Origin of the sequence: Heyndrickxia sp. FSL K6-6286 (assembly GCF_038630395.1) — a bacterium.
GTDB classification, from domain to species: domain Bacteria; phylum Bacillota; class Bacilli; order Bacillales; family Bacillaceae_C; genus Heyndrickxia; species Heyndrickxia oleronia.
In genome coordinates this window covers 37501-95171 of record NZ_CP152029.1, presented here as the reverse complement: position 1 = coordinate 95171, position 57671 = coordinate 37501, and the positions used below count along the sequence as shown (strand labels likewise).

Sequence of the window (57671 nt, the reverse complement as noted above, 5' to 3'; positions counted from 1 at the left end):
CCTCGCGGTCTTGCAGCCCTTTGTACCATCCATTGTAGCACGTGTGTAGCCCAGGTCATAAGGGGCATGATGATTTGACGTCATCCCCACCTTCCTCCGGTTTGTCACCGGCAGTCACCTTAGAGTGCCCAACTGAATGCTGGCAACTAAGGTCAAGGGTTGCGCTCGTTGCGGGACTTAACCCAACATCTCACGACACGAGCTGACGACAACCATGCACCACCTGTCACTCTTGTCCCCGAAGGGAAATCCCTATCTCTAGAGAGGTCAAGAGGATGTCAAGACCTGGTAAGGTTCTTCGCGTTGCTTCGAATTAAACCACATGCTCCACCGCTTGTGCGGGCCCCCGTCAATTCCTTTGAGTTTCAGCCTTGCGGCCGTACTCCCCAGGCGGAGTGCTTAATGCGTTAGCTGCAGCACTAAAGGGCGGAAACCCTCTAACACTTAGCACTCATCGTTTACGGCGTGGACTACCAGGGTATCTAATCCTGTTCGCTCCCCACGCTTTCGCGCCTCAGCGTCAGTTACAGACCAGAGAGTCGCCTTCGCCACTGGTGTTCCTCCACATCTCTACGCATTTCACCGCTACACGTGGAATTCCACTCTCCTCTTCTGCACTCAAGTCTCCCAGTTTCCAATGGCCGCTTGCGGTTGAGCCGCAAGATTTCACATCAGACTTAAGAAACCGCCTGCGCGCGCTTTACGCCCAATAATTCCGGACAACGCTTGCCACCTACGTATTACCGCGGCTGCTGGCACGTAGTTAGCCGTGGCTTTCTGGTTAGGTACCGTCAAGGTACCGCCCTATTCGAACGATACTTGTTCTTCCCTAACAACAGAGTTTTACGATCCGAAAACCTTCATCACTCACGCGGCGTTGCTCCGTCAGACTTTCGTCCATTGCGGAAGATTCCCTACTGCTGCCTCCCGTAGGAGTCTGGGCCGTGTCTCAGTCCCAGTGTGGCCGATCACCCTCTCAAGTCGGCTACGCATCGTCGCCTTGGTGAGCCGTTACCTCACCAACTAGCTAATGCGCCGCGGGTCCATCTGTAAGTGATAGCGAAAAGCCATCTTTCAATTCTTCTTCATGCGAAGAAAAAAGTTATCCGGTATTAGCCCCGGTTTCCCGGAGTTATCCCAGTCTTACAGGCAGGTTACCCACGTGTTACTCACCCGTCCGCCGCTAATCATCAGGGAGCAAGCTCCCATCAGATTCGCTCGACTTGCATGTATTAGGCACGCCGCCAGCGTTCGTCCTGAGCCAGGATCAAACTCTCCAAAAAGATGTTTGATATAGCTCTTATAAAATAAAAGTAATTTATTGACGTTTCGTTTTGTTCAGTTTTCAAAGATCAATTTCTTTCGTCATTTAGCGACAACTTTTATAGTATATCTCATTTTAAATAAGTTGTCAACACTTTTTTTGGTGGAGCCTAGCGGGATCGAACCGCTGACCTCCTGCGTGCAAAGCAGGCGCTCTCCCAGCTGAGCTAAGGCCCCAATTATATAATGGTCGGGAAGACAGGATTCGAACCTGCGACCCCATGGTCCCAAACCATGTGCTCTACCAAGCTGAGCTACTTCCCGTTCATGGCGCGCCCGAGAGGAGTCGAACCCCTAACCTTTTGATCCGTAGTCAAACGCTCTATCCAATTGAGCTACGGGCGCATACTTGTATTTTACTATAACTATTATGGAAGAATCTTTTGCTACGCAAAAATTCTAAGTGCCGAGGACCGGAATCGAACCGGTACGGTAGTCACCTACCGCAGGATTTTAAGTCCTGTGCGTCTGCCAGTTCCGCCACCCCGGCAAGGGTTGTTTGGAGCGGAAGACGGGATTCGAACCCGCGACCCCCACCTTGGCAAGGTGGTGTTCTACCACTGAACTACTTCCGCGACTTTATTTTATAATGCGGGTGAAGGGAGTCGAACCCCCACGCCTTGCGGCGCCAGATCCTAAGTCTGGTGCGTCTGCCAATTCCGCCACACCCGCGTTATGAAAAATGTTTTTCGTTACAAAAAACAATGGTGAGCCATGAAGGACTCGAACCTTCGACCCTCTGATTAAAAGTCAGATGCTCTACCAACTGAGCTAATGGCTCGTAATGACCTAAGTGGTGCCGGCCAGAGGACTTGAACCCCCAACCTACTGATTACAAGTCAGTTGCTCTACCAATTGAGCTAGGCCGGCATTAGTATATTATAATCCCCAAGCAGAGATTAGTTATAATAGTCGTCCAGCTTTCAGTTTGCTTATTCAAGCAGCAGCTCAAGCTGTACGCTGATGTATTTCAAAGTAGTTTATTCGGTCGTGCTCTACCAATTGAGCTAGGCCGGCATTATATATGGTGGAGGATGACGGGATCGAACCGCCGACCCCCTGCTTGTAAGGCAGGTGCTCTCCCAGCTGAGCTAATCCTCCATAATCGCCTGGCAACGTCCTACTCTTGCAGGGGGAGAGCCCCCAACTACCATCGGCGCTAAGAAGCTTAACTTCCGTGTTCGGGATGGGAACGGGTGTGACCTTCTTGCCATAATTACCAGACTATATTTTGTTAAGGGCTTATTCCCTCAAAACTAGATATATCAAGAAGTAACGGTTCATAACCTTAAATCTATTTGGTTAAGTCTTCGATCTATTAGTATTCGTCAGCTCCATGTGTCGCCACACTTCCACCTCGAACCTATCAACCTGATCATCTTTCAGGGATCTTATTTAGATAAACTAAGGGAAATCTCATCTTGAGGGGGGCTTCATGCTTAGATGCTTTCAGCACTTATCCCTTCCGCACATAGCTACCCAGCGATGCCTTTGGCAAGACAACTGGTACACCAGCGGTGCGTCCATCCCGGTCCTCTCGTACTAAGGACAGCTCCTCTCAAATTTCCTACGCCCACGACGGATAGGGACCGAACTGTCTCACGACGTTCTGAACCCAGCTCGCGTACCGCTTTAATGGGCGAACAGCCCAACCCTTGGGACCGACTACAGCCCCAGGATGCGATGAGCCGACATCGAGGTGCCAAACCTCCCCGTCGATGTGGACTCTTGGGGGAGATAAGCCTGTTATCCCCGGGGTAGCTTTTATCCGTTGAGCGATGGCCCTTCCATGCGGAACCACCGGATCACTAAGCCCGACTTTCGTCCCTGCTCGACTTGTAGGTCTCGCAGTCAAGCTCCCTTGTGCCTTTACACTCTGCGAATGATTTCCAACCATTCTGAGGGAACCTTTGGGCGCCTCCGTTACCTTTTAGGAGGCGACCGCCCCAGTCAAACTGCCTGCCTGACACTGTCTCCCACCCCGATTCAGGGGTGCGGGTTAGAATTTCAATACAGCCAGGGTAGTATCCCACCGATGCCTCCACCGAAGCTGGCGCTCCGGCTTCAAAGGCTCCTACCTATCCTGTACAAGCTGTACCAAAATTCAATATCAAGCTGCAGTAAAGCTCCACGGGGTCTTTCCGTCCTGTCGCGGGTAACCTGCATCTTCACAGGTACTATAATTTCACCGAGTCTCTCGTTGAGACAGTGCCCAGATCGTTGCGCCTTTCGTGCGGGTCAGAACTTACCTGACAAGGAATTTCGCTACCTTAGGACCGTTATAGTTACGGCCGCCGTTTACTGGGGCTTCAATTCAAAGCTTCGTCTTGCGACTAACCTCTCCTCTTAACCTTCCAGCACCGGGCAGGCGTCAGCCCCTATACTTCGCCTTACGGCTTCGCAGAGACCTGTGTTTTTGCTAAACAGTCGCCTGGGCCTATTCACTGCGGCTCTCTCGGGCTTGCACCCTAACAGAGCACCCCTTCTCCCGAAGTTACGGGGTCATTTTGCCGAGTTCCTTAACGAGAGTTCTCTCGCTCACCTTAGGATTCTCTCCTCGCCTACCTGTGTCGGTTTGCGGTACGGGCACCTTTCACCTCACTAGAGGATTTTCTAGGCAGTGTGGAATCAGGAACTTCGGTACTAAATTTCCCTCGCCATCACAGCTCAAGGTATATGGTGACGGGATTTGCCTCGTCACCCCTCTAACTGCTTGGACGCACTATTCCAGCAGTGCGCTTACCCTATCCTCCTGCGTCCCCCCATCGTTCAAACGGTGAAGAGGTGGTACAGGAATATCAACCTGTTGTCCATCGCCTACGCCTTTCGGCCTCGGCTTAGGTCCCGACTAACCCTGAGCGGACGAGCCTTCCTCAGGAAACCTTAGGCATTCGGTGGAAGGGATTCTCACCCTTCTTTCGCTACTCATACCGGCATTCTCACTTCTAAGCGCTCCACCAGTCCTTACGGTCTAGCTTCGCAGCCCTTAGAACGCTCTCCTACCACGGACATCCAGCATTTTTCCGAAGGAAAAGATGCATTGATGTCCATCCACAGCTTCGGTGATACGTTTAGCCCCGGTACATTTTCGGCGCAGAGTCACTCGACCAGTGAGCTATTACGCACTCTTTAAATGGTGGCTGCTTCTAAGCCAACATCCTGGTTGTCTAAGCAACTCCACATCCTTTTCCACTTAACGTATACTTTGGGACCTTAGCTGGTGGTCTGGGCTGTTTCCCTCTTGACTACGGATCTTATCACTCGCAGTCTGACTCCTAAGGATAAGTCATTGGCATTCGGAGTTTGTCTGAATTCGGTAACCCGATGAGGGCCCCTAGTCCAAACAGTGCTCTACCTCCAAGACTCTTACCTTAAGGCTAGCCCTAAAGCTATTTCGGAGAGAACCAGCTATCTCCAAGTTCGATTGGAATTTCTCCGCTACCCACACCTCATCCCCGCACTTTTCAACGTGCGTGGGTTCGGGCCTCCAGTAAGTGTTACCTTACCTTCACCCTGGACATGGGTAGATCACCTGGTTTCGGGTCTACGACCTCATACTCTATCGCCCTATTCAGACTCGCTTTCGCTGCGGCTCCGCCTCTTCAGCTTAACCTTGCATGAAATCGTAACTCGCCGGTTCATTCTACAAAAGGCACGCTATCACTCTGCATAAAGCATAGAGCTCTAACTACTTGTAGGCACACGGTTTCAGGTTCTCTTTCACTCCCCTCCCGGGGTGCTTTTCACCTTTCCCTCACGGTACTGGTTCACTATCGGTCACTAGGGAGTATTTAGCCTTGGGAGATGGTCCTCCCTGCTTCCGACGGGATTTCACGTGTCCCGCCGTACTCAGGATCCACTCTGGAGGGAACGAAGTTTCAACTACAGGGTTGTTACCTTCTTTGACGGGCCTTTCCAGACCTCTTCATTTACTCCGTTCCTTTGTAACTCCGTATAGAGTGTCCTACAACCCCAAGAGGCAAGCCTCTTGGTTTGGGCTTCTTCCGTTTCGCTCGCCGCTACTCAGGAAATCGCAATTGCTTTCTCTTCCTCCGGGTACTTAGATGTTTCAGTTCCCCGGGTCTGCCTTCCTTACTCTATGTATTCAAGTAAGGATACTACCCCATTACGGGCAGTGGGTTCCCCCATTCGGAAATCTCCGGATCAAAGCTCGCTTACAGCTCCCCGAAGCATATCGGTGTTAGTCCCGTCCTTCATCGGCTCCTAGTGCCAAGGCATTCACCGTGCGCCCTTACTAACTTAACCTAAAAGGTTATTTAAAACTACTTAATGGATTCATCCATAAAGTGGCGATTCTCGGTTATTACTTGGTTACTTCTTACATATCTAGTTTTCAAAGAACAATCCGGCGAATGATAAGCTTCGAATCTCTTCGTCAGCGCACTCACTCACATCCTCACGTATGTTTAATACGTTCCGGTGCTCATTCGCTTGCTTCCTCGACCTTCTCGCTTCTAATTCACCTCTATTAAACTGAAAGGATTAACCTTTCAAAACTGAACAAAACAGAAGACGTCTGAACCACGTAAGTGGTTTTCCATATTCCTTAGAAAGGAGGTGATCCAGCCGCACCTTCCGATACGGCTACCTTGTTACGACTTCACCCCAATCATCTGTCCCACCTTCGGCGGCTGGCTCCAAAAGGTTACCTCACCGACTTCGGGTGTTACAAACTCTCGTGGTGTGACGGGCGGTGTGTACAAGGCCCGGGAACGTATTCACCGCGGCATGCTGATCCGCGATTACTAGCGATTCCGGCTTCATGTAGGCGAGTTGCAGCCTACAATCCGAACTGAGAATGGTTTTATGGGATTGGCTAAACCTCGCGGTCTTGCAGCCCTTTGTACCATCCATTGTAGCACGTGTGTAGCCCAGGTCATAAGGGGCATGATGATTTGACGTCATCCCCACCTTCCTCCGGTTTGTCACCGGCAGTCACCTTAGAGTGCCCAACTGAATGCTGGCAACTAAGGTCAAGGGTTGCGCTCGTTGCGGGACTTAACCCAACATCTCACGACACGAGCTGACGACAACCATGCACCACCTGTCACTCTTGTCCCCGAAGGGAAATCCCTATCTCTAGAGAGGTCAAGAGGATGTCAAGACCTGGTAAGGTTCTTCGCGTTGCTTCGAATTAAACCACATGCTCCACCGCTTGTGCGGGCCCCCGTCAATTCCTTTGAGTTTCAGCCTTGCGGCCGTACTCCCCAGGCGGAGTGCTTAATGCGTTAGCTGCAGCACTAAAGGGCGGAAACCCTCTAACACTTAGCACTCATCGTTTACGGCGTGGACTACCAGGGTATCTAATCCTGTTCGCTCCCCACGCTTTCGCGCCTCAGCGTCAGTTACAGACCAGAGAGTCGCCTTCGCCACTGGTGTTCCTCCACATCTCTACGCATTTCACCGCTACACGTGGAATTCCACTCTCCTCTTCTGCACTCAAGTCTCCCAGTTTCCAATGGCCGCTTGCGGTTGAGCCGCAAGATTTCACATCAGACTTAAGAAACCGCCTGCGCGCGCTTTACGCCCAATAATTCCGGACAACGCTTGCCACCTACGTATTACCGCGGCTGCTGGCACGTAGTTAGCCGTGGCTTTCTGGTTAGGTACCGTCAAGGTACCGCCCTATTCGAACGATACTTGTTCTTCCCTAACAACAGAGTTTTACGATCCGAAAACCTTCATCACTCACGCGGCGTTGCTCCGTCAGACTTTCGTCCATTGCGGAAGATTCCCTACTGCTGCCTCCCGTAGGAGTCTGGGCCGTGTCTCAGTCCCAGTGTGGCCGATCACCCTCTCAAGTCGGCTACGCATCGTCGCCTTGGTGAGCCGTTACCTCACCAACTAGCTAATGCGCCGCGGGTCCATCTGTAAGTGATAGCGAAAAGCCATCTTTCAATTCTTCTTCATGCGAAGAAAAAAGTTATCCGGTATTAGCCCCGGTTTCCCGGAGTTATCCCAGTCTTACAGGCAGGTTACCCACGTGTTACTCACCCGTCCGCCGCTAATCATCAGGGAGCAAGCTCCCATCAGATTCGCTCGACTTGCATGTATTAGGCACGCCGCCAGCGTTCGTCCTGAGCCAGGATCAAACTCTCCAAAAAGATGTTTGATATAGCTCTTATAAAATAAAAGTAATTTATTGACGTTTCGTTTTGTTCAGTTTTCAAAGATCAATCGTTGCTGTTTTTCTCAGCGACTTTTATATTATACTTATTAAAATCACTATTGTCAACAACTTTTTTTATTTTCTTTTTCAAGCTTCGTTGTCCTCTTGTGGGGCAACGAATAATAATATACCACCTTTTTTTTGATGTTGCAACAGTTTTTTTCTCTTTTTTTCAACAAAAAATTATTATACTAAAATATCATATTTAATTTCTAAAAAATAAAGCTCTTCTCATAAAAGAGAAGAGCTTTATTTTTAGTCACGATGCTTCATCGTTGGGAATAATAATACGTCGCGAATGGAAGCTGAATTCGTTAACAGCATTACAAGTCGATCAATACCGATTCCTAGTCCACCTGTTGGAGGCATTCCATATTCTAGTGCTTCAATAAAATCATCATCCATTTGATGAGCTTCATCATTTCCTTGCTCACGTTCCTTTAATTGAGCCTCAAAGCGTTCGCGTTGATCAATTGGATCATTTAACTCTGTAAATGCATTTGCATGCTCACGACCGACAATAAACAACTCAAAACGATCAGTAAAACGTGGATCTTCATCATTTTTCTTAGCCAATGGAGATATTTCTACCGGATGACCGTAAATAAATGTTGGTTGAATTAATCTTTCTTCAACCTTTTGTTCAAAGAACTCATTTACAATATGTCCATATTGCATGTGCTTAGTTATCTCAATACCATGTTCATTTGCTAACTGACGCGCCTCTTCAACAGTAGTAACATTCCAAAAATCTACACCTGTATATTCTTTTACTGCATCCACCATATGAAGTCGACGCCATTCTGGTTCAAGATTTACTTCATTATCTCCATATTGGATTGTTGTCGTTCCAAGAACTTCTTTAGCTATATGTGCTACTAAATTCTCTGTTAATTTCATAATATCCTTATAATCTGCATATGCTTCATACAATTCAATCATAGTGAATTCTGGATTATGCCTTGTTGATACACCTTCATTACGGAATACTCGTCCAATTTCATAGACTTTTTCTAGTCCACCTACAATTAGACGTTTTAGATGTAATTCAATAGCAATACGCATATATAAAGGCATGTCCAATGCATTATGATGGGTAATAAACGGTCTTGCTGATGCTCCACCCGCTATAGCATGCATCATTGGTGTTTCTACCTCTAGGTACCCATGCTGGTCTAAATAACGTCTCATTGACTGAATAATTAAGCTTCTAGTGATAAAAGTCCGTTTACTTTCTTCACTCATAATTAAATCAAGATATCTTTGGCGATAACGTTGTTCAATATCCTTTAACCCATGAAATTTATCAGGTAATGGACGAAGTGATTTTGTTAATAATGTAAATTCTTTTACTTTAATTGATAGTTCTCCAACTTTTGTTTTGAAAACAGTTCCTGATATACCTACAATATCACCAAGATCAACAGTATCGAATAACTCATACTGCTCTTCTCCCACTGTATCTTTACGCACATATATTTGAATTTGGCCGTTTAAATCTTGCACATGAGCAAAACCAGCTTTTCCTTTACCTCTCTTAGTCATAATACGACCAGCAATCGTTACAGAGACATCCTTTTCATCTAGGTCCTCTTTTGTAAATTCTTCATACTGTTCTTTTATCTGCTGTGTATTATGTGTCCGATCAAAGCGTTTGCCAAAAGGATCCATTCCATTTTCACGGATAGAATTCATTTTTTCTCTTCTAACCTGTAATTGGTCATTCAATTCCTCAAAACTCATTTATCGTCACTCCATCCTATATTTTAAAACTCTTTTTCCTATCATTATACTTTATTATTGTACACAATTTCACATTTTCAGACATCCTAAATGTTTATCTAAAATTCATTCCATATTATGTATGAAAAAAACACCAGTGATACTGGTAGTTTTATTTCGAAAATTAGCTAACCTTTATGACACCTGATTCTACTTCTTCTATAAAAGTAGTAAGTAGGGCTAACAAGTTCTGCACGTCCAATCATCATTATTTATCTACAGGAGTTAAATCCTCCACAGTAATTCCAAGTAAACTGGCGACACTTTCTAGAAATTCCTCAGAAGGCAAACGGCTTCCTCTTTCAATTTCTCCTAAAATAGATACAGATATGTGCAATTCCTTCGCAAGACTTTCTTGAGTATAACCTTTTAATTTTCGAAAAGCTCGAATCCGTCTTCCCCATTTATCTATCTCCATAAGCGAACTCCTTCTTTATCAGGTATTTCGTCTAGAATTTGATGCAACGGGGTTGTTGCATTTGGTAATTGAATGGTTGGATCAATCTCTATTAATGGTACTAAAACAAATGCTCTTTCATGCATCCGTGGATGAGGCACAATTAACCTCTCTGTTTCAATATTTTCGTTATTAAAAAGTAAAATGTCAAGGTCAATCGTCCTTGGCCCCCATCTAAATTCCCTAATTCTCCCCAATTCCTGTTCAATATTTAAGCACTTTTCAAGCAATTGTTCTGCAGTAAGATCTGTTTCTACCTTCAAAACAATATTCAAAAATTTACCTTGATCTGTATATCCTACCGGATCGGTTTCATATATAGATGAACTTGCTAGTACATTTATTTTAATATCTTGATTAAGAAAACTACAAGCATCCTGCAAATGCTGTGCTCTATCTTCAATATTAGATCCTAATGAGATATATGCAATATTAATCATTTATTTGTCCTCTTGTAATCTCCACCGCAACTGATTGGTAGTGTCCAGGAATTGGAGGATCTGGTTTGACCACTTGAATAGTCACTTGATGAACGGTTGGGAATCCACTTAAAATGACCTTAGAAATCTCTTCTGCAACTGCTTCTAATAATTGATAAGGTTTACCTTCGACAACCGCTTTACAGCATTCATATACCTCAGCATAGCTAACTGTATCGTTTAAATGATCCGTTTTCCCCGCTTTTTGTAAATCTAATTCTAACACTAAGGTAACACGAAACCTTTGCCCTAATCGAGTCTCTTCTGGTAATACGCCATGATAACCATAGAATTCCATATTATTCAAATAAATTTTATCCATTTAGCTCACCTTTACCTACTAGCACATCCATCATTTTTGTCATTCTACTTATCTCTTTTACATCATGCACTCTCATCATTTGGCACCCCTTCTCCAAACCATAGCAAACAGTAGCTCCCGTCGCTTCCATCCTTTCATCTACAGGTAAATTCATCACTTGTCCAATCATAGATTTTCTAGATGTTCCTAATAAAACTGGATATCCAAGACCAACTAATTTATCTAGGTTTTTCATCATTTCTATATTTTGTTTTAAATCCTTAGCAAACCCTATGCCAGGATCTAGAATAATACGTTCATCCTTAACACCAGCTTTTTTTGCAATTGATATACTTTCATAGAGATCATTTAATACATCTCTAATAAAGTCCTGATAATCTAAATTTTCTCTATTATGCATGAGAATAATTGGAACATCGTAATTCGCGGCAACATCAGCAATTTCAGGATCCTTTTTCGCTCCCCATATATCATTAATGATATGTGCACCTGCAAGGACTGCTTGCCTTGCTGTTTCTGCCTTATAGGTATCAATGGATATCGGTACATTCACGACTTTTGAAATTTCTTTTATGACAGGAACAACCCTCGAGATTTCTTCCTCCACTTCAACCGTAGCATAACCTGGTCTAGTTGATTCTCCACCTACATCGATGATATCTGCTCCATCTTCAACCATCTGCTTAGCATGCTGTATTGCTTTTTCTATATGATTAAACTTTCCACCATCGGAAAATGAATCCGGGGTAGCATTCAAAATACCCATAATTAATGTTTTATTTTCATAATCTAATTGGTATGACTTACATTGTAAAACTCGCCCCATATTCTTCTCCTTCCAACACATATTCTTTTATATTTACAGTCTAACGCTTAATTGTTATATTCTACAACCCGTTTCGCCATTTATCGACAGAAAAAAAGGCAGACGGGTTTTCCGAATGCCTTTCCATTAATAAAAATCACTATTTAGCTAGCAAATTTATTAATCTTCAAATTGATACAAGTTTGTACTTAAATATCGTTCACCATTATCTGGTATGATCGCTACTACTTTTTTACCCTTGCCTAGTTCAGAAGCTACTTTCAAGGCAGCATGAATTGCCGCACCTGCTGAGATCCCACCTAAGATTCCTTCCTCTCTAGCTACTCTGCGGGATGCCTCGAAAGCTTCTTCCGTTCCGACATGAATAATTTCGTCATAAATCTCTCTATTTAATGTATCCGGTACAAAATTAGCCCCAAGACCCTGAAGCTTATGCGGACCTGGCTTTCCACCTGCAAGAATCGGAGAATCCTTTGGTTCTACAGCATAAATTTTGATATTCGGATACGCCTCTCTTAAAACTTGACCAGAACCTGAGATCGTTCCTCCTGTTCCAATTCCAGATACAAACGCATCTAATTGTTCACCCATCTGCTCGACAATTTCTCTTCCAGTTGTTAAACGATGGATTTCTGGATTTGCTTCATTTTTAAATTGTTGAGGCATAAAGTATCCATTTTCTTTTGCTAATTCTTCCGCCTTTCGAACTGCACCATTCATCCCTTCAGAACCTGGTGTTAACACTAACTGAGCGCCATATGCCCGAAGGAGATTTCTGCGCTCCATACTCATCGTCTCCGGCATAACTAATACTGCTTTATATCCTTTAGCAGCAGCAATCATCGCAAGTCCTATCCCAGTATTACCGCTTGTCGGTTCAACAATCGTATCACCTAGTTGCAGTTTCCCCTCTCTCTCAGCAGTCTCGATCATTGCTAAAGCGATTCGGTCCTTTACACTACTTCCAGGATTCATGTACTCAAGCTTTAAATATACTTCTGCTTGATTTTCATCAGTTAGTCGATTTAACTTTACAATCGGTGTTCCTCCAACAAGTTCGGCAATTGAATTTACTAAACGAGCCATTTCTCTCCACCTCAAATTCCGAGTATTTTTATTGGTTTAATTATTTAAAATTTAACATTTTATCGATAAAAAGTCAAAGATAAAGTAGTTTTATCATAACCAAAAAGACATAAGTCATTATAACCTATGTCTTTTATCCCTTGTTTATTGCTATATTTTCATTAAATAATATGGCTATTTTGTATAGTTCGCATATAACGCAATCTTATATCTTTTCTCAGTAATTTCTTTTCCGATAGATGACGATTAAAGAGTTTTCAATTCCTAGGTGCATAAATTTTAAAATGAGCCCTATTCTTCTACTAATAATTCTTCTAATTCATTTTTGGAAAATACATATTTTTCATTACAAAAATGACATTGTGCTTCAGCTTTTCCATCCTCTTCAATCATATCTTTAATTTCTTCTTTGCCTAAGCTAATGATAGCAGCACCAAAGCGTTCCTTTGAACAATTACACTTAAATTGAACCGGCAACTTCTCTAATATCTTGACATTGTCTTTTCCTAAGATGTTCTCAAGAATTTCTTCAGGACTGAGTCCTTTTTGAATCAGCTTTGAAATAGGTTCCGTTGCTTGTAATCTTTTTTCAATATCATTTATAACATGCTCTTCTGTACCTGGTAGCAATTGAATGATAAATCCACCTGAAGCTAAAATTGAATTATCTGGATTGACCAATACCCCTACCCCAACCGATGAAGGTGTTTGTTCAGAAGCCACAAAGTAATAAGTAAAATCTTCACCTAATTCACCAGAAACAATAGGAACCTGACCAGAGAAATTTTCTCTTAATCCTAAATCTTTTACGACTGTCAATGTCCCTTCGGTTCCCACCGCTCTTCTAACATCTAGCTTTCCTTTTTCATTTAAGTCAAAATGAACCTGAGGATTGGTCACATATCCTCGTACTTCGCCTTTTGCATTACTATCGACTAGAATAGGGCCAATCGGACCATTGCCTTCAATTTTAACTGTTATTTTCTCATCACCTTTAAGCATCGCACCCATCATGACTCCTGCTGACATCGTACGTCCTAAAGCTGCTGATGCAGTAGGCCAAGTATAGTGACGGCGAACAGCTTCTCCTACCGTCTCTGTGCTTTTGACTGCATAAGCGCGAACTTGATTATTATATGCTAATGCTTTTACTAAGTAGTCGCTCATTGTTAACTTCCCTTCAATCATTTTTATTTCTTTTATAAATTAAACGCAAGCCTTTTAATGTTAGAAATGGATCAACTATATCGATTGCCTTTGATTCATTGGCAATTAAACTTGCATGTCCGCCTGTTGCAATTACGGTAGGTACCTTTTTACTGTTTGCTTTCATGCGTGTTACAATACCTTCTACTTGTCCTACATATCCATAAACAATCCCCGCTTGCATTGCAGCAACAGTGTTTTTCCCAATAACCCCTTCTGTTCTTGCAATTTCAATTCTTGGAAGCTTAGCAGCCTTTGAATACAATGCTTCAGCGGAAATACCAATTCCAGGAGCAATGGCACCCCCCATATATTGGCTATGCTCATTGATATAGCAAAAAGTTGTTGCAGTACCGAAATCTACAATAATGAGCGGACTACCATATTCTTGAATCCCCGCTACAGCATTTACAATTCTGTCAGCGCCTACCTCACGTGGATTTTCGTATTTAATATCTAGGCCTGTTTTAATCCCAGGACCAACGACTAATGGTTTAACATGAAAATACTTATTACACATTCTTTCTAATGTATACATAATTGGTGGAACAACAGTTGAAATTATGATTCCATTAATATCTTTGAATTCAATCCCTACATGTTGAAATAATGCACCTATGACCATTGCATACTCATCTTCTGATTTGTGTCGATTCGTTTCCACTCGCCAATGGAACTTCAGTTGATCTTGATCATATACACCCAATACAATATTTGTGTTTCCTACGTCTAAAACAAATAACATAAGCTCACCACTTTACCCTAATCTAAATTGCATGCCAACATCATACCATAATTTATATTGATATAAATAATCATATGAAACATAAACGTATAACTTTTTCATCCAAATGAAATCTAAAAAGTCTCTGCTCCTACTCCTAAAGAGAGGAAAATAAAAAGGGAGATTTGCTAATGTAAAAGGAAGCACTTCTCTGTGTAGAGGTTATTTGCCCTCTTAGAGTTAGAAGTCTATTCAGAAAGAACTGAATCAACTACCGCCTTATCCTTATCATAAAATGCAGTTTTCATGAACTTTGTTCCTAAACGCCATAATGCCTGCTTTAACACCCGAGGATTTACTCGCCTTAATTCTGTTATTTAAAAACCATTTAAAGAAAAGAGCCTAAAAAAGGACATCGCTATTACATAATAGCGATGTCCTTTATAAAAATATTTATTCATTAGGCTTTTCATTATCATCCTGTTCAGGAGTCACAGTTGGCCCAAACTTTTCAGGTCGATTATCATCGTCCGATTTCGTTACTTCTTCGTCTTTCTTCTGGATATTCACCTTTAAAGAATCCTTTGATTCATCTTGATCTAACTTAGGCGTTTCCAATGTTGATGCTTTTCGATCCGGTAAAGTTCCATGATCGTAAATATGTTTGATTTGTTCCGCATCTAAAGTTTCAACTTCTAATAATGTGTTAGCAATAATTGTGAACTTTTCACGGTTTTCAAGAATGATTTTTCTCGCTCTTTCATAACACTCTTTAATAATATCTTGAATTTCAGTATCAATTTCATAAGCAATTTTATCAGAGTAGTTTTGCTCATTGTTAAAATCTCTACCTAGGAATACTTGCCCACCTTGTGATTGGCCAAACTGTAAAGGTCCAAGTTTATCACTCATACCATATTCAGTAACCATTTTTCGAGCAATATTTGTCGCACGTTGGAAATCATTGGATGCTCCTGTAGAAACCTCTCCAAAAGTAACTTCCTCTGCTACACGACCACCTAATAAACCAGTAATTTTGTCAAGCAATTCAGGCTTAGTCATTAAATAACGATCTTCCTTCGGTAACATAACCGCATATCCGCCAGCTTGACCACGAGGTACAATCGTTACCTTATGAACCATCTCAGCCTCATCTAAAACAAGTCCGATAATGGTATGACCACTTTCGTGAAAAGCAACAATTTTTCTTTCTTTTTGAGATACAACTCGACTTTTCTTAGACGGTCCGGCAATCACACGGTCCGTTGCTTCATCTACATCAGTCATATCAATTTTTTTCTTATCTTGCCTTGCAGCAACTAGTGCAGCTTCATTTAATAAGTTTTCTAAATCAGCACCAGAAAAGCCTGGTGTTCTTTGTGCAATTGCTTTTAAATCTACAGATCCATCTAGCGGTTTATTTCTTGCATGGACACGTAATACAGCTTCTCGCCCATTAACATCTGGACGATCTACAGTGATTTGGCGGTCGAAACGTCCTGGACGCAATAATGCTGGGTCAAGGATATCAGGTCTATTGGTTGCAGCCACAATAATAATTCCTTCATTTGCTCCGAATCCATCCATCTCAACAAGTAATTGGTTTAATGTTTGTTCACGCTCATCATGACCTCCACCGAGACCAGCTCCACGTTGACGACCGACTGCATCAATTTCATCGATAAAAATGATACAAGGTGCATTCTTTTTCGCATTTTCAAATAGGTCACGAACACGTGAAGCACCGACACCAACAAACATTTCTACAAAGTCAGAACCACTTATGGAGAAGAACGGAACACCCGCTTCACCAGCTACAGCTCTTGCTAATAAAGTTTTACCAGTACCTGGAGGTCCAACAAGTAATACTCCTTTAGGAATCCTTGCACCTAATTCAGAGAATTTACGTGGATCTTTTAGAAATTCTACTACCTCTACAAGTTCTTGTTTTTCTTCATCTGCTCCTGCTACATCACGAAAACGGACTTTTTTCTTATCATCATTGTAAAGCTTTGCCTTACTTTTCCCAAAGTTCATTACACGGCCACCGCCGCCTTGGGCCTGATTCAATAAGAAGAAGAAAAGGATAAAGATAATAACAAAAGGAATAATGGAGGTGAAAAAGGACACCCAACCATTCGTTTCTTTCGCTGGCATATTCTCTACCTTAGCATCTTTTGCCTTCGCAACTTGATCGATACGATCTAAAGCAGTGGGATTGTTTAATACATATGTGACAAACTTAGTTTTATCTTTTAATTCTCCTCTTGCTTCATATACGCCTCTTTCTGGCTGTAATGAGACACTGTTTACTTCCCCTTTTTCTAAGTAAGAAACAAACTGATCATATGATATATTTTCTGTTGACTCATTGTTATTGTTAAAATAACTAACAATCCCAATAAGGACTAGAAAGAGTAATACATAAAAGATGGTATTTCTAAAAATTCTACTCATTCCTTACCTCCTCCCACGATCAAAAAACTATCTTCAATAGTATCATAGAAATTCTTAACTTTACAACAATTTGCATATATGGATAGAATCTTCCTCACCACATAACTTTTATTCATATACCCTTTATTTTAAACTTATTCACTTTTGTTATACACTTCAGGTTTTAAAACGCCAATATATGGGAGATTTCTGTATTTCTCAGCATAATCTAATCCATAACCAACAACAAATGCATCAGGCACATCAAATCCTACATAATCAGCTTGAATGTCTGCTTTTCTTCCAGAAGGTTTGTCTAAAAGAGTGACAATCTTTATCGATTTTGCCTTACGATAACGGAACAACTCAACCAAATAGCTTAATGTAAGACCGCTATCAATGATATCCTCGATAATTAAGATATCTCTTCCTTCTACAGAAGTATCTAAATCCTTTAAAATTTTCACTTCTCCAGAAGATACCATAGATTTACCATAGCTTGAAACATCCATAAAGTCCATTTCTAAGTAAGTATCCATTTGTTTTAATAAATCAGACATAAATAATGTTGCGCCTTTTAGAACTCCAATTGCCAAAGGAAATCGATCCTTATATTCAAGTGACAATTCTTTGCCTAATTCTTTTGTTCTTTGTTGTATTTCTTCTTCGCTAATTAATACCTTTTCAATATCCTGTTTCATTAAAATGTTTGCCTCCTAGGAGAATGTTTGCTTAAAGTATTGTAAGATATAACAAGTTTGCTCAAATGTTGGCAATATATCATAGGTAGATTTCTTTAACTTAGGTATCCATAATACATCGCCCTGTTGGTCAACAACAATTGGCCATTCATCCCTTTTTTCTCTTGGGATTTTTTCATCAATAAATATATCCTTCACTTTTTTGGATCCATTTAGTCCTTTTACCTTCATTCGGTCCCCAGCTTTCTTATTTCTAATTACTAAGGGCAGCTGGATATCCTCCAAATACATACATGTTTGATCCTGTAAAGAAGGATTTTCAGTTACCTTTCCCTTCAGAAACCTAACACAATAGCCATTTGGTAAGTCTACTTCACTGTTTAAGGACAATTTCATTTCATATGTATGGTTTTGGTTCTCCTTTATAAAAGAGAATGTACACTGCTGATACGATCTCCTTACCTTTAAACCTAAGGGAAGATCTAAGCGTCCAGATGGATGATTACTTAATAATAATTTAAGAATATCATCTGTATGTACCGCAGTTACAAAGGAAGGATTTTCATTGTAAAGATAGTTTAATATTAGTTGAATCCCTCTTCTTTGTAAAGGCAAAGGCATTTCAATAAAAGATGGAATTTCTATCACTACTTCATTTTTCATTTTATTCCATAATTTATTCATTTTTTCTAACGTTAATTCCTGCAAAAAAGCTTCATCAGATAATATCTCTTCACTAAATCGCTGAAAATGCTCGTGAACATGGTTATTCTCTTTTTTTAAAAAAGGTAATACATTTAATCGAAACCGATTCCTAGTATAATCCTGTTCAAAATTACTTGAATCAATTCTTATGCTTAAATCATGAATATGGCAGTACTCTTCGATTTCTTTTTTCGTAACACAAAGGAGAGGTCTTATAATTTCTCCGTTTGCGAAAGCTCTCCGTAGCGGAATCCCTGCTCTTCCTTTTCCTGTGCTCCCTCGAGTCAATCTCATTAAAATAGTTTCAATCTGATCATCACCATGGTGTCCAAGTAAAAGCTTATTATGCTGGTATTTTTCCATAATATCCTGAAAAAAATGATACCTGTAGATTCTGGCTGTTTCTTCCATGCCTTTGTTTAGGGCACCCATTTTCTCTTGAATATTAATTCTAATTGCTTCACAAGGAATGTTCCATTGTTTGCATAATTCTTGAACAAATAGAAGATCATTATACGAATCCTTCCCTCGTAGCATATGATCAACATGGGCAGCACGGATGGATATATTATATATATTCCTTTTTTGAACTAGATAGTGCAGTAATGCAACAGAATCAGGTCCACCTGATACACCTATAAGAACTGAATCCCCCTTTGTTATCAACGTATTCGTTTTAATAAAATCATCGACTTTTCTTTCAAACGGTAACATTTATACTCGTTCCTTTTCAGCGAAAGTATGACCTTTCCATTCTATACACTAATTGTACCAATAATCCTCTTTAATTTATCTATTTAATTGTGACATTTTTTCTTTCACTACATTACACTTATAATAGCTGTTCATATATATATATAAAGTATAGAAAAGATACGAGCACAATAATAACAATTGTTTCAAAAACTCGTGATGCTCTCTTCTTCTTACGTGATGTTTGCCTTGTAGGCGTAACCTGTTTATTTACTTTTGCTCTTCTGCTTGATGGAATAGAGTTTCTATTTTTCACCGGCTTCATCGTATCGTTAGACAAAACCTTTAGTAGATCTTTCCTCATGTCTAATGCGGAATAATATTGACCATCTATCGCATCAAATAAAATATTTTCATAGATAGCCATCTCTGGCTTTCTGCGAATCATCCTTTTCAATTGTTCGACACCATCACCCTTTTTAGAAAACCGCGCAGGATAAAATAAGTTTATTATGACCATTGATAGAGCAAATAGATCATAGGAAGGCTCTGCCTTTCTCGTTCCTGCTCCCCAATATCCTCGATCAAAAAACTCCGTAAACTCCTTTATGGCTCTTCCACTTAATGTTGTTCCTCCAACATCAATACAACGAATTTTTGTTGGCGAATGAGTGATAATTAAATTATCTGGTTTAAGATCACCAAATACCCAACCTTCTTCATGTAACCGATGTAGATCCTGTAATAATTGCAACATTAATACACCCGTCCATGAATGTCCCTTTTTTTGAATGAAGTCTAATAAATGCGGTCCCTGGATATATTCCATTACATAAAAGGGAATCTTCATTTTTGGCGTTTCCCAATCGTCAATATCTAACAAAGAAGGCCCGAGGGCAGACCCTTGGACCTTAGCAAATGCTTTCAGAACATTTACTTCTGAAGTGACAGACATAGTGTTATCACTCATCTTTAGTGCTACAAAACGATCATTGCTTTTTGCTAAATAAACAATACCATTGGCACCAGACCCCAATAACCTCACTAAAATATAACTTTTTTTATGCCATTTTCCTGTGACAGTCGTTCCAGCAGGAAAATTAAATTGACTCTTCAAAGTATTGTTCGTCATCATTTGAAAGCAATCCCCTTAAAGAACGTTTTTTCTTAAAATATGTCATAGCTTCTTTAATAGCTGGTCCAGTTGGTGTGATGCCACCTACACTAAGCTTTGAAAAGACACTAGTCAAAGATTCAAGATTTGGAGTCCACTCTAGCAATTTTTCGACATCTTTCCTTTTCCCAGGAAATACAAAGACTGAAAATTGATTATTTCCCATTCGTGCATTTAAACTTAAAGATAGATCCAGCAAGGCTTCCTTAACTGTTGGTAGCTTATGTTTCATACTTGCACTTGTATCGACAAGAACCAACAAATCTAAATCTACTGTTTCACCCAATTCATCCACTACTTCCATTACCTCACCTCTTTGTTCGGGAGGTAATTCCTCCATAGAAGTAGACTTTCCTAAAATTTGTTTTAATTCCTTATTAACTACTCCTTGTAGAGTTTGGGTCATTGCTTTTCTCGTTACCATTTGAACCGTTTGTGATAAGATTTGCGAATAAACAATTTGACTAACACCACCACCTGATAAGGCAATTCCTTCAATTTCACTCATACCCTTTTCATCGATTACATCATTCTCCATTACACCAATGACGTTAACAGTAATCCCTTGTTCATTTGCAAGAGCTGCCATTGCAACCGGATCATCTCCCTGATTCGAGCACCCGTCTGTAATTAATAAGATTTGTTTTAATTTAGCTGTCTTCAAAGGTTTCCCCGGTTTCCCCTCCCTGATTCAATCGATTCCCAATCATTTTCCTATTACCCATCTTCGACGAATTGGAGGGATTTTATACTATAATATGTTTCTCTTTTATGAAATCATTTCCTTTCCTTTTCCCGCCGGAATGGCAGCCCATTTCGGTGTATTATGTTCAAGCTTAGCCACTACAATGGTCATATCATCATCAATCATTCCGGAACGTGTTCGAATAACCTCCTCCATAATTAAATCAGCAATTTCTTGAGGATCTTTTGTCTCAATTTCTCTTATTTTTCTTCTCATCCATAAATCATAGTTTTCCACATGTTTCGGTCCTTCAAAAATACCATCACTCATCATAATCAAAAGATCTCCAGCTTTCATTTGTTCTAATACAACATCTACATCAAATTCTTGAATCATTCCCATCGGCAAGTTACTAGATTCAATTTTAATTACTTTATCTCCTCGTTTAATAAAGCTCGGTGTTGAACCAATCTTTAAAAATCTAACACTAGCATCCTGAAGATCAATCATTGCAAGGTCCAAGGTGGAAAAAATTTCATCTGTTGTTCTTAATGACAATACAGAATTAACCGATTTAATAGCAACCTTTTCTTCAATACCTGACTGCAATATCTTTTGCAGAAGACGAAGAGTTTCATTACTTTCTTGATGAGCACGCTCCCCATTTCCCATTCCATCGCTTATAGCCACTGCATATTTTCTCGTTCCCAAATCAATTGTGGAGTAGCTGTCGCCGGAAACGAATCCCCCTCCTTTAGCTGCATGTGCGACTCCTGTTTCGACAACAAATGCCTGTGCAGAACGGAAAGTGACATAGCAAAATCCATTAGGATAAGATGCACATTCTTCTTTTTGAACGATAATCGTTTCTCCTAAAATATCAGATAGCAATGGAGCGATAATTTTTTCACATTCACCATGTCCATTACAGTAAGGAATGGTCATATCAATATCTACATTCCCCACATTTAAGCTATAAATTTCCACCTGTTCAACGTCAAGACCAAAATCCTGAAGGCTATCTAGGATCATTTCCTCTTGCTTATGATGATTCTCACGTTCACGCTGTATTTCCTTTGCAAAATCACCCATTACCTCTGAGACACCAAGTAATTGCTCTGCAACTAGTTTTCGGCTCTCCTTTACCTGCTTTTTTAACTTTTGATTTGCCTGGTAAAAAGTAAGTTCCTGAAGAATCGCATCCTCTACTTTTTTTGATTTAGAGCAATGCTTATCAAGTTCTCGATGAACCCTCTGAGGTATCACCCCTTCCCCTTTATCTGTTTCATATATAACTTTTTTCATTAAATCATAGGTTTTATTAAAGTTTTTTGCCCAGCATTGCTCCTTTTTAAAACAGTTTTGACATGTCCTTTCAGTGACATTGCTTAAGAAATAATCCAATTCCTGATCCTCATGATCGAATTCCCTCCACTGATCAAATTGTGAGAAGCTCTTGGATAGCGCTTGGAAAACGGATGAAAATTGCTCCACCCTATTCACGGTAATGTCCCTTATTTTTCGGATGTATTGCTGCTGCTCCTGAGTATATTCATTTGTACCAGGTATATGTTTTGCAAGCTTTGATGTTAAGGACTTTGGGGTTAAAAACAATAAAAAAATGGCTATAGATGATTCATAAATATTAACGATCAATGGCGTCTTTACTTCCCCATACATTCCAATAAGTAATGTTGCAATAAGCAAGCCTACTGCTGTACCGATCTTTTTTCCTTCTTTTAGAAGCCCGCCTAATAAGCCAGAAAAGGCAAGTAAGCTCATTTGATAAAAGCTCGAAACATTCGCTAAGCTAAAGATAAGTCCAGTAACTACTCCTACAGTCGAACCTACTGTTGCACCAGCAACAAAAGCTAAGAGAAGTACTAAATATCTAGATAAGATATGCTCTACAGACAAATCATAAATTGTCCAACCAATGGTACCTGTTAATACAGAGGCAAATAAGATAATTAAACTAATGACTTCCTCCGTTTTTAATGTCTTTTTTCTTTTTCTTAGTGATATTAATGGAATACATTGCATAAAGATAAGTGTAAGTATGAAAGTTAGACTAGCTTCGACTGCGGCCATCATTCCATCATATAATGTGATGTTCTGATTACCTGCTATATAGAAGTATCCACATTTCGATAAAAAGGAAACGACAAATACATAAAAAGGAATTACCTTTATTTCATCTTTATGTAGTCTTCCTATCGTTTTATATATGAGTAAGAAGACAATCCCTGATATGAGTGTGTAAAATGCATTTCCCATCGAAATACTTAATGAACCTGCTGCTAAGCCAAACAAAACAATTGGGGACTTTTTTCTTCTCATCATGTAAACAGACGCGAAAAAAGGAAGTGAAAAAGGTGTTAAGTGAGATAAAATCAATGCCCTTCCCAATAAGAAACCTATGAGTAGCAAAACAATACCCTTTTGAAAGAAAATGACTCCTAGCTTGAGTTGAAGTCGACTCACTCCTTTAGAAAACTCCACTTTTGTTTCCTTTAGATTTACATTCCGTCCTGGTTCAATAAAGGTATGTTCCATTTTTGCCATAATTCACACAACTCCCTATCTCATTTAGTTGTTGTCTATTATAAAATGGACAAGCTTAAAACTTTGTCAAAATAGAGAAGCGAATTGAAAGAAAAGTTCGACTTTGTTCTGCGAAATGCCTAAAAACTAAACAAGTTTTTAAATAGATATGTAGTTTAGATTCATTAAAGCTTTTTAAAAACCTCACAAAAATATATTGACATAATTTAAATCGCTCTGTATTATAGAAATTGTGCTTTTAAAGTAACTTGTTTTACGGCGGTGTAGCTCAGCTGGCTAGAGCGTACGGTTCATACCCGTAAGGTCGGGGGTTCGATCCCCTCCGCCGCTATAAAAATTATTAGAGTGGCCCGTTGGTCAAGCGGTTAAGACACCGCCCTTTCACGGCGGTAACACGGGTTCGAATCCCGTACGGGTCATCATACAAAAAAGGGAATCAGCATATATGCTGATTCCCTTTTTTTATGCATCTAATTTCCTAGCAAGAATATTTTTATATATAAAAAAGGTAGGCCTAATCAATAGTCCTACCTTTTCATTACGTTCACCTGCTATATATAAATAGACAGCAAGTTAGCCACGTCTAGCACCACGGCCACCACGTTTTGATTCTGTATTACGTTTTAATGATGACAAACGATCTTCACTATCCTTTAAAAAACGAGCCATTTTTTGTTCAAAGTTTTCTTTCGCACGAAAATTATTATTTGATTTGTTTTGACGTGGACGCTGGGTTTGTGTTTGCTCCTTGGCTTTACGTATTGAAAGTCCAATTTTGCCATCCTTCTCAACATTGATCACTTTTACTTGAACTTCGTCACCGACTTTTAAATGTTCGTTAATATCTTTAACATAATTATCGGCTACTTCACTAATGTGAACAAGTCCTGTTGAGCCTTCTGACAGTTCGACAAACGCTCCAAAATTTGTGATGCCTGTTACCTTTCCTTGTAACTTGCTGCCTACTTCGATTGACATAAAAAATTATTTCCTCCTTAAAAAGATAAAAAATAAACCTTAATCTATATTATAGCCAACGTTAAAAAAGGGTGTCAATAAGACTCATCTTCTTCCTTATCTTTAGGCTTGGGAATATTAAAGATAATTTCTCCATCTTCTGATAGAAAATATTCACTTCTAGCCAGCTTAGCAATGTATTCGTCATCATTTAATTTCACGATCTCATCCTTTAACAATGCATGTTTCTTATCTAATTGAGCGATGGTCTTTTCAAGTTTTTCTTTTTCCATTTTCTTTTCACTAAGAAGGTCATTTCTAGATATGAGTGTAGAAATCAACATATACGAAATGGTTATCATTAGTAAAAAAAAGATAGCTAGTCTTCTAAATAGTAATTTTTTCCTTTTAGCCAACACTTTTTCTTTTACATGGTGCTGTGTCATATATGCATTTTGCATTGGTGCAATATTTCGCTTCGCTTTCTCACCCATTCTCATACCTCCTTTACAAGCACATCTCATTAGTAGAATTATCTCTTAAATATTTTAAGAATGGTTTGTAATCCTGATATAGTTTTATTCGTTGCTTTTTTCACAATACCTGCAATTAAATTATAAGACTTTTCGATTATTTTTTTAATGGATGTCGGAATTGCTCGCCATAAAAGATGGACTATCCAAATTATTGGTTTAAATAAAATCTTTACCATTAATAATAACACCTTAAGAATGGTTTGTACAAGGGCATAAAGGGCTTTTCCCATCCAAAAAACAACGGTTATCAGTAGAATAACTAGCCATTTTATAGGACTATAAACAATTGTCATAAATAAATGACTGATGTAATTGGCAATAGCAACAATAAGATCAATGGAAATTTCCAATAATTTAAGATAAGTGGTCTTCATTAATGCCTGATATGCTGCAAAACCACAGAGTAATGCTACAAAAATATAGAAGCGAATTTCTCCAAAATTAACCAAAAATAAAATGTAAAAGATTAATAAGCCTTGAAGTAACCAAAATAAAACATCATTGATAAATACAATTAACCGTTTTCTAGACCCTCGTTTCAAGAATCGATTATACGTATCAAGGGTGGCACCAAAAAAGCTTCCCATAGAGATCATGGCAAGCATGGTATAAAATTGGGTCGCCAAACTCATCGAAATATTTTGCTAAAGAAGCCTTTAGCTTTCTCCCCATGGTGATCGTCTAAGTATACTAAATCAAATACCTTCCCCTTAATGGATACGATTCCTTTATCGACATCGAGATTTTTCATTTGTAGATTTTGACCACGAATAGATAAGAAGCCCATAACGGTTTCTAATAAAAACTCCTCATTATCAAAGCTTTCAACTTGTTTAACTCCAGTAATGTCTAAAAGTTTTCGGCCCCTCATAATAACATCATGCTCTTGGGACGGTGCTTTATTATTTGATGAACTATCATAATATTGATTCATTTGCTCCCCCACTTTCCTACACAGTTCATAATAAATCCATTGAACAAGCTTTGTAATATGTGTATGACAAGCAGTGTAAAAAAAGAACAATATGAATCATAATTGTGCGGAACATAAACTCAATGAAAGAAGAGGGGATGTTTCGAAGTACTATTTTATTTTAAGCCGACTCAAGTTCCTTTATTTGCATCAAAAGAAGACATTTCCTTATGTTTGCGACATAGATACGTTATTTTGATCTTCCTATTTTTCATTCACAGCTACCCAGTGTCCACCTAATGTTTGTAGCTCTTTTCTCAGTGGAATGAAAGGATTTGCCGGTTTTTATCCTATTTTTGTTAGTGAAACCATTACCTTTGTCACAACATTTGAGAAAAGAGCCTAATATAAAGACTTTTTCGTATAGTTGTTGCTTTGTAAAAAGCCCTACTGCTGACTTTTACACGGGAATAAATGGGTTAGCGTTGTTTTACTGTTTGTAGCTCTTTTCTCAGTAGAATGAAAGAATTTGCTGGTTTTTAGCCTATTTTTGTTATTGAAAGCATTACCATTACTACAATGTTTGAGAAAAGAGCCTAAAAACAGATTCAATGTTCGGAAGGGTCTAAAATCCTCTTAATCATTATTATTCGTATTAAGTCTTTCTTCCTTTAGAATAGAATACATATTTGCAGCATCTTCTTTACGAGTTGATTCTGTAAGATTTAGTACTTTAGCTGTCACTAATTTCTGACCAAAGCGAACCTGCAGTTCATCTCCTACCTTCACATTTGAACTTGCCTTCGCAGTTTGCCCATTAATCGTTATTCTTCCTTGATCAGCTACCTCTTTTGCCAACGTTCTTCTTTTTATTAAACGAGATACTTTTAGAAATTTATCCAACCTCATCGTTGCCATAACTCTCACCTCTTATAATCCTTTTATCTTCGCCTTATTCCAAAATTGATCTAACTCTTCTAATGTGAAGTCCTGAAAAGAACCTCCGCTTTTTACCACCTGATCTTCAATATATGAGAAACGCCTCATAAACTTCTGATTAGCCCTTTCGAGTGCCTCTTCAGGATGGATGGATAAATGCCTCGCCGTATTGATCAATGCAAAAAGTAGATCTCCAAATTCCGAAAGCATATCACCCTTATTTCCATTCTTCATTTCAATTTCAAATTCCTTTATTTCCTCTTTAACTTTTTTCCACGTTTCCTCCGCTTGTTTCCAATCAAACCCATGCTTTCCTGCATATTTCTGCAAATTATATGCACGCATGATTGCGGGCAACCCTTTCCCTGCATGATTCGCTATAGAATCATGCTGATCTACTTCACCATGTTCCTTCGATTTAATTTGATTCCAGTTTTTTACCACATCATCCTCATTAGATACCTGTACATCTCCAAATACATGTGGGTGTCTTCGAATCATTTTTTCCGAAATATTCTCGATTACATCATCAATAGAAAACATTCCTTCGTCCTCACCAATTTGAGAATGCAGCATTACTTGAAGCAATACATCACCAAGCTCCTCAATCATATGATCAATATCATCTTCATCAATTGCTTCTAGTAATTCATAAGATTCCTCAATTAAATACTTCTTTAATGATTGATGAGTTTGCTTTTTATCCCAAGGACATCCATTAGGACCTCGTAATTGGGCAATAATATCCCTTAATACTGTAAATTCCTTTAATTGTTCCTTATCCATTGGTGGGACATACAAGCTCGTTAAATTATTTAACTCTACTTGTCGATCCAACTCATATAATGGGACTTTTTTAATATTTTCTTCATTACTTCCTGCAGCTGTTACAATGACTACCTCATAATCATCGGGGTATTTTTCCATTAAAGTTAATTTCACATCCGAAGCAACATATGCATCATACACTTGTCCAATAATGAGATGCTGAGTTGAACGGAGATCATTTTTATGTAAATCGGTACCATCTAATAATTGAAAACCTTCAATAGGATCTGCTTTTACAGAAGTAAAAAGAGCATCTATAAAGCTTTGCCCCCCACCTATTTTAATAGTAATATTATTTGATGGCCCTTCTTCCAACAATAATTGTACCGTTTTCTCTGCAACTAAAGGATGACCGGGTACTGCATAAACAATTTCTTCATTTTGTGCTTCCGCTATAAGCAGATTCTTAATTTGCTCATAGACTTGTTCAAATTGATCGTTTTGTTCGTATATATCATCAAAGCTAGTATATTTCATTCCTTCTCGTTCTAGCTCCTGTACAACCGGATGCTCCTTGGTCCGTAAAAAGACATGCGCTGCACTTGATAACGTCCTGTATACACCTAAAGGAAGCTGATCAATATCGCCTGCACCTAAGCCTACAATTATTATTTGTCCATTCATCATAATCCTCCATTATTTCTTTTTATGTAAAAGATATTTACCAAAAGGAATTTCCTTCACTTCATCTTCTCTAAATAATTTAAAATACCCTATCAAATAAAGATAACAAAATCCACCCAGACAAACTCCACCTAATGACTCAAAAAGACTCCATATTCGGTTAGTGAGATGGAAGTAATCAAAAACATAAGTCCATAATTGAAGTATAAAAGCCATAACTCCAGCACTAGCTAATAGCCTAATAAAAAAACTCCCTAAATTTAGGTGTATGCCTCCTCTTTTTATTTTATAAATAGACAGCAATAAAATAAAGAACAGCGCAATAATTGTGGAAACACTTGCTCCCATCGTGCCGATCTGAGGAATCAATAGATAGTTTCCAAATACTTTTATGATCATTCCAATAATAATAAACTTAGCAGATGATGATAGATCCCCTAAACCCTGTAATATTCCATTTATGGTCAAAATCATCGAGCTAAAAAAGATAGAAATTGAAAAAACCTTTAGTACATTTGAACCCGCTTGATTTGAAAAAAGCATAGTATTTGTAGGTTCCATAATACTAATTAAGCCTATAGTAGCTCCTAATCCAAAAACTACACTCACTTTTAAGGCTAATTGTATTTTTTCTTCTAAATTCTTTTTCTGGCCTTGTAGAGTGGAAGATAATTCTGGAACCAAGGTTAATGAAAAGGAAGTGGCTACTACTGTCCCTAATTGAATGAATGGTTGGCCACGGTCATAAATTCCTTTTAGTACCTTTGCCTTTTCACTAGGTATGCCTGTTGAAGTAAGCAGCGAATACAGATTAAAGGAATCAATTAGCTGCAATAAAACAAGTAGGGCTCCACTAATACAAACGGCTATGCCTTGGATAATAAATTTTTTTCCGATAAATTTAAATGCCTGCCCAAGTTGCAACGATGCTTCTTCCTTATGACGGAAATAAAAGAATAATAAAATAGCCGCAGCTAATAAACTTCCAACAACCGAACTAATGAAAGCACTCCTTCCTACCTGATAAAGAGTTGCTCCATTACGAACTAACACATATGATAAAAGCAGAATACAGATGACTCGAATGAACTGCTCGACTACTTGAGATACAGCTGTTGGCAACATCTCCCTCTTTCCCTGAAAATAACCCCTAATTGTAGAAATAAGCGGCATAACTAAGAAAGGGACAGCTACTACCTTAATTAAAGGTACTAAGCGACGATCTCCCATCCAGTGAGCAATTATGTGTGAGCCGAAATAAAAAAAAGAAAAAAGAATAATACCGATAAATCCTAAAATGATCAATGCTGCGAAAGCAATACTGTGAGCATCACTTGCATTTACTTTCTTCGCATCAGCCACCATTTTGGATATAATTACGGGGAATCCGTAAGTTGCCAGCGCTATAGCTATTCCGTAAATCGGATACACCTGCTGGTAAATATAAAACCCCGTATCACCGACTATATTTTGAAAGGGTACACGATAGACAGCACTTAATATCTTTATAATGGTTGCTGCAATTGTTAAAATTAACGCACCCCTAAGAAATAACCTCGAGTTATCTGAAGGCAATGTTATTCGACCTCTCCTATAATATCTAAAAAGTAATTAGTTAAAACAAATCTTTTGTATTATAGCATAATCAGTCAAAAATAATGGCAAGACATAAAAAGAAGCGGTAGGATCATCCGCTTCTTTACCTAGATTATATTTTCTTGTAAAGTATTTACCTATTGTTCCATCTGTCTTGCTAAAAATGCGGATGCTGTTTCGGCAGCCTTTTGTTCTACTTCTCCAAGTGTACGGTCCTTTGAAAAAATAATGACAGCGCCAATTGGATCGCCATTCGCTACTATTGGTGAAATAGTATAGGAAGATAGTTCTTCTTCAAATCCATCAATCAGTGATACTTGTCCTTTTTGTGTGACAATCTGAGTGGTACGATCATCCATGACCTTTTCAACAGGCGAACCAATATTCTTATTCAAATAATCCTTTTTCGATACACCCGCTACAGAAATAACAGCATCTCGATCGCATATTAGTATTTGACTTCCCAGACTGTCATATAATGCTTCTGCATACTCTTTTGCAAAGTCACTTAATTCGCTAATTGGAGAATATTTTTTAAGGATTACTTCTCCATCGCGATCCACAAAAATTTCTAATGGATCACCCTCACGGATACGAAGAGTTCTACGGATTTCCTTTGGTATAACGACTCTTCCTAAATCATCAATTCGACGAACTATTCCAGTTGCTTTCATCTTATGTTGCCTCACTTTCATCAGATGATTTTTTGGCAATGAATGATTGCCTTGGTTTTTATTGAATCTTTTCCCTCTGTTGACATTAGTATCTTTCAACAAAAAAGTTCTATACATGTGAGTTCATTTTTGAAAGCCATTTTTATAACGACTGGTTGAAATAACCATTTCAATAATTTAATTTCCCTTCTTTCCATCTAAATAAACATGTTTAATCCTTAGATATTAAGAAAGGGAACATGTTCTAAAAATATTCCTCAGCTTGTGAAGAAGAAAGCTTCTCTACAAACCTATACCGGTATCACATTTTCCAATATTACCCAATAAAAAAAGACTGTCGAGAGAGTAGCTCGACAGCCTCAAGAAGTATGTTTAAATAACATGTTCCTTTGTTTTAAGTGACGAATTCACTTCCTTAATAATTTCATAAGCGACTGAAAGCCACTTCTCTTGATCCAAACCTTTTATATTCAAAGTAATTTTCAACTTATTTCCATCCATACCAAATCCGACAGCACGACCATATTTGTTCAATTGACTGACCACCTTTGGACCATCAACCTGTTGTGTTCCCTGTTCGGACATTAGTATCGTTACTTGCTGTTTTATCTGTTTTATTGATTCTAGCATCGCCTCTTGCGCATACACCTTCATTTCAGCTACTGTAAATAAAAGTCCAACTTGTGACGGGTATTCACCGAAACGATCTATCATTTCCTCTTTTAATTCCTCTACTTCCTCAAGCTGTGTAATACCTCTAAATCTTTTGTACATTTCAATTTTTTGATGCCCATCAGATATATACGTATCAGGAATATATGCATCAATTTCTAACTCAACCTCAAAAGCTGGTACAGTTGGTTGCCCTTGTCCCTTTCTTTCCTCAATTGCTTCTTTAAGCATTTGCGAATACAGATCGAATCCAACAGAATCAATAAATCCATGTTGCTGAGCACCTAATATATTTCCCGCTCCACGAATGGATAAATCCCGCATCGCAATTTTAAATCCAGAACCTAACTCGGTGAACTCCTTAATAGCTTGAAGGCGTTTTTCAGATACCTCCGTAAGTACCTTATCCTTTCGATAGGTGAAATACGCGTAAGCAACACGATTAGATCTTCCTACACGACCACGCAATTGATACAGCTGGGATAGACCCATTCGATCAGCATCAAAAACGATCAATGTGTTTACATTCGGAATATCTACTCCTGTTTCAATAATAGTAGTTGTCACAAGGACATCATATTCCCCTTCTAGAAAACTTAAAATTACCGATTCCAGCTCGCTTTCAGTCATTTGTCCGTGTGCATAGGTTACCCTGGCATCTGGCACAAGGGCTGAAATCTCTTCTGCTTTCCTTTCAATATCCTCTACCCTGTTATATAAAAAATAGACCTGTCCGTTCCTAGATAATTCACGCTCTATTGCCTCACGGACTAAATGACCATTGTACTCCATAACATAGGTTTGAACAGGAAAACGATTTTCCGGAGGTGTTTCAATGACCGATAAATCTCGAACACCTAGCATAGACATATGCAGTGTCCTAGGTATTGGTGTCGCGGTCAATGTTAACACATCAACATTTGTCTTTAATTGCTTAATCTTCTCTTTATGAGTTACACCAAACCGCTGTTCCTCGTCTATAATAAGCAGCCCTAAATCATGATATTGAACGTCCTTTGATAATAAGCGATGCGTTCCAACAACAATGTCTACCGTCCCACTTTTTAACCCTTTTAAAGTCTCTGTTTGTTGTTTTTTTGTCCGAAAGCGACTGAGTAGTCCAATATTAATTGGATAGTCCTGAAAGCGCTCTTTAATAGTTTCAAAATGCTGTTGCGCTAAAATAGTTGTAGGTACTAAAAAGGCCACTTGCTTTTCATCCATTATCGCCTTAAATGCTGCACGAATTGCTACTTCTGTTTTTCCATAGCCAACATCTCCACATAGTAATCGATCCATTGGTCTAATTCTTTCCATGTCCCGTTTAATCTCCTGTACAGAGCGCAGCTGATCCTCTGTCGGCTGGTATGGGAATGTCGCTTCAAATTCTCTTTGAAGGTCACCATCCGGTGAAAAGGCAATTCCCTTTGCCGCTTCCCTTTCCGCATACAGTTTAATTAAATCATCTGCAATATCTTGAACAGAGGATTGTACTTTCTTCTTAACCCGCTTCCAATCACTTCCGCCTAATTTATAAATTTTAGGCTCTTTTCCCTCTGAACCAACATATTTTTGAACAAGTTCAATTTGCTCAACCGGAACATATAGCTTGTCGCTTCCTTGATATCTCAGGTGGAGATAGTCTTTATGAACCCCATTAATAATTAATGTTTCGATTCCTAAATACTTCCCTATTCCATGATTTACATGAACAACGTAATCTCCAACTTTAAGCTCCGAATAGCTTTTTATCTTTTCAGCATTTGATAATTTTTGACGTCTAGCTGTTTTTTTCGTGCTTTTATTAAATAGTTCTTCCTCTGTAATAACAGCTAATTTTATCATAGATAGCTCAAAACCCGTATTTAACCCACCTTCAATAATCTGAATTGTAGAAGGTAAGATTTTTCCTTGATCTTCAACTACTGCTGCCTCAATATCATAGTCTTCTAAGACACTATGAAGTTTTTTGACACGATTCTTATCACTACCGAGAAAAACAACAGTAAAACGTCCCTTTTTCCACCGATCAATTTCTGCCTTTAAGACATGCATTTGTCCATGGAAATTTTGCATTGGTCGACAAGTGATATTTAAAATATTTTGTGGACTCGTATTAGGGATATGTCTCAAAAATAAGGAAAAATAAATTTTTGATAAATTCGTTTGAGCTAATAATTTTGTTAAACTATGTGATACCTCAATTTCATGAACAATTTGCCCTTCCTCTAATAAAGAGGTAAACCATTCCGCTTCCTCATTAACTAATTGATCATTTATTTCCTGGATACGGCTAAATTCATCAAGAATTAATATTCCCTTACCAGAAACATAGTCTAGCAAACTGGTAGACGCTTCATAGGCTAAAGATAAGTATTTAAAAAATTGTTCTGGTTTTTGACCATTTCGAAGTAATTCCAAATCATAGCCTATATTTTGAACTAATCGTTCCTTAGAAGCCTCACTTTTCACTTTTTTTAATGTTTTAGATAAACCTTTTTCAAGTTTATCTGCAATCATTGGTAGTTGAGCAGGGTCTACAGGGGACTCTGTTGCCGGACCGATCATTACTTTATCTAGCTTTTTCACTGATTTTTGGTTTTCAATTGAAAAAGTCCGAATGGAGTCAATCTCGGTATCAAAAAGCTCAATACGGATTGGATTAGCCTCTGTTAAAGGATAAATATCCAAAATTCCACCACGCAAACTAAACTCTCCAGGAGCACTCACCATCTCATTTCGACTGTACCCCATAGTATTTAAGTTTACTAATATATTTTCTAAATCTATTTCATTACCTACTTGAAAAGAAATTTGATAGCCTTTCCAAATATTTGGTGTAGGAAGGATCCTACGTAAGCCAGCCATTGGAACAATCAAGACACCTTTTGCTTTAGAAGTCAAAAAGTTTAGCGCTTCAATTCTTTGACCTTTCAACTCTGGACTAGCAATTCCAATTTCAGCGGCAATCAACTCGTTTGCCGGATATATATATAGCGATTTATCGGAGATAAATTGTTGTAAATCATCATATAATTTTTGTGCTTGATGAAGATTATAGGTCACAATAATAATGGATTGATGGACTTTTTGATAAATAGAAGCGATAAATAGCGCCCTAGAGGATCCTGATAATCCCGCTACAAGCTGTTCCTTTAATCCTGCCTCAATTCCCGTGATAACAGACCCTATCTCATCTTGCTGTAAAATAATTTGCTGTAAATCCTTCAAGCTTTCAGTTCCTCCCCTCAAAATATCTCCATTAAATAAATTCATAATCATGTATATTAAAAAGACCAAACAGAAAAATGCTTTGGATCTTTCTCCAAAGCGGTTAATGAATCAAATAATCATATTCATGCAAGTTTGGATTTCTATCTAATGCTTCTTGACAGTCTTCACAAATAGAATGAATATGAATATCTCCATTTGATTCATAGGAAACCATTTCCTGTCTTTCTTCATTTGTCAATGTGTGAAGTCCAATTTGATCTGAATAAATCGATGATCGTTCAATACTTCCAATATTTGTACCACAATGACGGCAAAAATAGTTAATCGCCATATTGAGGCCTCCTTATAAACAATGCTTTTTATTAGTATTAACCTGTTTAATAGGAGTTATTCATCATTGATATTGAATTAAATGTCCTTCGTGAAGTCCTCTCTTTCTTTGCTATAAAGATCTTATTGAGATACAAAAATCATCTTAGAAAAGGCTTTTAATTATAAAGATTCATTACCTCAAGAAATGGTTTTTTCAACCATTCCTCACAAGCATCAGCACTTTTTCTGATCATCATTTGCATCTCTTCCCATTCTTCCTTATTAAATTTCCCTAAAACATAATCCGGGACAGATATTCCTTGATCAGGTCTGTCAATTCCTATTCGAATACGGTTAAAGTTCTGTGTTCCTAAATGAGCAATAGTGGACTTTATTCCATTATGTCCCCCTGCACTTCCCTTTTGTCGTAAACGAATTTTCCCAACTGGCAAATCTAAATCATCAAAGATCACTACCAGATCATCCACTGAAATATCATAATAATCCATAATTGGACGAATACTTTCACCGGATAGATTCATATAGGTAAGCGGCTTTAATAAAATGAACTTATCCCCAAGATTGTTAATTACTGTATATAAACCTTTAAATTTTGTTTGATTCAAAGAAGTTTGATAACGTTTAGCCAGTTCATCAATAACCTCAAAGCCAATATTATGTCTAGTTCGATCAAATTGAGAACCTGGATTTCCTAAGCCAACAATTAATTTCATTAATTACACCTCAATTTTACTATACCACATAAATAGGTAACACCTGTATGTTAAATAAGTAACATTACACTTACAATTTCATTCCCTATACTATTATACGATGTTTGTATAAAGGAAAGTGTCTAAAGTTTAAAAAGACGCAACCCCTTGGTTACGTCTCCATGATTTATTCGCCTTCTGGACTTGTTTCTCTTCCTTCTACATTATCAGGCATTCCAGGTTCTTGTTCTTCTCCGGTACTAATTTCCTCCTCTTGTCGAGGAGCCAATATAGAAGCGATGGTTAGTTCATCCTCTTGCATAATTTGATAAGAGAATTTATTCCTTATCTCTGAAACGGTTAATGTATCACCAACTTGGAGAGAGGAAACATCGACTTGTATAACATCTGGAATATCATTAGGTTTTGCAGACACCGTTAATTCATGTACTGCTTGTTGTAAAACACCACCATCTTTTACTCCTAGACTATCTCCTACTAATTCAACCTTCACATCTGCTTCCATTTCAGCTGATAGGTCCACAGCTTTAAAATCAATATGAAGAAGTTCCTTTTTAAGGCTATCTTCCTGAAATTCACTTAAAACAACATTTTGTTTGTCTCCATCCACATTAAGAGAGATAACACCGTTTCTACCCACTTCTTTTATTACCTTTAAAAAGTCAATTCCACTTACAAAAATAGATTTATTTTCCGTCTTATATCCATAGATCACTCCAGGTATGTTACCTAAATCTCTAAGTTTTTTTAGTTCAGAATGTTGTTTTGTCTCACGTTTTTTGGCATTTAGAGTTGTTGCCATATCCCATTACCTCCTTAGATATATGTAAAGAGTCTCTAATTTATCATTCCCCAAATCGAAGGAGATCTAAACATTAATCAAGGCTCTTTTCTCAGGCATTGTTGCTATTTGAGGCAAGTTTAACTAATAACTATCGGCTGAAGACCACTACACTTTTCATTTCTCTGAGAAAAGAGCTGCAATCTTCATAAGAACTGATGAATCATTATTAGGAGTAAAAGCGGGCAGTTGGGCTTTTACAAAAACAACACATTATACGAAAACAGCCTCAAAGAGGTATAAGGACAAAAAAAAGAGACCCATTAAAAGTCCCTTTTCAAAATTTATCAATCAAATAATGTACTTACTGATAGCTCCTCATGAACTCGGATAATTGCTTCTCCAAGTAAAGGTGCGATCGAAAGCTCTACCACTTTGTCAGATTTTTTCTCTTCAGCTAAAGCGATAGAATTGGTCACAACAAGTTCTTTAATTTTTGAATTATCAATTCGTTCGATTGCCGGACCTGAAAGAACTGGGTGAGTACAACTCGCGTATACCTCTTTTGCCCCATTTTCAACTAAAGCATTAGCAGCTAAAGTAATGGTTCCAGCAGTATCAATAATATCATCAATTAAAATAGCGATTTTCCCTTCGATATTCCCAACTATATTCATAACCTCAGCAACATTTGGTCTTGGTCGACGTTTGTCAATAATGGCAATAGGCGCCTTTAGACGTTCTGCCATTTTACGCGCACGTGTCACACCGCCATGATCTGGGGAAACAATCACAATTTCATCATTAAAGTTCTTCTTTTTAAAGTAATCAGCTAAAATAGGTACACCCATTAAGTGATCAATTGGAATATCAAAAAATCCTTGAATTTGTGGAGCATGTAAATCTAATGTAATTACTCTTGTTGCTCCAGCAGTTTCAATTAAGTTCGCTACTAATTTCGCAGTAATAGGTTCCCTTGCTCTTGCTTTACGATCTTGTCGTGCATATCCATAATACGGCATAACAATATTAATCGTTTTAGCAGATGCACGTTTTAGTGCGTCAATCATGATTAGAAGTTCCATCAAGCTTTCATTAACAGGAGCACTCGTTGGTTGTACCACATATACATCACACCCACGAATACTTTCTTCAATATTGATTTGAATTTCCCCGTCACTAAATCTTGTAACTGAGCATTTTCCAAGTTCTACTCCAACAACTTTTGCAATTTCTTCTGCTAATTTATGATTTGAATTTAGACTAAATATTTTCAAGTTAGGATCGAGATACTGGTTCGACATGATGGACCTCCAATTATTGATTGTGTTTTAGTTTATTTACATAGTTTTCTTTATTCACTTGTCGTGCACGTGCAATGGATAATGCTTCACCTGGAACATCTTCTGTAATCGTAGAGCCTGCTGCTATATAAGCACTTTTTCCGATTGTCACAGGGGCTACTAAATTAGAATTACATCCTATGAACACATCATCTTCTATTTTAGTTAAATATTTATTTTTCCCATCATAGTTCACAGTAATAGAGCCACATCCAATATTTACATTAGATCCAACTTCTGCATCTCCAATATAACTTAAGTGAGATGCCTTACTACCTTTACCGAAATGGGTCTTCTTAATTTCCACGAAATTACCAATCTTCACTTCATCTTCAATTTTTGAATCTGGTCGAATATGTGCGAATGGACCAACTTGAACTTTTGACCCAATCAAGCTATTATGCGTGACCGATTGTCGTATAGTAGTTTGATGACCAATTACGCAGTCTTTAATTTCTGAATTTGGGCCTATAATACAATCTTCGCCAATTTGGGTCACTCCTGAAATAAATACACCAGGATAAATAACTGTATCTGCCCCAATTACTACATCCGTTTCAATATAGGTTTGTTCCGGGTCAATAAGGGAAACACCATTTCTCATATGGTGTTCATTAATGCGCTTTCTCATTATCTTTTCTGCTTTCGAAAGTGCAATTCGATCATTCACGCCTAATGTTTCATCCATATCTTTTGTTTGATAGGCTGAAATTACTTCGCCTTGTGCTTTTAATATTTCAATAACGTCTGGTAAATAATATTCACCTTGTACATTATCATTAGAGACTTGCTTTAATGCTTTAAATAATTCTTTATTGTCAAAACAGAATACGCCTGTATTTATTTCGTTTATCGTTCTTTCTTTTTCAGTCGCATCTTTATGTTCAACGATTCTCTCAACAAATCCTTCATCATTTCGAATGATACGCCCGTATCCTTCTGGTTGATCTGTGTATGCTGTTAAAATAGTTGCCTTTGCCTTTTGTTCGACATGATGTTTCATTAGCGCTTCCATTGTCTCAGCTTGAATCAGAGGCGTATCACCACATACTACCAGTGTAACTCCCTCTTCATTGGCCAATTCACTATCGGCTTGCATCACCGCGTGAGCCGTTCCAAGTTGTTGTTCTTGTAACGCAAAAGATGTTTTCCCATCTAATTTAGCTTTTACTAATTCAGCTCCGTGGCCGATAATTGTCACCATTTTATTGACATGTAATTTACCAATTTGATCGACTACATGTTCAACCATTGGCTTTCCACATACAGGATGAAGTACCTTATAAAGCTTTGACTTCATGCGAGTTCCTTGGCCTGCAGCTAAAACAACAGCAAATCGATTAGTCATATTTGGTCCCCCAATAAACCTTTTTATCCATAACAAAATATAACGTAATTTACGTATGATTTCAAGGTAAGCTGAAGATATACATAGATTTGTCAACTATATGTGAATATTTTCTTATTTCATATAACAATCATGTATGTATAAAAAAGTGAGGTTTTCGAAAGAATTTGCTTTAGTAAAATCCTTACTTAACCGTTGTTACACCTATAAACGCGCTTCAGTGGTTCTTATGAAGAAGAAATGAAAGGGGGGTCTTCAACCTATTTTTTAAATTTAAACTTTCACTAAATAAAATTAATTTTTGAGAAAAAGAGCCGAAAAAAAGAGCCTTACTTCTTGGAGTAGGCTCTTGCTGCTTTTATTCTATTAGGAAGCTCCGGCTTCTTCAAACTCGACTTCCTCTAACTCTCCTAATCGGTGATACTCCGCCAATACAGATTCTTGAATTTTGCTTCTAGTATTGGAATTAATTGGATGAGCAATATCTCTAAACTCTCCATCTGGAGTGCGTTTACTTGGCATTGCAACAAATAATCCATTATTCCCATCAATTACTCGGATATCGTGAACAACAAATTCATTATCCAATGTAATAGAAGCAATCGCTCTCATTCGCCCCTCTGTATTAACACGGCGTAATCTTACATCTGTTACTTCCATCCTATTCACCACCTTTTTGCATAGATAGAATCTAGTTAAAGTATTCAACAGATTTTGATATATTCCTTCTTAAATTGTAAAATTTTTTAAATAATTAATAGGACTCTTGTATTTCCTAGTAAATCAAATCATATATTAATCATTTATTGACCAACAGAAATCAAAATATACGTATTTTTAAAACTTTTGCAGCTATGCTTTCCTACTTTGCTGTCATACATAAGAGAAAGTTAGAAACAAAAACAGGTTCATTTTTAAAAAAGTTAATTCATAAAAACAATGTTGGAGTGCAGAACAAAAAAAGACTATCAAATGACAGTCTTTTAAATGTTTATTTAACTAATGCAATAACCTCTATTTCTATTTGAACGTCCTTAGGAAGTCTCGATACTTCTACACAGGATCTTGCTGGCTTATGCTCAGAAAAATATTCTCCATAAATTTCATTTATAATTGAAAAATCATCCATATTTTTTATAAATACGGTGGCTTTCACTACTGTCTCTAAAGAGGCGCCTGCTTCATGTAATACAGCTTTAATATTTTTAAATACTTGATGTGTTTGGTCTTTTATATCATCAGAAATAAGTTTCCCTTCTTCAGTTAAAGGGATTTGACCAGAACTATAAAAAACATTATTTACGACAATTCCTTGTGAATATGGTCCGATTGCTGCTGGTGCTTTTTTTGTAGATACGACTCTCATTAAAAATCCCCCTTGGATTGTAAAAAGTAATTTCCCTCTACCACTCTGATCTTTTTCTCTTTCACATCTACATCCATTAGTTTAACCAGTGATACATAATCATCCACTAATCTTTCTTCTGCTTCCTCGGACTCTAATAGAACGGCAATCCCTGCTAATGTAGCATTAAACTCTTCTAAAAGATTCACCATACCATTAACAGTCCCTCCAGCTTTCATAAAGTCATCAACAATGAGAACCCTTGCTCCCTCATTTAAACTTCTTTTAGAAAGAACCATCGTCTGAATTCTTTTCGAGGATCCAGAAACATAATTAATACTAACTGTTGAGCCTTCAGTTACTTTACTATCCCTTCTAACGATGACGACAGGTACATTTAAATAGGACGCGGCTGCATGTGCAATAGGAATCCCTTTGGTTGCTACTGTCATAATAACATCTATATCTTTATTCGCAAATGATGAAGCAAGTAACTTTCCAACTTTACTTACGATTTGAGGGTTTCCTATCAAATCAGTTAAGTATAAATAACCGCCAGGCAGAAGCCTTTCGGGGTCTGCAATTAATTGGCAAAGCTCTGCAATTATTTCCCTAGCAGCTTCCTCTTTCATATGTGATATATATTTTACTCCACCTGCTGCGCCGGGAATGGTCTGAAGCGTCCCTATTCCCTGCCTTTCAAAGGTTTCCTTTATGATTGCTAAATCTTCGCTAATGGATGACTTCGCTGACTCATATCTTTCAGAAAAGAAAGTTAACGAAACAAGCTCCTTTGGGCGCTCAAGTAAATAATGTGTCATATCAATTAATCTTTCACTACGACGAAACTTCATATTACACCCCCCTTTACATAAATTCCCGAATAATTATTAATAATATATCACCAATGTACGGATTATGTCCATTAGTCTAAAACTAACTATTAACTATATGGAAAAGCGGCGATGCACCATTCAATTTACACATTGTTCGTTGCTTTTCAAAATAATCCTCTATTCATTCAGTAAAACGGTCACCTAACATTCGAACTGCAAAAACCTGATCACAAAATCCTCTAAGGCCATTGTATATTCGTTGAAGGCGCGAATCGTATTGAACAAGACCAAATACAGTTGGTCCACTCCCACTCATTAGGACAGCGTCAGCACCAAACCTAAACATTTGCTCCTTAATATGTTGTACCTCAGGATGCATTTTCAATGTTACACTTTCTAAAGCATTCCCAATTTCCTTACATACCGATTGATAATTCCCTTGTTGAATCGCTTGGATCATCGCTTGGGAATTCGGATGTTGGATCGATTCTAAATTTAGATTCCGATAAACATCTGCCGTTGATACTCCAATGGATGGCTTTGCTAAAATAACCCAGCAATTAGGCGGTGCAGGTAAGTGAGTTATTTTTTCTCCTCTTCCTTTTGCCAAGGCTGTTCCACCATACACACAAAAGGAAACATCAGAGCCGATTTCCGATCCAATCTCTGCAATTTCATCTAAAGTTAAGCCCAAGTTCCAAAGTTTATTTAAACCACGTAATGTGGCAGCAGCATCACTACTTCCACCAGCTAAGCCAGCAGCAACCGGGATCATTTTATCAATAGTAATTGAAACACCTTGGTTAATATGGAATTTCTCCTTAAGAACCTTTGCTGCTTGAAATGCTAAGTTACGTTGATCATCTGGAACAAATCTATTTTGAGAAATGATACGAATCTCACCGTCTGTTGTTTCTGACAATCCGATTCTGTCAGAAAGATCGATTGTGGTCATAATCATTTCGACTTCATGATATCCGTCCGAACGCTTATTTAAAACATCTAAGGTTAAATTTATTTTCGCCGGTGCTTTAATAAAAATCGTCAACAGTTTCACCCACTTTAATCCGACATTTGATTTTTGACTTAAGTACTTTCTGGTGTTAAGCTCGGAAGCTTTCCAAATATATTAAGTTACTTTCTCTGTTCTTATAAGTTTGTACTATTTTACCACAAACAATAATTGCCATATAACCTCTTCACAAATATTGTATTTTACCACTATCAATGAATATATGGAAGATGTATCTGTAAATATATTGTTTATAAACTAATAATCAGTGATATCAGGATTAATGGAACCGTTCAATCTTAAGAATATTAAAAAAGACCGAGAGATAGCCCCGGTCTTTTCGGCATGTAATTGTTTTATTCCATGAGCTTGAACCTGTCATTAGGAATGTCGATTATTGGCAAGCTGTTGTTGCGCGATTTCGATCGCTCGCTTCACCATATTTCCAGCATCTTTTGCCTTAATACCGCCCCATCCTTCTTGCTGAACGACATCATAAAAACCTAATTCCTTAGCTAATTCTTCTTTTAGCTGACTAGACATAATTCCTTTTCTTCTGCCCACTTTGAATAACCTCCTTAAACATACCTTATACATAGTATGTTCAAGCAAAAGGCTATTTATCGACTCATTTCATTTTAAATAAACGCAGTATAAAAGGGCATAAAAAACAAAAAGCAGTAAACGCATTGTCTACTGCTGCCCTAATACTATATTTCCTGTTGTTTCATCATAGAAGGTTAATTGGACCGTTTCAGTAAGCACATCTGCATAGCTGTAGGAAACACGTTCAAATGAGTTTTCCTCTTGATCTAATTCGATGACAAAAACTGATGGATAAGTTTCTGCCAAAATACCCGAACGTTCAATGGTTTTTCTTCGTCCACCATTAGCTTTCAACATTAATCTTTTTCCAAGATTTGAATCAAGGGATCTCTTAATGTCAGTTAATGTCTTTGGCATTTCGCTCCACCTCACTATGTATTAGTATAGCACAATATGTAAAAAAGGTCAAATATAAATTATTTATTTTATCAGTCAAAGGAATGTACTGTCAATACTTTTCATTCAACAAAATGACCGTTTTTTTTACAAATTTAGTTTTACCAACAAACTGAATAATATGTAGATAAACTATATTATTTAAAAAATGTTTATTACATAGGGGTTAACAGCCTGTTTATCTTGTATAAATTTCGCATTCATCAATTAAAATATAATAAATCGAAGAGGCTCGAGTCGTGTTGATTTATCGTGGAAAAAAATGAAGTTCGTTTGCAGATGATCAGAGGCTAATCACTTAACTTTGATAGCTACATTAAAATTAATATTTTTTCATAAGAAAAAAGCTCTAATGAATATTCATTAGAAGCCTTCTTCACTATTCTTCCATGACAGGCTTATATGGCATTCCCGTGCGCAAGACCCCTTTTGTCTCAATTCCTCCCAACCCCTTTTCACCAGTTAATGTATTACGTAAAACATCCCACACATTTATTGGTTCCATAAAGGATGTATAACTAATTTTAGCTACTATATAAACCGGATCAAGTGCATGAATATTAACTCTTAGTGGGGAGCTTGCAAAATTAGCCCCTACTTGAATTAATGATTCAAAATGAGATTGGCATGCTCCTGCAAAAATAATTAATTGGTCCAAATGAGGTACCTTTTTTCTTGCTTCGATCACCGTTTTAACGAAATATTTAGAATGTCTATATGCGTTTATATCTGCCTTTTTTCCTTTTGATTTTGAATAGGAATCATGTCCTGTAATTACTAAAATATCCGGCCTATATTTATCAATTAATGGCCCGATTTGATTTGGCATATCCTTTTCATAACAGTGGATTCCATAAACTTTTATTCCTATTTTTTCATAAAGTTCGATACATTTTTTTAAGTAATTAGGATCTCCATCAAGATGTAAAACGCGTCCTGGAATGTGAAAATAGCTAAAATCCTGATTATATCCATTTGTTGCATTGTATTCATGCCTATGTCGTAATAATTCAATATCTTGTTGGAATAACTCAAAAGATTGTGCTTCTAATGAACGAAATTCCCTAGAAATCTTCGACCTTTCCTCTGAATCAATCATTACTAAGTCTTCAAAGGGAGCATCTGCGATTAATCGATAGTCCTCACCATATAAAATAGCTGTTTCTTTGCCATCTTTATTAATAATATCAATCACTCTAAATAAAAGATCACATTGATATGATTTTCTTCCCACGATTGAATTGATTTTTACACCCATGAGTTTTCAACTCCAATGTAAAGCAAAATAGTCTTTTTACTTCTAACATTAGGCTATGCATCACACATAGAATAGGTGAAAGGGGACTATTAGTAAAATTCCAACTGTTAAATTTACTAATAGCCCCCCTTTTAAAGGTATTTATTTATTTATAATAGGATAGAGAGCATTACTTAGTGCGGCGAACTCTTCAATAGAAAGTGTCTCGCCTCTTCTGCCAGGATCAATTCCAATTTGTCCTAATGCCTCAAGAATTTCCTCTTTAGCCCCTTTGCCGTTTGGCAACTGACTTGTAAGATTATTTAAAAGTGTTTTCCTTCTTTGTGCAAAAGAAGCTCGTGTCACTTGGAAGAAGAACTCCTCATCATCAACGTCAACAATTGGTTCATCATGTAATGTTAAGCGTATAACTGCAGAATCTACATTTGGCTGTGGCATAAATACCGTCTTAGGAACTACCATTACAGTTTCAGCTTTCGTATAATATTGAATAGCAATCGACAAGGAACCATATTCTTTTGTGCCAGGTTTCGCACTTATTCGATCAGCTACTTCCTTTTGGAGCATAACAACAATTCCTCTAAGAGGGAGCCTTTTCGTTAAAAGCTGTGTAATAATCGGTGTTGTTACGTAATATGGAAGATTGGCAACAACCATAATATCCTTAATATCTTTAAATTCTGTTTCTATTAGTCCTTGTACATCTGCCTTTAAAATATCTTGATGAACAACTTTTACATTATCGTATGGGGATAATGTGTCCTCCAATATCGGAAGTAAACGTTGGTCTATTTCAAACGCTAATACCTTTTTGCTGCTTCTGGCTAAATGCTCTGTCAACGCTCCAATACCAGGTCCGATTTCTATGGAGCCAGTCTCCTTGGTTAAACCAGCACTTTCTGTAATATTTCTTAATATATTAGGGTCAATTAAAAAGTTCTGACCTAAGCTTTTTTTAAACGAAAATCCATATTTTTTTAATATTTCCTTTGTTCTCATCGGGGTAGCAATATCTTTATGCATTCTTTTCCTCCTGTAGGACTATTTCAATTGCAGAAGCAAAATCCTCTTTACTAATTTGAAACATCATTAATCGCTTATGAAGCTGCTTTCCATTTGTATATCCTATTTTTAATAGTTCACCTAAGCGTTCTCTTCTAGCCTTTGATTGAGGAAAGCCTATTAACCCGGCAGTAATCAAATCTTCCTTCGTAATCACCTCTATAATATCCTCTTCCATCGTATGAGCATCCTTTAATGCCTCGCGAATAGCATCTGGACTAGCATGTTCAACACCAATTCCCCTGCCAGACGTTGGTCTTGCATCCTTTTTTTTAATGAAGGCATGCTTACAACCTGGCACATGATCAGATACGATTTTTCTAATCTTCTCACCTGGAAAATCAGGATCTGTAAAAATAATGACCCCTCTTGTGTCCTGAGCTAGTCGAACCTTTTCAATTGTTTCCTTTGAAACGGCGGACCCATTTGTTTCAATTGTATCTGCATCAACGGCTCTTTTAATGGCCGTGGTATCATCTCTACCCTCTACAACGATAATTTCTTTTATTTTCATTTTTCCTCCAAAATAGTGAAACATTTTTGTAACATTATTCGTCTTATATTATAAACCACCTATATTATAATTGTATTATACAGATACACACATCAAAAAAACAAAAAACAGAGGGAAGACCCTCTGCATCTAATTCAGTATTTTAATTTTAACTCGTTTTCTTCCCCAATTATAGGCTTGTGACTTATTGGAGAAAAAAACATCAATTTTTTGACCTTTCATTGCACCACCAGTATCTGCTGCAATGGCATAACCATAGCCTTCAACATATACTTTTGTTCCAAGTGGTATAAAATTAGGATCTACCGCAATTATTTTCATGTTTGGATTGGCACGTAAATTAATACCTGTAGCTGTACGTCCTGAACATCCATTACACTCTGCTGTATAAGCGGTCGATGTTACATAATATTCTTTACCACCTTCAGGTTCACCTCTAGAAACCTGGGCTGTTAATACTTTTGTTCCAACTAAAACAACCTTTTCCTTACTTTCCTTTAAGGTTTTTTCAGTTAGTAATTTTCGATTAACTTCTTTTCCGTTTTCCTTCGTTACTTCATACGTTTTATGAACGATGCCATTTTCACCATGCTGTACTACTTTTTCTTGCCCTTTAAGTAAGGTAGAGTCCTTTTTAGTAGTTATAGCATATTGAATAGGTTCTTCCACTACATCGCTGACTTTTTTAACTCTGATCACTTTAATTACATCTTCTGGACTAACTTTATGTTTTAGATCCGGCTTTGTACGGTCTAATTCTTCAAGTTTGACTCCCTGTTGCTTTAAAAAGTCAGCGACCGTAGTCGAAGTTGACCAAACCTTTTTCTTCTCGCCACCATCATTTAGTGTTAAGGAAAAAGCCTTTGCAATATCTATTTTCATATTTTTGGTAATATCTTGATTTAGTCCTGGATTTACTTGATCATACTTTCCAATTTTAATCTTTTCATTTTCAAGTAAGTCCCTTATTGTATTTTCTGTCGTCCAAACCGATCGTTCCTTACCGTCAATCGCTAGATGGACTTTTTTAGCTGGTTTCCAGACAAAAGACAATTGATCTGTTACCTTAGTATCTTTTGGTAATGACAAATAATCCTCTGAGTGTAAATGAATATCTAAATCGTCTAAAATATCTCCAATCGTATTCGAGTGTGTCCTAATAACTTTTTTCTTCCCATCCATTGTCATAGCAACAGTTTTTTTCGTAGTTTCATAGGCAGTAAACGCTAAAACCCCTGCAAAAACTATGGAACTAGAAATAACAATAGTGAGTCTTTTACTACTCATTGTCCTGGAAAACAGGCTTTTCACATGCTTTAAATTCATGAAAATGAAACGCCTCCTTCTCTCCGTGAGATTATATAGACTATCTTGTCTACTGTCAACCTAATAGACTTTTAGAAATGTATTGCCTATTATGCATAACATTTCCAAAAATGAAAAGGGAGACTTATCGACATCGTTATCCTATGAGAAAGAAAAGACTTGTAGAACTTTAAGTTTTTCAAAAAATATTAGACAAGCTCCCTTGGCATTCGACACCTTTAGATATCACATTATGCCGAATAATTTATTTGCATTTAAGGATGTTTGCTTAGCCACTTCCTCAAAAGATATTCCCTTTATTTCTGCAATCTGTTCAGCAACTAATTTTACATATGCAGGTTCATTTCTTTTACCTCTATAAGGATGTGGAGCTAAATAGGGACAATCTGTTTCAATTAAAAGGCGATCTAAAGGAATTTCTAATGCAACTTCTTTTGGTTTTTTCGCATTTTTAAATGTAACAGGACCACCTAACGAAATATAGAAGTTCATGTTAATGCATTCTCTAGCTATTTCAGGGCTTCCACTAAAGCAATGCATAATTCCACCAACTTCTTGTGCATCCTCTTCTTTTAGAATATCTACAATATCTTGAGTTGCTTCACGATTATGAATAACAATTGGTAATTTCACCTTTTTGGCTAATCTAATTTGTTTACGAAATACTTCCTTTTGTATCTCCTTTGGTGACTTATCCCAATGATAGTCTAAACCCATTTCTCCTAACGCAACAACTTTAGGATGTTTAGTTAATTCTTCTATCCAGATAAGGTCCTCATCTGTCATATCAATGGCATCAACTGGATGCCATCCAATACTGGCGTAAAGAAAATCATAGGTTTCAATAAGCTCCATTGCTCTATTAATCGTTGGTCGATCAAATCCAACAACAACCATCTTCTTTACTCCCGCATTTTGTGCGTTTTGGATGACTTCTTTTAAATCCAGATCATATTGCGAATCATTAAGATGAACATGTGTATCGAATAACATTTATACTAACTCCTTATCCAATATAATTTTATTATAAAAATCCTACACAAGCTTTGCATTCATTTAACATTTACATTACATTTTTTTAAATACATTTTCCTATTAACTATTTGTGAAAAATATAACTTTTTTACCAGTTAATTTCGACATTATTTTGCCATTGTTCAACCTAAAAATAGTGTTATAACTACCCATTTATTCCTCTAATGATTAAAATAACCACTCTATAAAAGAAAATTTATATACTAATTGACCAAAATTATTTGTACCTAGCATTATAACTCTATACTGGAATAATGCGAAAAAGAAAATAACATAGAGGATCACGTCGAAAATTGTTCCACGTGAAACATCTCTATGTTATACTAGCCAATATTTTTTAGAGTTAAGCTTTTATATTATTACAATTACTTTACAATTGCACCATTTGGAAGGCTTTGATCGATACTAGCAAGAGATAATTGGCCGTCTTTTGATCCAGCCAGGATCATTCCTTGTGATAGTTCACCTCTTAATTTTACTGGCTTTAAGTTTGTTACACAAATTACCTTTTGACCTACCAATTCTTCTGGTTTATAGTATTGTGCGATTCCAGAAACTACTTGACGTTTCTCATATCCTAAATCTAATTGTAACTTTAGCAATTTATCTGCTTTTTTAACGGGTTCTGCATGAATTACTTCTGCAACACGAAGTTCAACCTTCATAAAATCATCAATAGTTATTTCACTTTTTTCTTCCAACTTTTCAGTTTCCATTTCTTTTTTCTCACTTTTAACAGGTTCCCCTGCCATTTTTTGCTTAATGTATTCTACTTCTACGTCAATTTCTAATCGTGGGAAAATTGGTTCCCCTTTCTTTACCACTTTTGTACCTGATGGGATGGAACCAAATTTATTAAGACTCTCCCAATTTTTTAATTCATCATCTTTAATACTTAATTGTTCAAATATATTCGTCGGTGTTTTGGTTAAAAATGGTTGAAGTAAAACAGCAACTATACGTAAAGACTCCGCTAAATGGACCATGACAGAAGATAGTTCTGCTTGTTTCTCCTCATCCTTAGCTAAAACCCAAGGGCTTGTCTCATCAATATATTTGTTTGTTCTACTAATTAACTCCCAAACAGATGCTAAAGCAACCGAGAATTCCATTTTTTCCATTGCTTCTTCATACTTTTGGATCGTCTCCATATTAACTGTGACCAATTCTTCATCAAAGGAATTAATAGGTCCATTATACGTTGGGATTTCACCATCAAAATATTTATTAATCATAGCTACTGTTCGATTAAGAAGATTACCTAAGTCATTGGCTAAATCAAAATTAATTCGTTCAACAAAGCCTTCTGGTGTAAATACTCCATCTGAACCAAATGGCACTTCCCTTAACAAGTAATAACGCAATGAATCCAACCCATATCGATCAATCAAGGTAACTGGATCTACTACATTTCCTTTTGATTTAGACATCTTTCCGTCTTTCATTAATAACCATCCATGTGCAAATACCTTCTTTGGTAATGGTAAGTCTAAAGCCATTAACATGATTGGCCAATAAATTGTGTGGAAACGGACAATTTCTTTACCAACTAAGTGTACATCTGCTGGCCAATACTTTTGGTACTTTGTATCATCGCTTGTTCCATACCCTAATGCCGTAATATAGTTTGAAAGTGCATCAATCCAAACATAGATAACATGTTTTGGATTACCTGGAACCTTAACACCCCAATCAAATGTAGTACGTGAAACAGCTAAATCCTCAAGACCCGGTTTAATAAAATTATTAATCATTTCATTTTTTCTTGATTCAGGCTGGATAAATTCAGGATTCTCTTCATAAAACTTTAAAAGGCGGTCAACATATTTACTCATTTTAAAGAAATAGGATTCTTCTTTTACCTTTTCAACAGGTCTACCACAGTCTGGGCAATTTCCGTTGACTAATTGGCGTTCTGTAAAAAATGATTCACAAGGTGTACAATACCATCCTTCATATTGATCTAAATAAATATCCCCCTGCTCTACCAATCGCTGAAATATTTTTTCTACTACCTCTTTATGTCGATTCTGAGTTGTACGAATAAAATCATCATAAGATATATCCAATTTATTCCATAAATCTTGAATTCCTGCGACAATATTATCTACATAGGCCTGTGGTGTTATCCCTTCTTCTTCAGCCTTACGTTGTATTTTTTGGCCATGTTCATCTGTTCCTGTTAAGTACATTACATCATAGCCACGAAGCCGCTTATACCGCGCCATTGCATCCCCAGCTACAGTTGTATACGCGTGTCCGATATGTAAATTCCCACTTGGATAATAAATCGGTGTTGTAATATAAAATGTTTTATCCTTCTCCATTACCTGTCCCACCTTATAAAATATTTTCTAATACATTTTCATGTCTCAATAGTAAGTTTAGCACCTTTGGCATTCTAAATGTCTTAATTGAAATGGAAATAAAAAGAAATTGTAAAAATTATTACGTTATTCTTGCTATATACTAATAAAAACTAGTTCAAGAAAAGTGCCTAAAAAAAATACTCTCACCCAATGGACGAGAGCTTATTAATGCCAATTTGGGCAAACAATATACATTTCCTTACCTAAAGACATCATAGCCTCTTATATCATCAAAATATACATAAATTTTTGCTTTTCTGCAACTTTCCTACTTATATAAGTAAATTTTAAAATGAAAGTGTATAGTAAAAAGGTAGGAAATTTGTCGAAAATTATTTTTGACTTTTTAAGATTTGTAAAAAAATAGATTTTTATTCGCCGAGGAATAAATGGTAATTTTTTCTTCAATGAAGAAAAACCCTTATATATCAAGTAGTTTCAGTGTTTTTTAGAATGAAACTAGAGTGAAAATAATTATTGACGAATATGGGAATCGTTGGTATGATAGATTCAGTTAATGAAAAATATGTCGAAAAATGACGATAAAGATAAATTACAATAGGAGGAGAAACAAAAAATGAAATCTACTGGTATTGTTCGTAAGGTTGATGAACTAGGTCGTGTAGTTATTCCTATCGAACTTAGACGTACACTTGGTATTGCTGAAAAAGACGCATTAGAAATATATGTAGATGATGAAAAAATCATTTTAAAAAAATATAAGCCTAGCATGACTTGTCATATTACTGGAGACGTTTCTGATGATAATGTTCAATTAGCAGGCGGAAAATTAGTACTTAGCCGTGAAGGTGCAGACCAATTAATTAAGGAAATCCAAGCTGCTTTCCATAAGGAGTAGTTAATAGTTTCTTGATATTAAAAGGCATCTCCTATTTATATTAGAGATGCCTTTTCTTTGTTTTATTTTATTCATTTATTACTCTTGATGAAATGTTTGATAAACTTCTCTTTTTGGTAAATTTCTCTCTTTTGCAACTTGTTTAATCGCTTCCTTTGAAGTTAATTTTTTCTGGTCCATATAATGGTTTACATGGTCAATCATGCTTATTTCTGTCCACCAAGGTTCCTGTTCATTCTCCATACTTTCATGATTTCCCTCTACAACTATACAAAATTCCCCACGAACTTCATTAGCTTCAAACCACTTAATGATTTCATCTATAGTGCCTCTTAAAAACTCTTCAAATTTCTTTGTTAACTCTCGACAAAGCACAATATTTCTATTTCCAAGTACTTCACTCATTGCTTTTAATGTTTCCTTTAATCGGTGAGGAGCTTCATATAATATAAACGTTTCAGTTTTATTGTTTAAATTTTCTAATTCAGCTCTTCTTTCCTTCTTATTCCTTGATAAAAATCCATAAAAATAAAACGGTTGTGGATTAATTCCAGAGGCAATTAATGCAGTTAAGGCAGCATTAGCTCCAGGTAAGGGAACAACTGTAATGTTTTCTTCTAATACTTGAACAACTAATTCATAGCCCGGGTCCGATATTGATGGCATTCCAGCATCACTGACTAATGCTACTTTTTCTCCTAAAAGCAACTTAGAAATAAGATTCTTTGCACTGATTTCCTTATTATGTTCATGATAACTTGTAATAGGTGTTTGTATATCAAAATAATGACAGAGCTTTTTCGTGTTTCGAGTATCTTCGGCAGCAATGATATGAGCTTCCTTCAATATTCGGACCGCACGATATGTCATATCTTCTAAATTTCCTATCGGTGTGGGTACAAGATACAGAATTCCTTTACTTTTATCATTAACAAAGCTTTTTTGTACTTGCATCTTTATCCCTCCTTTTTGTCATATTCAATAGCATTTCCAAATAACATCTCTTCGACTTCTTCACTATACTGATTTTCTGCTTTGTAAATATATAATGGTGGTAATACCTTTAAATCTTTACTGCCGTCCTTAATTCCTTCTACCAGTATTGTATTTGCCTCTTTTCCATACCTTGGATATACAAATCGCAGACGTTTCGGCTCTATACGATATTTTCTCATTAACATTAAGATATCTAATAGTCTTCCCGGTCTATGTACAAATGCTGCCTTTCCACCCTGACGCAATAATTTGCTACTAACCTGAATAGCATCCTCAAGCGTACATAATATTTCATGTCTCGCAATAGCCAGATGCTCATTTATATTTTTTTCGCTTTTTGGTGGTGTCACAAAATAAGGTGGATTACATGTAACCACATCAAATTTACCTTTTCCTAGCTTTTCAGGCATTTCTTTAATATCTCCATGAATCATGTTGATTTGATTCTCTAAGTGATTATAAGAAATACTTCGTACTGCCATATCGTAAAGTCTTTCCTGAATCTCGACCCCTATAATATTAGCTTTTGTTCGGTTACTTATTAATAATGGAATCACACCATTCCCGGAGCATAGATCGATTACCCTTCCCTTCTGGATGGGAAGATAAGCAAATCTCGCTAGCAAAACTGCGTCTAAAGAAAAAGAAAATACCGACGGACTTTGAATAATTCGTAATTTCTCAGCAAGCAAATAGTCCAATCGCTCATCATCTCTTAACTCAACCATTACTCTACCTCCATATTAAGAAAAGGATTTCCAGCTTGATAGCACCTTTCTAACAGAGTGCATAATCACTAATATCTCACTTAAAAAGCCTTCCCAAATTTAAGGAAGGCCACTCTTTTTCTCACTATTCCTATTGTACTATTATACCTACTTCTATATCATTGTTCTTATTTTTTATTTAAAAACGAGAGGCAAAATAAACAATCTTCATCTTTTCGAGGGCTTCCAAAATGAACATTACAAATATGAAATCCCTCTTGATATAGTCTTGCTAAGTTATCATAACCTTCGCCTATGTCAAAGTCTTTATGATTAGAATCAGCTTGATCTTCTTTTCTACTATTTTTTTGTATCGCCACATCCTGGATTATGGCATATTCTCCATTATCCAACCGGCGACGTAAATATTCATTTTCTATTTTTAATGAATTATTTTCTTCAATCATCTCGGCTAAGTTTTTTTTCAACTCACCTAACTGCTGATATAAGTTTCCAATTTGGACTTCCATATTACTGACTGAATCGAAGAACTCTTTTTTATCCATTAACTCCACCTCTACTCCGTGGCTTGGATCGATATGGCATCTTCACTTAATAATTCATCCATCGTAAACTCTAGGACACGTTCTTCTAATTGTACTTGTAAAACACGTTCAAGAATATTGAGTCCAATGACCTTGCCCAATCCTAAAGGTGTTCCTACTGTTTCACCCACATCAGGCAAAAATTCCTTAGCGGATTCATATTCATCATTTTCGTATTTAAGACAGCACATGAGTCTACCACATAGTCCGGAAATTTTTGTTGGATTTAAAGAAAGGTTTTGATCCTTTGCCATTTTAATAGATACTGGTTCAAAATCGCCAAGGAACGTAGAACAACATAGCATTCTGCCACATGGACCAATACCACCAAGCATCTTTGCCTCATCCCTAACACCAATCTGCCGCAACTCAATTCTCGTACGAAAAATAGCGGCTAAATCTTTTACAAGGTCACGAAAATCTACACGACCATCTGCGGTAAAATAAAAAATTACTTTATTACGATCAAATGTATATTCTACATCCACTAGCTTCATATCGAGCTGGTGTTCAATAATTTTGTCACAACAAACCTGATAAGCTTCAATTGCAGCTTCTTTATTTTCATCCACGATCAAATGGTCCTTTTGATCCGCAATTCGAATGACCTTTTTTAATGGAAGAACTACATCATGCTCCTCTACTATCTTTTGGTCCATAACTACCTTACCAAACTCAACGCCTCTGACTGTTTCCACAATAACGGAGTCATCTTTCTGAATTGAGAGACCATCCGGATCAAAATAATAAACCTTACCGGCCTTTTTAAATCTTACACCTACTACATTAAACAAAGGTAGATCCCCCCTGCAAATTTAAGACAAGCTGTTCCATCAATAAATGAGGATTCATATTTCCTTGTAACTTTCTTTTTGCCTCTAAAATAGCTGACATCTTTTCAGCTATTTTTGTCGGTGAATTTTGAAGCATATCTACCTCAAATTGCCTCCGTTGATCTGGATAGATTAATTGTTTGTCTCTTCCTAGCTGTAATGTAAGAAGATCTTTATAAATAAATAACAAAAGATCAAGCCCTCGATCTATTTGATTTTTTTCCTTAAAATGATTATACCAGTCCTCTTGTAATTCAACCATGGCAAATAATGAGCCTTTACCGAGGACTTCATATAATTTTAACACTATTTTTCGGGCTTGTGCAAACCACTCATCACGATCAAGCTGAATTGCTTCATTTAGATCATTTGTGAGGTTGGCTAATAAAGGAGCGGTAGAAGGAGAAATACCTTCTTCAATTAGTTTTTTTTCTAAGTGATTCAATGAAAATGGTTGAAAGGAGACGATCTGGCATCTCGAAAGAATGGTTGGCAAAATTTGTTGCACTTGCTCAGTAATTAGTATAGCTGTTGTTTCTGAGTTTGGTTCTTCCAGGAACTTCAACAAGCTGTTTGCCGCATTGGTTGTCATCTTATCTGCATGTACTAGAGTATAAAGCTTTTGTTTAGACTCAACTCCTGATTTGCTAAATTCCTGTTGTAAGTTTTTTATTTGATCTTTTTTTATTGATAATCCATCTGGTTCAAGTACGTGAACATCGGGGTGGCTTTGATGATTAATTCTTTTACAGTTGCTGCACTGTTCGCATGGATTTATTCCGTCTATTAGATTAAGACAAAATAGACTCTTAGCAAATAACACACTTACCTCTTTCTTTCCCAGTCCATGTTCTCCCTCAAATAGATAGGCATGTGCAACACGATTACGCAATATACTATTTTTTAACACTTTAGCTGCTAGTGGTTGAACTTTCTCCAGTTCATCCCAAGATAACGTCAATCTAAATCACTCTCTTACGTATATATATTTAAAATTAGTCCCTTGATTTCTCCAATCTTTCCTAAAATATCTATTTGAGTTTTATCCTTTTTAATATAATCTTCGGTTAATTCCACTAAATGTTTATCAATTTGTTCAACAATACTTAATTTTCGGCCCTCACCATATTGATTCCATGTATGAGATTGTTTTAAGTTCATACCAAAATCAACTGTTTCTTTAATAAACCTTTTTACGAGGTTTTTATACTTTGTTAAATCTTTAAACGTTCGTGAGCGAGATAAACGCTCACCAGCTTGATCAATCTCAGATATTAATTTATTTAATTGTTCTATTTGTAACTTTTCATCTTGTTTATGAATGATTTCAGTAAATTTAATATTACTGGAGTTTGAACCTTTTTGATCAGGGCGTTTATTATCCAAACCCAATCGTAAATCTTGGTTTATTTTCAACATTTATACCTCCGTTAAAATTGCTCAAATCGCTCAACTGGAAGTACAAATACGGTTGCTCCACCAACTTCTACTTCCACTGGGTATGGGATATATGAATCTGCATTCCCTCCCATTGGTGATACAGGTGCCATAAGCTGTTCACGGGATTGGCAGTTATCTTTAATAACCTGCATAGCCTTTTCAACACGTATATCTTCTGTACCTATCATAATAGTAGTATTTCCTGATTTTAAAAACCCACCAGTACTCGCTAGCTTTGTTACTCTAAAATTATGTTCAACCATGGCGTTCATTAAACGTGTACTATCCTGATCCTGCACAACAGCTAGAATTAGTTTCATAAAACTCCCCTCCCAATATATTTAATAAAATCAGTCAGTTATTACTCTTTTTGTTATTATATCATTTATTATATATGTATTTGAGTATATCCCTAAATAATCCTTTAAAAAACATAAAAGCCCTAAGGAAAAATATACCTTAAGGCTTGTTGTTTATTAAATCCTCTATTTTGGATTTCACTGCACTATATACTTTATCTAATGATTGGCCAGCATCTACTTCATATATCCGTTCAGGAAATTTATCTAATAATAGTTTAAATCCTTCTCGAACTTTTGTATGGAAATCCATCGTTTCTAAATCTAAACGATTCACTTCTCTTCCCTGATTATCAGATATTCTTTTTAAACCAACTTCAACATCTACATCAAAAAAAATCGTTAAATTTGGCATTAGATCCTGTGTAGCAAATCGATTTATAGAGTATACCTCTTCAATTCCTAGCCCCCTAGCATAGCCTTGATAAACTAAGGAACTGTCTATAAAACGATCGCATAGTACAATAGCTCCATCATTTAATGCTGGGATAACCTTTTCAACCAAGTGCTGTCTTCTTGCAGCTGCATATAAAAGTGCCTCAGTACGGTAATCCATTTCTGTATTTTCTTTATTCAATAAAATTGTTCTTATTTGTTCAGCGATATTGATTCCGCCTGGCTCCCTAGTCATTACAATTTTATATCCCTTTTGCTTTAGCGCTGTTCCCAAGTTATTTAACACAGTTGTTTTTCCAGCACCTTCTGGCCCTTCTGCAGTAATAAATAATCCTTCCAAAATAATAACCTCCAACATCCAATTCAAATACTCATACTATATTCATTAGTATTTACACTCTTCATCTACATAGACTAAAATTTCCCTATTTGTTAATCGCTCAATTTCACCTTGAAACCTAGCATTTAAAGTTAATAATTTATCTAATACTTCTATCGTTTCATCTGTTATGCATTCTCCTGGTAATGTAAGTGGAATCCCCGGTGGATAAGGAATAATCATTTTTGCCGCAATTCGATTAACTGCATGTTTAAAAGGAACCCATTCATACGACCTATCTTCCATTTCACTAAACGGAATTGCCAACTGGCTGATTTTATTCTTTATATCTACCATTTTATTATCAGCATTATTATTATTTAGTTTAGGTTTTTTAATTACCTCTTTCATTTTCTCGAATGCTTCTATGTATATAAATTCCGCTCCCTTTTTTAACAATGGTAATACCATTACCACTTGATGCGGATCAGCCATTTCAGTATATACCCCTTCCTCCTCTAATAACTCTTGGAACTGAAATCCCGAATATCCA

General features: G+C 37.1%; 50 protein-coding genes, 11 tRNA genes and 4 rRNA genes (2 of these 65 only partly in view). 3 read left to right on the top strand and 62 right to left on the bottom strand.

Annotated features, from left to right (window positions below; genetic code table 11):
• The 27 genes from MHI39_RS00505 to spoIIE all read right to left on the bottom strand — a co-directional run.
• Positions 1-1283 (bottom strand): 16S ribosomal RNA (locus MHI39_RS00505); it reaches 271 nt to the left of the window's first position.
• Between the two features lie 141 nt (positions 1284-1424).
• Positions 1425-1500, bottom strand: a tRNA-Ala gene (locus MHI39_RS00500).
• Between the two features lie 10 nt (positions 1501-1510).
• Positions 1511-1587, bottom strand: a tRNA-Pro gene (locus tag MHI39_RS00495).
• Between the two features lie 4 nt (positions 1588-1591).
• Positions 1592-1668, bottom strand: a tRNA-Arg gene (locus MHI39_RS00490).
• Positions 1669-1727: 59 nt separating this feature from the next.
• Positions 1728-1813, bottom strand: a tRNA-Leu gene (locus MHI39_RS00485).
• A 10-nt stretch (positions 1814-1823) separates the two neighbouring features.
• Positions 1824-1898, bottom strand: a tRNA-Gly gene (locus MHI39_RS00480).
• Positions 1899-1913: 15 nt separating this feature from the next.
• A tRNA-Leu gene (locus MHI39_RS00475) sits at positions 1914-1995 on the bottom strand.
• Positions 1996-2028: 33 nt separating this feature from the next.
• Positions 2029-2104 (bottom strand) — tRNA-Lys (locus MHI39_RS00470).
• A 13-nt stretch (positions 2105-2117) separates the two neighbouring features.
• Positions 2118-2193: transfer RNA gene (locus MHI39_RS00465), tRNA-Thr, on the bottom strand.
• 155 nt (positions 2194-2348) lie between these two features.
• Positions 2349-2424: transfer RNA gene (locus MHI39_RS00460), tRNA-Val, on the bottom strand.
• A gap of 6 nt (positions 2425-2430) precedes the next feature.
• Positions 2431-2547, bottom strand: a 5S ribosomal RNA gene (gene rrf, locus MHI39_RS00455).
• Between the two features lie 74 nt (positions 2548-2621).
• Positions 2622-5589: ribosomal RNA gene (locus tag MHI39_RS00450) — 23S ribosomal RNA — on the bottom strand.
• Positions 5590-5894: 305 nt separating this feature from the next.
• Positions 5895-7448, bottom strand: a 16S ribosomal RNA gene (locus tag MHI39_RS00445).
• The 16S, 23S and 5S rRNA genes sit together here with 9 tRNA genes alongside, the layout of an rRNA operon.
• A gap of 320 nt (positions 7449-7768) precedes the next feature.
• Complete coding sequence (lysS, locus tag MHI39_RS00440; RefSeq protein WP_058006067.1) at positions 7769-9256, bottom strand: lysine--tRNA ligase; 1488 nt, start codon at positions 9254-9256, stop codon at positions 7769-7771.
• Positions 9257-9503: 247 nt separating this feature from the next.
• Positions 9504-9713, bottom strand: coding sequence for a helix-turn-helix transcriptional regulator (locus tag MHI39_RS00435; protein WP_058006068.1), 210 nt, complete (start codon positions 9711-9713; stop codon positions 9504-9506).
• Positions 9704-10192: a 2-amino-4-hydroxy-6-hydroxymethyldihydropteridine diphosphokinase gene (gene folK, locus MHI39_RS00430; RefSeq protein ID WP_058006069.1), complete on the bottom strand. Its 489-nt coding sequence runs from the start codon at positions 10190-10192 to the stop codon at positions 9704-9706. The genes MHI39_RS00435 and folK overlap by 10 nt, the downstream gene beginning before the upstream one ends.
• Positions 10185-10553 (bottom strand): dihydroneopterin aldolase, encoded by a 369-nt coding sequence (folB, locus tag MHI39_RS00425; RefSeq protein ID WP_058006070.1) that lies wholly within the window; start codon positions 10551-10553, stop codon positions 10185-10187. Before folB ends, folK begins: the two co-directional genes overlap by 8 nt.
• Entirely contained in the window at positions 10546-11379 is an 834-nt protein-coding gene (gene folP / locus MHI39_RS00420) for a dihydropteroate synthase (protein ID WP_058006071.1), read from the bottom strand. The genes folB and folP overlap by 8 nt, the downstream gene beginning before the upstream one ends.
• Positions 11380-11538: 159 nt before the next feature.
• Entirely contained in the window at positions 11539-12465 is a 927-nt protein-coding gene (cysK, locus tag MHI39_RS00415) for a cysteine synthase A (RefSeq protein ID WP_058006072.1), read from the bottom strand.
• Positions 12466-12756: 291 nt separating this feature from the next.
• Positions 12757-13632: an Hsp33 family molecular chaperone HslO gene (gene hslO, locus MHI39_RS00410; protein WP_212946511.1), complete on the bottom strand. Its 876-nt coding sequence runs from the start codon at positions 13630-13632 to the stop codon at positions 12757-12759.
• A gap of 13 nt (positions 13633-13645) precedes the next feature.
• Positions 13646-14416 carry a type III pantothenate kinase gene (locus tag MHI39_RS00405; protein ID WP_058006073.1) on the bottom strand — a complete coding sequence of 257 codons (771 nt, stop codon included), beginning with the start codon at positions 14414-14416 and terminating at the stop codon, positions 13646-13648.
• 432 nt (positions 14417-14848) lie between these two features.
• The gene (gene ftsH / locus MHI39_RS00400; RefSeq protein WP_058006074.1) at positions 14849-16852 is read right to left on the bottom strand and encodes an ATP-dependent zinc metalloprotease FtsH; all 2004 of its coding nucleotides are present in this window, start codon (positions 16850-16852) and stop codon (positions 14849-14851) included.
• A gap of 134 nt (positions 16853-16986) precedes the next feature.
• The gene (gene hpt / locus MHI39_RS00395) at positions 16987-17532 is read right to left on the bottom strand and encodes a hypoxanthine phosphoribosyltransferase (RefSeq protein WP_058006075.1); all 546 of its coding nucleotides are present in this window, start codon (positions 17530-17532) and stop codon (positions 16987-16989) included.
• Between the two features lie 15 nt (positions 17533-17547).
• The gene (gene tilS, locus MHI39_RS00390) at positions 17548-18951 is read right to left on the bottom strand and encodes a tRNA lysidine(34) synthetase TilS (RefSeq protein ID WP_342540497.1); all 1404 of its coding nucleotides are present in this window, start codon (positions 18949-18951) and stop codon (positions 17548-17550) included.
• Positions 18952-19069: 118 nt separating this feature from the next.
• Positions 19070-20062 (bottom strand): protein kinase family protein, encoded by a 993-nt coding sequence (locus MHI39_RS00385; protein WP_342541404.1) that lies wholly within the window; start codon positions 20060-20062, stop codon positions 19070-19072.
• Complete coding sequence (locus tag MHI39_RS00380) at positions 20031-20768, bottom strand: VWA domain-containing protein (protein WP_058006077.1); 738 nt, start codon at positions 20766-20768, stop codon at positions 20031-20033. The genes MHI39_RS00385 and MHI39_RS00380 overlap by 32 nt, the downstream gene beginning before the upstream one ends.
• Before the next feature lie 105 nt (positions 20769-20873).
• Positions 20874-23354: a stage II sporulation protein E gene (gene spoIIE, locus MHI39_RS00375; protein ID WP_342540496.1), complete on the bottom strand. Its 2481-nt coding sequence runs from the start codon at positions 23352-23354 to the stop codon at positions 20874-20876.
• Positions 23355-23611: 257 nt separating this feature from the next.
• On the opposite strand from spoIIE, the gene MHI39_RS00370 reads away from it, so the two are divergent.
• Both MHI39_RS00370 and MHI39_RS00365 read left to right on the top strand, forming a co-directional pair.
• A tRNA-Met gene (locus MHI39_RS00370) sits at positions 23612-23685 on the top strand.
• 16 nt (positions 23686-23701) lie between these two features.
• A tRNA-Glu gene (locus MHI39_RS00365) sits at positions 23702-23773 on the top strand.
• Between the two features lie 154 nt (positions 23774-23927).
• Here MHI39_RS00365 and MHI39_RS00360 read toward each other — a convergent pair.
• The 26 genes from MHI39_RS00360 to metG all read right to left on the bottom strand — a co-directional run bounded on the left by MHI39_RS00360 (position 23928) and on the right by metG (position 50562).
• Complete coding sequence (locus MHI39_RS00360; protein ID WP_058006079.1) at positions 23928-24332, bottom strand: S1 domain-containing RNA-binding protein; 405 nt, start codon at positions 24330-24332, stop codon at positions 23928-23930.
• Between the two features lie 74 nt (positions 24333-24406).
• A complete protein-coding gene (locus MHI39_RS00355) occupies positions 24407-24805 on the bottom strand; it encodes a septum formation initiator family protein (protein ID WP_071977239.1) in 399 nt (132 codons plus the stop codon).
• 38 nt (positions 24806-24843) lie between these two features.
• Complete coding sequence (yabQ, locus tag MHI39_RS00350) at positions 24844-25479, bottom strand: spore cortex biosynthesis protein YabQ (protein WP_180213853.1); 636 nt, start codon at positions 25477-25479, stop codon at positions 24844-24846.
• Positions 25476-25781 (bottom strand): sporulation protein YabP, encoded by a 306-nt coding sequence (gene yabP, locus MHI39_RS00345; protein WP_058006082.1) that lies wholly within the window; start codon positions 25779-25781, stop codon positions 25476-25478. The genes yabQ and yabP overlap by 4 nt, the downstream gene beginning before the upstream one ends.
• Positions 25782-26396: 615 nt before the next feature.
• Positions 26397-26669, bottom strand: coding sequence for an RNA-binding S4 domain-containing protein (locus MHI39_RS00340; RefSeq protein ID WP_058006114.1), 273 nt, complete (start codon positions 26667-26669; stop codon positions 26397-26399).
• Between the two features lie 21 nt (positions 26670-26690).
• Positions 26691-28151: a nucleoside triphosphate pyrophosphohydrolase gene (gene mazG, locus MHI39_RS00335; protein ID WP_278892195.1), complete on the bottom strand. Its 1461-nt coding sequence runs from the start codon at positions 28149-28151 to the stop codon at positions 26691-26693.
• A 12-nt stretch (positions 28152-28163) separates the two neighbouring features.
• Positions 28164-29726, bottom strand: a complete 1563-nt coding sequence (locus tag MHI39_RS00330; RefSeq protein WP_071977241.1) for a polysaccharide biosynthesis protein — start codon at positions 29724-29726, stop codon at positions 28164-28166.
• Positions 29727-29884: 158 nt separating this feature from the next.
• A complete protein-coding gene (spoVT, locus tag MHI39_RS00325) occupies positions 29885-30421 on the bottom strand; it encodes a stage V sporulation protein T (protein WP_058006086.1) in 537 nt (178 codons plus the stop codon).
• A 372-nt stretch (positions 30422-30793) separates the two neighbouring features.
• On the bottom strand, positions 30794-34324 hold the full coding sequence (gene mfd / locus MHI39_RS00320) for a transcription-repair coupling factor (protein ID WP_139254952.1): 3531 nt from the start codon (positions 34322-34324) through the stop codon (positions 30794-30796).
• A gap of 103 nt (positions 34325-34427) precedes the next feature.
• Positions 34428-34658 (bottom strand): anti-sigma-F factor Fin family protein, encoded by a 231-nt coding sequence (locus MHI39_RS00315; protein WP_058006087.1) that lies wholly within the window; start codon positions 34656-34658, stop codon positions 34428-34430.
• A gap of 157 nt (positions 34659-34815) precedes the next feature.
• A complete protein-coding gene (pth, locus tag MHI39_RS00310) occupies positions 34816-35373 on the bottom strand; it encodes an aminoacyl-tRNA hydrolase (protein WP_058006088.1) in 558 nt (185 codons plus the stop codon).
• Between the two features lie 166 nt (positions 35374-35539).
• The gene (locus MHI39_RS00305) at positions 35540-36175 is read right to left on the bottom strand and encodes a 50S ribosomal protein L25/general stress protein Ctc (protein WP_058006089.1); all 636 of its coding nucleotides are present in this window, start codon (positions 36173-36175) and stop codon (positions 35540-35542) included.
• 326 nt (positions 36176-36501) lie between these two features.
• Positions 36502-37458, bottom strand: coding sequence for a ribose-phosphate diphosphokinase (locus MHI39_RS00300; RefSeq protein ID WP_058006090.1), 957 nt, complete (start codon positions 37456-37458; stop codon positions 36502-36504).
• Between the two features lie 13 nt (positions 37459-37471).
• The gene (gene glmU, locus MHI39_RS00295) at positions 37472-38845 is read right to left on the bottom strand and encodes a bifunctional UDP-N-acetylglucosamine diphosphorylase/glucosamine-1-phosphate N-acetyltransferase GlmU (RefSeq protein ID WP_071977242.1); all 1374 of its coding nucleotides are present in this window, start codon (positions 38843-38845) and stop codon (positions 37472-37474) included.
• A 366-nt stretch (positions 38846-39211) separates the two neighbouring features.
• A complete protein-coding gene (gene spoVG, locus MHI39_RS00290) occupies positions 39212-39505 on the bottom strand; it encodes a septation regulator SpoVG (RefSeq protein WP_058006092.1) in 294 nt (97 codons plus the stop codon).
• A gap of 331 nt (positions 39506-39836) precedes the next feature.
• A complete protein-coding gene (locus MHI39_RS00285) occupies positions 39837-40211 on the bottom strand; it encodes a RidA family protein (RefSeq protein ID WP_058006093.1) in 375 nt (124 codons plus the stop codon).
• Positions 40211-41044, bottom strand: coding sequence for a pur operon repressor (gene purR / locus MHI39_RS00280; RefSeq protein WP_058006094.1), 834 nt, complete (start codon positions 41042-41044; stop codon positions 40211-40213). The genes MHI39_RS00285 and purR overlap by 1 nt, the downstream gene beginning before the upstream one ends.
• A 163-nt stretch (positions 41045-41207) precedes the next feature.
• Positions 41208-42074, bottom strand: coding sequence for a 4-(cytidine 5'-diphospho)-2-C-methyl-D-erythritol kinase (gene ispE / locus MHI39_RS00275; protein WP_280618878.1), 867 nt, complete (start codon positions 42072-42074; stop codon positions 41208-41210).
• 345 nt (positions 42075-42419) lie between these two features.
• The gene (locus MHI39_RS00270; protein WP_180213732.1) at positions 42420-42602 is read right to left on the bottom strand and encodes a small, acid-soluble spore protein, alpha/beta type; all 183 of its coding nucleotides are present in this window, start codon (positions 42600-42602) and stop codon (positions 42420-42422) included.
• Between the two features lie 129 nt (positions 42603-42731).
• Positions 42732-43001 (bottom strand): Veg family protein, encoded by a 270-nt coding sequence (locus MHI39_RS00265; protein WP_071977244.1) that lies wholly within the window; start codon positions 42999-43001, stop codon positions 42732-42734.
• Between the two features lie 418 nt (positions 43002-43419).
• Positions 43420-44298, bottom strand: a complete 879-nt coding sequence (gene yabG / locus MHI39_RS00260; protein WP_180213731.1) for a sporulation peptidase YabG — start codon at positions 44296-44298, stop codon at positions 43420-43422.
• A gap of 141 nt (positions 44299-44439) precedes the next feature.
• Entirely contained in the window at positions 44440-45321 is an 882-nt protein-coding gene (gene rsmA, locus MHI39_RS00255; protein ID WP_058006098.1) for a 16S rRNA (adenine(1518)-N(6)/adenine(1519)-N(6))-dimethyltransferase RsmA, read from the bottom strand.
• Positions 45314-45874, bottom strand: a complete 561-nt coding sequence (gene rnmV / locus MHI39_RS00250; protein WP_342540495.1) for a ribonuclease M5 — start codon at positions 45872-45874, stop codon at positions 45314-45316. The genes rsmA and rnmV overlap by 8 nt, the downstream gene beginning before the upstream one ends.
• 129 nt (positions 45875-46003) lie before the next feature.
• Positions 46004-47200 (bottom strand): G5 and 3D domain-containing protein, encoded by a 1197-nt coding sequence (locus MHI39_RS00245; protein ID WP_058006099.1) that lies wholly within the window; start codon positions 47198-47200, stop codon positions 46004-46006.
• Positions 47201-47425: 225 nt separating this feature from the next.
• A complete protein-coding gene (locus tag MHI39_RS00240) occupies positions 47426-48193 on the bottom strand; it encodes a TatD family hydrolase (protein ID WP_071977245.1) in 768 nt (255 codons plus the stop codon).
• A 407-nt stretch (positions 48194-48600) separates the two neighbouring features.
• Positions 48601-50562, bottom strand: coding sequence for a methionine--tRNA ligase (gene metG / locus MHI39_RS00235; protein WP_058006101.1), 1962 nt, complete (start codon positions 50560-50562; stop codon positions 48601-48603).
• A 619-nt stretch (positions 50563-51181) separates the two neighbouring features.
• On the opposite strand from metG, the gene MHI39_RS00230 reads away from it, so the two are divergent.
• Positions 51182-51463 (top strand): AbrB/MazE/SpoVT family DNA-binding domain-containing protein, encoded by a 282-nt coding sequence (locus MHI39_RS00230; protein ID WP_058006102.1) that lies wholly within the window; start codon positions 51182-51184, stop codon positions 51461-51463.
• Positions 51464-51541: 78 nt separating this feature from the next.
• On the opposite strand, the gene rsmI is transcribed toward MHI39_RS00230, so the two are convergent.
• The 9 genes from rsmI to MHI39_RS00185 form a co-directional block, all read right to left on the bottom strand.
• Positions 51542-52417: a 16S rRNA (cytidine(1402)-2'-O)-methyltransferase gene (gene rsmI / locus MHI39_RS00225; protein WP_071977246.1), complete on the bottom strand. Its 876-nt coding sequence runs from the start codon at positions 52415-52417 to the stop codon at positions 51542-51544.
• A gap of 2 nt (positions 52418-52419) precedes the next feature.
• On the bottom strand, positions 52420-53187 hold the full coding sequence (locus tag MHI39_RS00220; protein WP_078111241.1) for a tRNA1(Val) (adenine(37)-N6)-methyltransferase: 768 nt from the start codon (positions 53185-53187) through the stop codon (positions 52420-52422).
• Positions 53188-53354: 167 nt separating this feature from the next.
• On the bottom strand, positions 53355-53732 hold the full coding sequence (gene yabA, locus MHI39_RS00215) for a DNA replication initiation control protein YabA (RefSeq protein WP_078111242.1): 378 nt from the start codon (positions 53730-53732) through the stop codon (positions 53355-53357).
• A gap of 11 nt (positions 53733-53743) precedes the next feature.
• A complete protein-coding gene (locus tag MHI39_RS00210; RefSeq protein ID WP_078111243.1) occupies positions 53744-54565 on the bottom strand; it encodes a stage 0 sporulation family protein in 822 nt (273 codons plus the stop codon).
• A complete protein-coding gene (gene holB, locus MHI39_RS00205; protein WP_259548568.1) occupies positions 54558-55565 on the bottom strand; it encodes a DNA polymerase III subunit delta' in 1008 nt (335 codons plus the stop codon). Before holB ends, MHI39_RS00210 begins: the two co-directional genes overlap by 8 nt.
• A 14-nt stretch (positions 55566-55579) precedes the next feature.
• Positions 55580-56020 carry a YaaR family protein gene (locus tag MHI39_RS00200; RefSeq protein WP_058006118.1) on the bottom strand — a complete coding sequence of 147 codons (441 nt, stop codon included), beginning with the start codon at positions 56018-56020 and terminating at the stop codon, positions 55580-55582.
• 14 nt (positions 56021-56034) lie between these two features.
• The gene (locus tag MHI39_RS00195) at positions 56035-56364 is read right to left on the bottom strand and encodes a cyclic-di-AMP receptor (protein WP_058006108.1); all 330 of its coding nucleotides are present in this window, start codon (positions 56362-56364) and stop codon (positions 56035-56037) included.
• Between the two features lie 139 nt (positions 56365-56503).
• Positions 56504-57139: a dTMP kinase gene (gene tmk / locus MHI39_RS00190; RefSeq protein ID WP_342540494.1), complete on the bottom strand. Its 636-nt coding sequence runs from the start codon at positions 57137-57139 to the stop codon at positions 56504-56506.
• Positions 57140-57184: 45 nt separating this feature from the next.
• Positions 57185-57671, bottom strand: the end of a protein-coding gene (locus MHI39_RS00185; RefSeq protein WP_342540493.1) for an aminotransferase class V-fold PLP-dependent enzyme. The gene runs 962 nt beyond the window's last position; the window shows 487 of its 1449 coding nt (coding positions 963-1449); the start codon falls outside the window, past its right edge; it ends in the stop codon at positions 57185-57187.

What these genes read in the sequence shown, in the direction of transcription:
- MHI39_RS00300 (WP_058006090.1), bottom strand. Translation starts at nt 37,458, where the DNA reads ATGTCGAACCAGTATCTCGATCCTAACTTGAAAATATTTAGTCTAAAT.
- rnmV (WP_342540495.1), bottom strand. Translation starts at nt 45,874, where the DNA reads ATGAAAATAAAAGAAATTATCGTTGTAGAGGGTAGAGATGATACCACG.
- folP (WP_058006071.1), bottom strand. Translation starts at nt 11,379, where the DNA reads ATGGGGCGAGTTTTACAATGTAAGTCATACCAATTAGATTATGAAAAT.
- rsmI (WP_071977246.1), bottom strand. Translation starts at nt 52,417, where the DNA reads ATGCAAGTACAAAAAAGCTTTGTTAATGATAAAAGTAAAGGAATTCTG.
- glmU (WP_071977242.1), bottom strand. Translation starts at nt 38,845, where the DNA reads ATGACTAATCGATTTGCTGTTGTTTTAGCTGCAGGCCAAGGAACTCGC.
- MHI39_RS00265 (WP_071977244.1), bottom strand. Translation starts at nt 43,001, where the DNA reads ATGCCAAAGACATTAACTGACATTAAGAGATCCCTTGATTCAAATCTT.
- folK (WP_058006069.1), bottom strand. Translation starts at nt 10,192, where the DNA reads ATGATTAATATTGCATATATCTCATTAGGATCTAATATTGAAGATAGA.
- MHI39_RS00220 (WP_078111241.1), bottom strand. Translation starts at nt 53,187, where the DNA reads ATGGTTGAGTTAAGAGATGATGAGCGATTGGACTATTTGCTTGCTGAG.
- rsmA (WP_058006098.1), bottom strand. Translation starts at nt 45,321, where the DNA reads ATGCATAAAGATATTGCTACCCCGATGAGAACAAAGGAAATATTAAAA.
- MHI39_RS00405 (WP_058006073.1), bottom strand. Translation starts at nt 14,416, where the DNA reads ATGTTATTTGTTTTAGACGTAGGAAACACAAATATTGTATTGGGTGTA.
- cysK (WP_058006072.1), bottom strand. Translation starts at nt 12,465, where the DNA reads ATGGCTCGTTTAGTAAATTCAATTGCCGAACTTGTTGGAGGAACACCG.
- purR (WP_058006094.1), bottom strand. Translation starts at nt 41,044, where the DNA reads ATGAAGTTTCGTCGTAGTGAAAGATTAATTGATATGACACATTATTTA.
- lysS (WP_058006067.1), bottom strand. Translation starts at nt 9,256, where the DNA reads ATGAGTTTTGAGGAATTGAATGACCAATTACAGGTTAGAAGAGAAAAA.
- MHI39_RS00285 (WP_058006093.1), bottom strand. Translation starts at nt 40,211, where the DNA reads ATGAGAGTCGTATCTACAAAAAAAGCACCAGCAGCAATCGGACCATAT.
- ftsH (WP_058006074.1), bottom strand. Translation starts at nt 16,852, where the DNA reads ATGAGTAGAATTTTTAGAAATACCATCTTTTATGTATTACTCTTTCTA.
- MHI39_RS00385 (WP_342541404.1), bottom strand. Translation starts at nt 20,062, where the DNA reads ATGACGAACAATACTTTGAAGAGTCAATTTAATTTTCCTGCTGGAACG.
- pth (WP_058006088.1), bottom strand. Translation starts at nt 35,373, where the DNA reads ATGAAATTAATTGTTGGCTTAGGAAATCCAGGTTCTCAATTTGATCGA.
- yabQ (WP_180213853.1), bottom strand. Translation starts at nt 25,479, where the DNA reads ATGAGTTTGGCGACCCAATTTTATACCATGCTTGCCATGATCTCTATG.
- metG (WP_058006101.1), bottom strand. Translation starts at nt 50,562, where the DNA reads ATGGAGAAGGATAAAACATTTTATATTACAACACCGATTTATTATCCA.
- folB (WP_058006070.1), bottom strand. Translation starts at nt 10,553, where the DNA reads ATGGATAAAATTTATTTGAATAATATGGAATTCTATGGTTATCATGGC.
- MHI39_RS00360 (WP_058006079.1), bottom strand. Translation starts at nt 24,332, where the DNA reads ATGTCAATCGAAGTAGGCAGCAAGTTACAAGGAAAGGTAACAGGCATC.
- MHI39_RS00315 (WP_058006087.1), bottom strand. Translation starts at nt 34,658, where the DNA reads ATGGCGATTAACTATTTTTGCCGTCATTGTGGTACAAATATTGGAAGT.
- spoVG (WP_058006092.1), bottom strand. Translation starts at nt 39,505, where the DNA reads ATGGAAGTAACAGATGTAAGATTACGCCGTGTTAATACAGAGGGGCGA.
- hpt (WP_058006075.1), bottom strand. Translation starts at nt 17,532, where the DNA reads ATGAAACAGGATATTGAAAAGGTATTAATTAGCGAAGAAGAAATACAA.
- tilS (WP_342540497.1), bottom strand. Translation starts at nt 18,951, where the DNA reads ATGTTACCGTTTGAAAGAAAAGTCGATGATTTTATTAAAACGAATACG.
- MHI39_RS00245 (WP_058006099.1), bottom strand. Translation starts at nt 47,200, where the DNA reads ATGAATTTAAAGCATGTGAAAAGCCTGTTTTCCAGGACAATGAGTAGT.
- MHI39_RS00435 (WP_058006068.1), bottom strand. Translation starts at nt 9,713, where the DNA reads ATGGAGATAGATAAATGGGGAAGACGGATTCGAGCTTTTCGAAAATTA.
- MHI39_RS00230 (WP_058006102.1), top strand. Translation starts at nt 51,182, where the DNA reads ATGAAATCTACTGGTATTGTTCGTAAGGTTGATGAACTAGGTCGTGTA.
- mazG (WP_278892195.1), bottom strand. Translation starts at nt 28,151, where the DNA reads ATGAATGGACAAATAATAATTGTAGGCTTAGGTGCAGGCGATATTGAT.
- yabP (WP_058006082.1), bottom strand. Translation starts at nt 25,781, where the DNA reads ATGAATCAATATTATGATAGTTCATCAAATAATAAAGCACCGTCCCAA.
- MHI39_RS00355 (WP_071977239.1), bottom strand. Translation starts at nt 24,805, where the DNA reads ATGGGTGAGAAAGCGAAGCGAAATATTGCACCAATGCAAAATGCATAT.
- spoVT (WP_058006086.1), bottom strand. Translation starts at nt 30,421, where the DNA reads ATGAAAGCAACTGGAATAGTTCGTCGAATTGATGATTTAGGAAGAGTC.
- MHI39_RS00340 (WP_058006114.1), bottom strand. Translation starts at nt 26,669, where the DNA reads ATGAGGTTGGATAAATTTCTAAAAGTATCTCGTTTAATAAAAAGAAGA.
- yabG (WP_180213731.1), bottom strand. Translation starts at nt 44,298, where the DNA reads ATGGGTGTAAAAATCAATTCAATCGTGGGAAGAAAATCATATCAATGT.
- hslO (WP_212946511.1), bottom strand. Translation starts at nt 13,632, where the DNA reads ATGAGCGACTACTTAGTAAAAGCATTAGCATATAATAATCAAGTTCGC.
- MHI39_RS00240 (WP_071977245.1), bottom strand. Translation starts at nt 48,193, where the DNA reads ATGTTATTCGATACACATGTTCATCTTAATGATTCGCAATATGATCTG.
- MHI39_RS00305 (WP_058006089.1), bottom strand. Translation starts at nt 36,175, where the DNA reads ATGGCAACAACTCTAAATGCCAAAAAACGTGAGACAAAACAACATTCT.
- yabA (WP_078111242.1), bottom strand. Translation starts at nt 53,732, where the DNA reads ATGGATAAAAAAGAGTTCTTCGATTCAGTCAGTAATATGGAAGTCCAA.
- MHI39_RS00195 (WP_058006108.1), bottom strand. Translation starts at nt 56,364, where the DNA reads ATGAAACTAATTCTAGCTGTTGTGCAGGATCAGGATAGTACACGTTTA.
- spoIIE (WP_342540496.1), bottom strand. Translation starts at nt 23,354, where the DNA reads ATGGCAAAAATGGAACATACCTTTATTGAACCAGGACGGAATGTAAAT.